This is a genomic window from Kitasatospora sp. NPDC056531, from assembly GCF_042794375.1.
GTDB lineage: Bacteria > Actinomycetota > Actinomycetes > Streptomycetales > Streptomycetaceae > Kitasatospora.
In genome coordinates, this window is sequence record NZ_JBHTTU010000035.1 from 1 (window position 1) to 50,554 (window position 50,554).

The 50,554-nt window shown below is 72.9% G+C and carries 34 protein-coding genes and 2 pseudogenes; 19 read left to right on the forward strand and 17 right to left on the reverse strand.

The genetic code is table 11. The annotated features are described in order from the left end of the window. The 14 genes and pseudogenes from ACFQ87_RS26150 to ACFQ87_RS26215 all read right to left on the reverse strand — a co-directional run. Positions 1 to 234 (reverse strand): annotated as a pseudogene (locus tag ACFQ87_RS26150) (2-oxoglutarate ferredoxin oxidoreductase subunit alpha); the annotation flags it as partial. Positions 235 to 439: 205 nt separating this feature from the next. Further along, the gene (locus tag ACFQ87_RS26155) at positions 440 to 1,696 is read right to left on the reverse strand and encodes an AMP-binding protein (protein ID WP_380613245.1); all 1,257 of its coding nucleotides are present in this window, start codon (positions 1,694 to 1,696) and stop codon (positions 440 to 442) included. Between the two features lie 156 nt (positions 1,697 to 1,852). After that, positions 1,853 to 2,380 carry a flavin reductase family protein gene (locus ACFQ87_RS26160; RefSeq protein WP_380613246.1) on the reverse strand — a complete coding sequence of 176 codons (528 nt, stop codon included), beginning with the start codon at positions 2,378 to 2,380 and terminating at the stop codon, positions 1,853 to 1,855. A 2-nt stretch (positions 2,381 to 2,382) separates the two neighbouring features. Then, positions 2,383 to 3,198 (reverse strand): thioesterase II family protein, encoded by an 816-nt coding sequence (locus tag ACFQ87_RS26165; RefSeq protein WP_380613247.1) that lies wholly within the window; start codon positions 3,196 to 3,198, stop codon positions 2,383 to 2,385. Next, a complete protein-coding gene (locus ACFQ87_RS26170; RefSeq protein WP_380613248.1) occupies positions 3,195 to 5,582 on the reverse strand; it encodes a beta-ketoacyl synthase N-terminal-like domain-containing protein in 2,388 nt (795 codons plus the stop codon). Before ACFQ87_RS26170 ends, ACFQ87_RS26165 begins: the two co-directional genes overlap by 4 nt. An 11-nt stretch (positions 5,583 to 5,593) precedes the next feature. Continuing rightward, complete coding sequence (locus ACFQ87_RS26175) at positions 5,594 to 14,554, reverse strand: SDR family NAD(P)-dependent oxidoreductase (RefSeq protein ID WP_380613249.1); 8,961 nt, start codon at positions 14,552 to 14,554, stop codon at positions 5,594 to 5,596. Between the two features lie 53 nt (positions 14,555 to 14,607). Then, positions 14,608 to 20,769, reverse strand: a complete 6,162-nt coding sequence (locus ACFQ87_RS26180) for an SDR family NAD(P)-dependent oxidoreductase (protein WP_380613250.1) — start codon at positions 20,767 to 20,769, stop codon at positions 14,608 to 14,610. Positions 20,770 to 20,901: 132 nt separating this feature from the next. Beyond that, positions 20,902 to 22,554, reverse strand: a complete 1,653-nt coding sequence (locus tag ACFQ87_RS26185) for an NAD(P)/FAD-dependent oxidoreductase (RefSeq protein WP_380613251.1) — start codon at positions 22,552 to 22,554, stop codon at positions 20,902 to 20,904. Positions 22,555 to 22,572: 18 nt separating this feature from the next. Then, positions 22,573 to 25,299 carry a LuxR C-terminal-related transcriptional regulator gene (locus ACFQ87_RS26190; RefSeq protein ID WP_380613252.1) on the reverse strand — a complete coding sequence of 909 codons (2,727 nt, stop codon included), beginning with the start codon at positions 25,297 to 25,299 and terminating at the stop codon, positions 22,573 to 22,575. Between the two features lie 23 nt (positions 25,300 to 25,322). Next, complete coding sequence (locus ACFQ87_RS26195) at positions 25,323 to 26,582, reverse strand: cation:proton antiporter (RefSeq protein ID WP_380613253.1); 1,260 nt, start codon at positions 26,580 to 26,582, stop codon at positions 25,323 to 25,325. A gap of 39 nt (positions 26,583 to 26,621) precedes the next feature. Beyond that, on the reverse strand, positions 26,622 to 27,881 hold the full coding sequence (locus ACFQ87_RS26200; protein ID WP_380613254.1) for an NAD(P)/FAD-dependent oxidoreductase: 1,260 nt from the start codon (positions 27,879 to 27,881) through the stop codon (positions 26,622 to 26,624). Between the two features lie 218 nt (positions 27,882 to 28,099). Continuing rightward, positions 28,100 to 28,582, reverse strand: coding sequence for a nuclear transport factor 2 family protein (locus ACFQ87_RS26205; protein ID WP_380613255.1), 483 nt, complete (start codon positions 28,580 to 28,582; stop codon positions 28,100 to 28,102). Next, the gene (locus tag ACFQ87_RS26210; RefSeq protein WP_380613256.1) at positions 28,579 to 29,922 is read right to left on the reverse strand and encodes an NAD(P)/FAD-dependent oxidoreductase; all 1,344 of its coding nucleotides are present in this window, start codon (positions 29,920 to 29,922) and stop codon (positions 28,579 to 28,581) included. Before ACFQ87_RS26210 ends, ACFQ87_RS26205 begins: the two co-directional genes overlap by 4 nt. A gap of 135 nt (positions 29,923 to 30,057) precedes the next feature. Beyond that, on the reverse strand, positions 30,058 to 30,807 hold the full coding sequence (locus ACFQ87_RS26215) for a helix-turn-helix transcriptional regulator (protein ID WP_380613257.1): 750 nt from the start codon (positions 30,805 to 30,807) through the stop codon (positions 30,058 to 30,060). Positions 30,808 to 31,064: 257 nt separating this feature from the next. Here ACFQ87_RS26215 and ACFQ87_RS26220 point away from each other — a divergent pair, with 257 nt between their 5' ends. Both ACFQ87_RS26220 and ACFQ87_RS26225 read left to right on the forward strand, forming a co-directional pair. Next, on the forward strand, positions 31,065 to 33,062 hold the full coding sequence (locus tag ACFQ87_RS26220) for a BTAD domain-containing putative transcriptional regulator (protein WP_380613258.1): 1,998 nt from the start codon (positions 31,065 to 31,067) through the stop codon (positions 33,060 to 33,062). 24 nt (positions 33,063 to 33,086) lie between these two features. Continuing rightward, the gene (locus ACFQ87_RS26225) at positions 33,087 to 33,899 is read left to right on the forward strand and encodes a thioesterase II family protein (protein ID WP_380613259.1); all 813 of its coding nucleotides are present in this window, start codon (positions 33,087 to 33,089) and stop codon (positions 33,897 to 33,899) included. 24 nt (positions 33,900 to 33,923) lie between these two features. On the opposite strand, the gene ACFQ87_RS26230 is transcribed toward ACFQ87_RS26225, so the two are convergent. Beyond that, the gene (locus ACFQ87_RS26230; RefSeq protein ID WP_380613260.1) at positions 33,924 to 34,637 is read right to left on the reverse strand and encodes a helix-turn-helix transcriptional regulator; all 714 of its coding nucleotides are present in this window, start codon (positions 34,635 to 34,637) and stop codon (positions 33,924 to 33,926) included. A 421-nt stretch (positions 34,638 to 35,058) separates the two neighbouring features. Here ACFQ87_RS26230 and ACFQ87_RS26235 point away from each other — a divergent pair, with 421 nt between their 5' ends. The 4 genes from ACFQ87_RS26235 to ACFQ87_RS26250 all read left to right on the forward strand — a co-directional run bounded on the left by ACFQ87_RS26235 (position 35,059) and on the right by ACFQ87_RS26250 (position 40,143). Then, the gene (locus ACFQ87_RS26235; protein ID WP_380613261.1) at positions 35,059 to 35,505 is read left to right on the forward strand and encodes a hypothetical protein; all 447 of its coding nucleotides are present in this window, start codon (positions 35,059 to 35,061) and stop codon (positions 35,503 to 35,505) included. Next, positions 35,502 to 37,079 (forward strand): multicopper oxidase family protein, encoded by a 1,578-nt coding sequence (locus ACFQ87_RS26240; RefSeq protein WP_380613262.1) that lies wholly within the window; start codon positions 35,502 to 35,504, stop codon positions 37,077 to 37,079. Before ACFQ87_RS26235 ends, ACFQ87_RS26240 begins: the two co-directional genes overlap by 4 nt. 260 nt (positions 37,080 to 37,339) lie before the next feature. Then, positions 37,340 to 39,439, forward strand: a complete 2,100-nt coding sequence (locus tag ACFQ87_RS26245) for an MMPL family transporter (protein WP_380613263.1) — start codon at positions 37,340 to 37,342, stop codon at positions 39,437 to 39,439. Positions 39,440 to 39,489: 50 nt separating this feature from the next. After that, complete coding sequence (locus tag ACFQ87_RS26250) at positions 39,490 to 40,143, forward strand: hemerythrin domain-containing protein (protein WP_380613264.1); 654 nt, start codon at positions 39,490 to 39,492, stop codon at positions 40,141 to 40,143. Between the two features lie 54 nt (positions 40,144 to 40,197). Here ACFQ87_RS26250 and ACFQ87_RS26255 read toward each other — a convergent pair whose 3' ends face one another. Both ACFQ87_RS26255 and ACFQ87_RS26260 read right to left on the reverse strand, forming a co-directional pair. Next, positions 40,198 to 40,431 carry a DUF6059 family protein gene (locus ACFQ87_RS26255; RefSeq protein ID WP_380613265.1) on the reverse strand — a complete coding sequence of 78 codons (234 nt, stop codon included), beginning with the start codon at positions 40,429 to 40,431 and terminating at the stop codon, positions 40,198 to 40,200. Positions 40,432 to 40,515: 84 nt separating this feature from the next. Continuing rightward, a complete protein-coding gene (locus ACFQ87_RS26260; protein WP_380613266.1) occupies positions 40,516 to 41,352 on the reverse strand; it encodes a BTAD domain-containing putative transcriptional regulator in 837 nt (278 codons plus the stop codon). 356 nt (positions 41,353 to 41,708) lie between these two features. On the opposite strand from ACFQ87_RS26260, the gene ACFQ87_RS26265 reads away from it, so the two are divergent. From ACFQ87_RS26265 to ACFQ87_RS26325, 13 genes and pseudogenes are all read left to right on the forward strand, one after another. Further along, entirely contained in the window at positions 41,709 to 42,035 is a 327-nt protein-coding gene (locus ACFQ87_RS26265; RefSeq protein ID WP_380613267.1) for a TcmI family type II polyketide cyclase, read from the forward strand. A gap of 90 nt (positions 42,036 to 42,125) precedes the next feature. Next, the gene (locus ACFQ87_RS26270; protein ID WP_380613305.1) at positions 42,126 to 42,521 is read left to right on the forward strand and encodes a cupin domain-containing protein; all 396 of its coding nucleotides are present in this window, start codon (positions 42,126 to 42,128) and stop codon (positions 42,519 to 42,521) included. Next, positions 42,518 to 43,786, forward strand: coding sequence for a beta-ketoacyl-[acyl-carrier-protein] synthase family protein (locus ACFQ87_RS26275; RefSeq protein ID WP_380613268.1), 1,269 nt, complete (start codon positions 42,518 to 42,520; stop codon positions 43,784 to 43,786). Before ACFQ87_RS26270 ends, ACFQ87_RS26275 begins: the two co-directional genes overlap by 4 nt. Next, complete coding sequence (locus ACFQ87_RS26280) at positions 43,783 to 45,036, forward strand: ketosynthase chain-length factor (protein WP_380613269.1); 1,254 nt, start codon at positions 43,783 to 43,785, stop codon at positions 45,034 to 45,036. Before ACFQ87_RS26275 ends, ACFQ87_RS26280 begins: the two co-directional genes overlap by 4 nt. A 42-nt stretch (positions 45,037 to 45,078) precedes the next feature. Beyond that, positions 45,079 to 45,255: pseudogene (locus ACFQ87_RS26285) on the forward strand (phosphopantetheine-binding protein); the annotation flags it as partial. A gap of 57 nt (positions 45,256 to 45,312) precedes the next feature. Further along, the gene (locus ACFQ87_RS26290) at positions 45,313 to 45,786 is read left to right on the forward strand and encodes an SRPBCC family protein (protein ID WP_380613306.1); all 474 of its coding nucleotides are present in this window, start codon (positions 45,313 to 45,315) and stop codon (positions 45,784 to 45,786) included. Positions 45,787 to 45,808: 22 nt separating this feature from the next. After that, entirely contained in the window at positions 45,809 to 46,546 is a 738-nt protein-coding gene (locus ACFQ87_RS26295) for an SDR family oxidoreductase (RefSeq protein ID WP_380613270.1), read from the forward strand. Positions 46,547 to 46,568: 22 nt separating this feature from the next. Further along, positions 46,569 to 46,892, forward strand: coding sequence for a putative quinol monooxygenase (locus ACFQ87_RS26300; protein WP_380613271.1), 324 nt, complete (start codon positions 46,569 to 46,571; stop codon positions 46,890 to 46,892). Between the two features lie 11 nt (positions 46,893 to 46,903). Next, positions 46,904 to 47,209: an antibiotic biosynthesis monooxygenase family protein gene (locus ACFQ87_RS26305; protein WP_380613272.1), complete on the forward strand. Its 306-nt coding sequence runs from the start codon at positions 46,904 to 46,906 to the stop codon at positions 47,207 to 47,209. A 10-nt stretch (positions 47,210 to 47,219) separates the two neighbouring features. Continuing rightward, positions 47,220 to 48,449, forward strand: a complete 1,230-nt coding sequence (locus ACFQ87_RS26310) for an FAD-dependent oxidoreductase (RefSeq protein ID WP_380613273.1) — start codon at positions 47,220 to 47,222, stop codon at positions 48,447 to 48,449. A 7-nt stretch (positions 48,450 to 48,456) separates the two neighbouring features. Continuing rightward, positions 48,457 to 48,921 (forward strand): anthrone oxygenase family protein, encoded by a 465-nt coding sequence (locus ACFQ87_RS26315; protein WP_380613274.1) that lies wholly within the window; start codon positions 48,457 to 48,459, stop codon positions 48,919 to 48,921. Positions 48,922 to 48,985: 64 nt separating this feature from the next. Continuing rightward, positions 48,986 to 49,810 carry an SDR family NAD(P)-dependent oxidoreductase gene (locus ACFQ87_RS26320; RefSeq protein ID WP_380613275.1) on the forward strand — a complete coding sequence of 275 codons (825 nt, stop codon included), beginning with the start codon at positions 48,986 to 48,988 and terminating at the stop codon, positions 49,808 to 49,810. 98 nt (positions 49,811 to 49,908) lie between these two features. Then, a complete protein-coding gene (locus tag ACFQ87_RS26325) occupies positions 49,909 to 50,445 on the forward strand; it encodes a cupin domain-containing protein (RefSeq protein WP_380613276.1) in 537 nt (178 codons plus the stop codon). Positions 50,446 to 50,554 lie beyond the last annotated feature (109 nt).

Genomic DNA, 50,554 nt, shown 5'->3' on the forward strand with positions numbered 1-50,554 from the left:
CGAGACGCCCGGCAGGGTGCCGGCGGGGGCCCGGATCTCGGCCGGGAAGTTCGGCAGCGTGGAGAGGTCGTTGCCGAAGGTGGCCGTCTCCGAAGCGAACCGGTCACCGGTGAGCTGCATGCCGTCACCGGAGTCACCGGCGAAACGGATGATCACCCGGTCGAGTCGTTTGGTGGCCTTGAGCGGTTGAAACCGGTCGCGGGCCTCCCCTTGCTCGGTGCTCGGACTGACCACAGCTCATCTCCAGGGCTCGTACGTATGCCGACTTCGGGCCGGCGCCCCCTTTTCGGGGGACGGGGGCCGGCCCGGTCCTTGGGGGTGTGGCGCCGGCTCGTTCGTCGGCGCCCGTGGTGCGAAAGTGCGTTTCAGTCTGCGGCCCTGCTCTGAAGGGGTCCTGGAATCCCACTGGAGACTCCATGCCCCAGGCTCGGGTTCCGCTTCAGGCGACGGTCTCGGGCACGGGGCAGCGTTCGGTGACCTCCAGGCTCCCGTCGGGGCGCCTGCGGCCCAGCCAGGAGGAGCGCAGCGGCGATCCGGTGGGAGTGAGCCAGGGCTCGAGGCCGAGCGCATGGACGCTGTCGAACGGAAGGGCCGGCCCGACGGCGCAGACTTCACCGACCCTGCCGGTCGGCACCGCCGCCCCGTCGGGTCCGAGGATCTGGACCTGCACGTTCGGTACGGGGGTGCCGATGCCGAGCGCCTCCTCGGCCGCGTCGCGGGGCGAGATCTCGCGGCTGGTCCACGGCATCGCGCCGCCCGGGGCGAATTCGGCCCACAGCCGGGTGCCGGGCAGCGCCGCGAAGTGCCGCTCGGGCAGATCGCGCGGGCAGGGACCGCCGACCAGCACGACCGTGCCCGGCCCTGCCGACTTGGTCCCCCGCCCCAGGGTGTCCAGCACGGTCGCGTACTCCTCAGGGCTGAAGACCGCGGTCGACCGTCCGGCCCAGACCGGCCAACGGACCAGTTCGCGTCGGTCCGCCCGGCCGTACAGGGTGCCGCCGCTCGCGAACGTCCACCACATCCCGGACAGGGCCGGCGCCCCGAGTGGCTCCTCGCTGAGCACCACCACCCGTTCCGCCGGGCCGATCTGGCGGCGGCGCGCGGCGATCGAGAACTGCCACGCGCGGTGGTCGACCAGCTGCCCACTACACGGGTCCTCCCCCGCGATCAGGAGGTGGGCCGCGTCCATGGAGTCGGACCGCGGCAGCGAGGGGTCGGCCCGCAGCAGCCGCAGCCGGTCCTGGATCTCGGCGGCATCCAGCACGAGGACCGGGCGGTAGGACTGCCATCGCGTCCGGTTGGCGAGGCCGCACAGCACCAGCGGAGCACCGCTGATCCCGGCGATCCGGCGCAGTCCGGAGCCGTCCAGCCGGGGGGAGACCGGCACGCACACGCCTCCCGCCTTCAAGACGGCCAGTTGGGCGACCAGGGCCTGCCGGAGGTCGGCGCAGTGCACGATGACCGGGTCGCCGAGCTGGACGCCGTCGAGGACCAGCAGCGAGGCCAGCCGCGTGGCCCAGGTCTCGGCCGCCCCGTACGTGAGGCGTCCGCTGCCGAGCTGGACCGCGAGGGCGGCCGGCCGTGCCCGGGCCATCCGGGTGAACAGCGCGTCGAGGGTGAGCGGCCGGTTCCCGACGCGGGGCAGGCCCGGGAGCCCGCGGGTACCGCGTTCGGCGCCGAGCTGGTCGGTGAACACACTTCTCCCGGTGAGTACGCGGCACGGCTCCGCCGCGGTGGACGGACTCCGGACCTGGCCTGCGTTGCCTGCACATCGATGCTGCACCGCCGGGCGGGCCTCACTCATGTCCCAGATTGCCCGTTGGACTCCGGTGTGCCGCGGTGCGTCGTCGCGTCAGGACATGAAGTCGTAGAGGAGGTGGCTCTCCTCCGCGGACTCGGTGAACGAACCGAAGCGGCGCATGCCGTACATCAGGGGCTGCTGGGGCCGTAGTTGGCTGACGGCGCAGACCCGGCCGAGGACCATGGCGTGGGAGCCCATGGCCCGGACCTCGTCGACCGAGCAGTCGGCGATGGCGTGGGCCGACTCCACCAGGTGCGGCCCCGCAGCGCCCTCCCCGCCGCGCCACACCACGCGCTCGAAGCGGTCCGGGGAGCCGGAGGCGAAGAGTTCCGCCGTGGGCCGGGCGTGGACGTGCAGCAGATTGACCGCGAAGGAGCCGGCGGCCTCCACGGCGGCGAGCGTCGGGCTGCCACCCCGCAGGCAGACCAGCAGCGTGGGCGGGTCCAGGGTGACGCTGCACAGGGAGCTGCAGGTCATTCCCCACGGGGTGCCGTCGGCGGCCGTGGCCGTCACAACGGTCACGCCGGTGGGGAAGCCGGCCATGAAGGGGCGGATGTCGGGTACGTGGGGCAGTGTCATGGTCAGGGCCTCCAGGATCGGTGTCCGGGTGTCTGGGCCGGTACGCGTGCGGGTCGGTCGGTCGTGGTCGTTGCCAGGGCGTGCCGGATCTCCTCAGCCACGGCTTCGGTGAAGTCGGCGAACGCCGCGCCGAGGAAGTGGAAGTGGCCGCCACCGAAGGTGCGTTGCCGGAACGCGGCGCGGGTGACGCGTTCCCAGCCAGCCATCGACTCGGGTGGCGCCCAGGGATCGTCGGTGGCGGTGAACGCCGTCAGCGGCGCGGCCAGCGGTCGCGGTTCCGGAGCCGGGCGGTAGCCGGCCACGGCGCGCAGGTCGCTGCGGACCAGCCGGAGGAACCGCTCCCGGAACTCCGGGAGTTCGTCGATCCGGTGGTGCATCCCGCCCATGGCGGTGAGGCCCGCCATCAGCTCCTGGTCGGGCAGCTCGTGGCTGGGCAGCAGCCGCGGCGGGCGGTTGCCCGGTGCCACCCGGCCCGAAACGCCGACCCAGCGCGGGCGCACGCCCCCGGCCTCCAGCGACCGTGCGGTCTCGTACGCGACCACCGCGCCGAGGCTGTGGCCGAACAGCGCGAGCGGGGCGGAGGAGGCCCACGGCAGCACGTCCTCGAAGGCCCGCGCGACCAGCCCGGCCATGTCCTCCAGTGCCGGGCTGCTGTGCCGTCGGCCGCGGCCCGGGAGGTCGAGCAGCAGGACGTCCCAGTCCGCGGGCAGGGAGCGGGTCATCGGGAAGTACGCGGCGGCGGATCCGCCGGCGTGGTGGAACACCACCAACCGCAGGGCGGGCCGGTCGATCGGGCGCGGGCGGACGAAGGCGGTCATGCGGTGGTCTCCGGCCGTCCGGAGCGCGCCCGTTCGGCGATGTCGTCGGCGAGTCGGCCGAACAGCTCGGCCAGCGGCAGGTCCAGGGGCAGGTCCTCCGGGGTGAGCCCGACCTCGTAACGCTCCTCGACCCGGGTGATGAACAGCGTCGAGATGAAGGAGTCGCCACCGCTGTCGAGGAAGGACCGCTCCGGGTCCAGCTCCTCGGAGGCCTGCAGTGCCTCCCGGAACTCGGCCATCAGGTAGTTCCGTACGGCTTCTCGGTCGGTCGGGTCGGGCCCGGCGGGGCGGGTGGCGGCCGGCGCCGGTCCGTCGACGCGTCCGGTGCCCGGCACCGGCTCGTCGACCCAGAACCGGCGGCGCTGGAACGGGTAGGTGGGCAGGTCCCCGAGCAGCCTGGCGTGCGGGGCGCGCAGGGCGCCCAGGCGCAGGTCCGCACCGTCGAGGAAGAGCGCGGCCAGCGCGGCGTGGAACAGCTCGACCGCGGCCCCGGGCCGGCCGTCCGCCAGCGGGAGGGTGCGGGTCTGTCCGGCCGCCTCCCAGCTGAGGTGCGCGGGTCCGTCAGCCGGGCCGCCCTGCTCGACCCGGACACGCAGCCCCAGCGTGCCGAGCAGGCCGGGCAGGCTGTCGCAGTCCGCGTCCGGGAAGGCGGCGACGAGCTCGGCCAGGGCCGTAGTCGGTGTCTGCCGGTCCTCCCCCAGGGTCAGGGTCACCGAGCGCGGCGGCGCGGCGGGGCGGCCGGCGCCGCGTTCCAGGGCGGCGGCGAGCTCGTCGGCCAGCTCAGCGGGGTCGGTGCCGGTGACGGCGACCCGGTGACCGAACGGGGCCCGGCCGGCCCGCAGGGTGTGGCAGAGCGAGGACAGGCGGGCGGTGTCGCTCTTGCGCAGCTGTCCCCCGATCGCGTCCGCGAGTTCGGCGAGTGCGGCGGGGTTCTTGGCCGACAGGGTGAGCAGCTCGGACCGCCCGTCCGGCGCGGCCGACGGCGCCGACGGCTCGTACGCCTCCAGCACGGCATGGGCGTTGGTCCCGCTCATGCCGAAGGAGTTGACACCGGCGAGCCTGCGCTCCAGGCCTGCCGGCCAGGGGCCGTTCTCCGTCGGCACGGCGAACCGCAGCCGGTCCCAGGGGATGTGGGGGTTGAGTTCGCCGTCTGCCGCGGACCGGACGGCCGGGATCTCGTTCCGTTCGAGCATCAGGACGGTCTTGATGAGCGCGGCGATCCCGGACGCGGCCTCCAGGTGGCCCAGCCGGGACTTGACGCTGCCGATGGCGAGCGGGATGCCGCGCTCGCGCACGGCGGCGCCGAGCACCCCGTCGAGGGCGCCGACCTCGATCGGATCGCCGAGGACGGTGCCGGTCCCGTGGGCCTCGACCCAGCCGAGCTCGTGGGCGCCGACGCCCGCGTCGGCCAGGGCCGCGCGGATCACCTCCTGTTGGGCGGGGCCGTTGGGGGCGGTGAGGCCGGAGGCGGCGCCGTCGTGGTTGACGGCCGTGCCGCGGATCACGGCGAGGATCGGCCGACCCTCCTGCTCGGCGTCGGCCAGGCGCATCAGGGCGATCGCGCCCACCCCCTCGCCGCGCCCGTAGCCGTCGGCGGTGGCGAGGAAGGACTTCGAACGACCCTCGGGGGACAGTGCCCGGGTCTGACACAGCGAGACCATCAGGCCGGCGGACAGCAGCAGGTTGGACCCGCAGACCAGGGCGTAGCGGCAGTCGCCGTCGCGCAGGCCGCGGGCGGCGAGATGGAGTGCGCTCAGCGCGGAGGAGCAAGCGGTGTCCACGCTGATCACTGGGCCGCAGAAGCCCATGACGTAGCTGATCCGGCCCGCACCGAAGCAGAGCCCGCCGCCGGTGGTGTAGTAGGGGTCGATCCGGGTCATGTCCTCGCGGTCCTCGAGCCGCTCGGAGTACTCGGAGGCCATCATCCCCAGGTACACGCCGACGTCCAGGCGGTCGGTTCGGCGGACCGCGATACCGGCCCGCTCCAGGGCCTCCCAGGTGGTCTCCAGGAGCAGACGCTGCTGGGGGTCGAGGAGCCGGGCCTCGCGCTCGGAGATGCCGAAGAAGTCGGCGTCGAAGTGGGCGATGTCGCTCAGGAAGCCGGCCTGGTCGACGTACGAGCGGCCGGGGCGGCCGGGGGTCGGGTCGTGGACGGCGCGCAGGCCGGGACGGTCCTCGGGGATCGGGGCGTACGCGTCCCCGTCGCTCCGCAGGAAGTCCCAGTAGGCGTCGGGCGTGTCCAGGCCACCGGGCAGGCGCAGTCCCATGCCCACCACGGCCAGCGGTGCGTGCCGCGCGTCCTCCAGTTCGCGTATCCGGGCCTGCAGCCGCCGCGAGACCCTCAACTGCTCCTCCATCAGCTGGCGTATCTGCGCGGGATCCATGATGTCCGGCCTCATTTCTCTGCCACGTCGTTCTGCACGGCTTGGATCAGTTCGTCGAAGGACAGTCCGGCCAGGTCCTCGTCGGCCGGTGCGGCCGGTTCGGCGGCCGCCCGGCGGGCCGTCGGCACGGGGGCGGCTGGCTCGGCCGGAAAGAGCAGCGCCAAGGCGTGACCGGCGAGCTGGACGACCGTGGGGTGGTCCAGGGCGACGGTGGCCGGCAGGTCCAGGGCCAGGACGTGGGAGAGCCTGGTCCGCAGGTCGATGACCATGATCGAGTCGAGTCCGGTCTCGGTGAACCCGAGCAGGTCGTCGATGGCCTCCGGGTCGCCCAGCGCCTCGCCCGCGATCGCGCGGACGGCGTCGCGCAGCGCGTCCTCGCGCGCCTCGGGTGCGAGGGCGGCGAGCCGCTCGCGCAGCCGGCCGCGGGGCTCGGCGGCAGTCCGGGTGGGTGCGGGCTCCCGGGTGTGTGCGGTCGCCAGCTCCTCCAGCAGCGCGGCCCTCGGGCTGCCGGCCAAGCGCTCGGTGTACAGCTGCGGATCCATGGCGACGGCGACGAGCTGTTCACCCGGCGCGGTCAGGGCCAGGCTCAGCGGCTCTTCGGCCTCCTCGTCAGTCAGCGGGCGCAGGCCGAGTCCGGCGATGGCCCGCCCGGTGGCAGCGGTGGCGGCCATGCCGCCGCGTGCGCTCGGGGTCCATGGGCCCCAGGCGACGCTGGTGGCGGGAACGCCGTCGGCCCGCAGGCGCCGGGCGAGGCCCTCCAGCCAGCCGTTGGCGGCGGCGTAGTTGGTCTGGCCTGCCGAGCCGAGGACGGCCGACGCCGAGGAGAACAGCACCAGGGCGTCCGGCCGGTGCCCTGCCAGTGCGGCGACCAGATTGACCGCACCGGTCGCCTTGGCCGCGAACACGCGCTGGTACGCCTCCGGGGTCAACTGCTCGAAGGCGCCGTCGGCGTTGACGCCGGCGAGGTGCAGGACGGTGCGCAGCGGGAAGTCCTGCCCGGCCGTCCCGACCGCCCGACGGCAGTCCTCGGGGTCCGTCACATCCCCCTGGACCAACCGGACTTCGGTGCCGTGGGCGATGAGGTCATCGATCACACCGCGGGCGATCGCGTCGGGCGCCGAGCGGGCCATCAGGGTGATCGAACGGATTCCCCGGCGGGCCAGGAACCCGGCCACGCTCAGGCCGAGCGCACCGGTGCCGCCGGTGATCAGGGCGGCGCCGTCCGCAGCGGGGGTGGCGCCGGTCGTGGTGTCCGGTACGAGTCTGGCGACCCGGACCGTGCCCGCCGTGATCTCGAACCGGGTCTCGGGCACACCCTCGTCCAGTGCCCGGGTGAGCGCCTCGGCCAGGCATGCGCCGTCCCAGTCGGCGGCGAGCGTGACCCGCAGCAGGCGGCGGTCCGGCTGTTCCGCCTCCAGGGAGGCCAGCAGGCCCCACAACGACTCCCGGATCGGCGCCGTGGCGTCGTCCGCGCCGCCGAACACCGCGTAGGGGAGGTGGCGTCCGAGCCCGCGCAGGGTGTCGGCGACGGCCGTGCAGGCGGCGATCGCTTCCGCCGGGGCGGTGGCGCGGGCGTCGGCGAAGCGGGCGTCGAGCACCAGCTCGGCGTCGCAGTCGGCGAGTTCCGCCGGGTCCAGGGCCGTCACCCGGTGGCCGAGCGCTTCGCAGGCGGCGCGGACGGCGGCCGTGGTCGCGTCCGCGCCGGCCAGGAGCGCGAGGCGTCGGGACGCCGGACGGGCCGTCCCGGTCCCGGTCGCGGGCTTCTGGTCCCGCCAGACGGTCCGGTAGGCGTTGCCCGCGCCGCCCCGGAGCGAGCTCTCCAGGAGCGCGCGGGGGGCGCGGCGGAACCGGAAGTCGTCCACGGCGAGCACCGTGGCGCCCTCGCCGTCGAAGAGGTGCAGGTCGGCAGCGTCCACCTGGAGCAGTCCGTCGGCCTGCCGGTCGTGGCGGACCGCCCGGACATGTCCCCACAGTTGCCCGCCGCGGGTGGGCCGGCCGGGGAAGGAGAGCCGTCCGATCGCGAACGGGACGGCCAGGGCGGGTTCCTCGGCGGGCGCGGCGGAGGCGCCGACGGCGAAGGCGACCGCGCTCTGCAGGCAGGAGTCCAGCAGGCCGGGGTGGATCTCGTAGCCCTCCGGGTCCTCGCTCAGCCGGTCCGGCTCCTGGTAGCGGATCAGTGCCTCGTCGCCGCGGATCCAGGCATCGGCGATCCAGCGGAAGGACGGGCCGAGGTGGTAGCCGAGGGCGTGCAGGTGGCGGTAGAAGTCGGCGCCGGACAGGTGGCGGTCGGCGGTGGCGACGAACGACTCCCGGTCGGGCGCCCCGGCCCGCCCTTCGCTCCGTCCTTCGGCGACCACCCGGGCGGCGAGGTGTTCCTGCCAGCGCCCCTGCTCCGGGTCGACCAGGCTCCGTACGCTCACCGTCCGGGTGCCGTGGCCCTGTTCGCCGTCGATCGTCTGCAACTGGTAGCGCTCGCCCTCGCGCAGCACCAGGGCACGGGGGAAGTACAGGTCCTCGAGGACGACGGTGGCGCCGCCGGCGCCGAGTGCGGACAGTGCGGTCGCGGTCTGGGAGGCACCGGGGACCGAAACGGTGCCGTAGAGCCGGTGGTCGGTCAGGTGCGCGGGGTACTCGGGGCTGCGCTCGGTCGTCCACACCCGGCCTTGCAGGGCGGGTGAGCGCAGCTCGGTGCCCCAGGCGGGACCGGCCGGTGCCGGGCCGCGGACCTCCTTCGGGGCGACCCGGGTCCAGTGCCGGGTGCGGGCGAAGGGGTAGCGCGGGGCCCCGCCGTCCGCTCGGCCGGGGTTGACCCGCCGCCAGTCGACGGGCTGGCCGGCCAGGTAGAGCCCGCGCACGGCGCCGAGGAGCGAGGCTCGGTCGCCGCCACCGCGCCGGAGCGAGGACAGCAGCCCGCCGACCGGGGCAAGGCCCGCGGCCTTGACCAGGTTCACCAGGGTTCGGTCGGGGCCGATCTCCAGGCAGACGTCGATGTCGAGTTCGGCGAGCCGGGTCGCCCCGTCGTGGAAGCGGACGGGATTGCGCGCGTGCCGGCACCAGTAGTCGGCATCGTACGTCCCGGGCCCGGCGAGGGTGCCAGTGAGGTTGGACACGATCGGGATCTCCGGCGTCCGGAACTCCAACGGCCTTAGAGAGGTGGCGAGTTCGGCGAGCACCGGATCGAGGAGCCGGGAGTGGAAGGCGTGCGAGACGCTGAGCTTGCGCGCCTTGTGGCCCTGTTCCGCGAGCCAGGCGGCCAGGGCGTCGACCGCCTCGGGCGCGCCGGCCACCACGGTCGCCTCGGGCCCGTTCACGGCGGCGACGTCCAGATCCCGGCCGTCGATCCACTCCCGCACCCGCGCCTCAGGGGCCACGACGGCGAGCATCGCGCCGCGTTCGGTGCTCTGCATCAGCCTGGCCCGGTCGGCGATCAGGCCGAGGCCGGCCGCGAGGTCCATCACACCGGCGTGGACGGCCGCGGCGATCTCGCCGACGCTGTGGCCCATGACCAGTGCCGGGCTCACCCCCCAGGACTCCCACAGCGCGGCCAGCGCCAACTCCAGGGCGACCAGGGCTGGTTGAGTGACCCGGGTCTCGTTGATCGCGGTCCGGTCGCCGCCGTGGAAGACCAGGTCGGCCAGCGAGGCGCCGACCGAGGGCGCCAGGACCCGGTCGCACTCGTCGAAGACCCGGCGGAACACCGGCTCGCCCCGGTACAGCTCGCGGCCCATACCGAAGTACTGACTGCCCTGGCCGGAGAACAGGAAGGCCACCCGCGGGGCGCGTCCGGCCTCCAGGAGCTCGGCGGGAGCGCGCAGTTGGTCCAGCAGCTGGTCCCGGGTCCGGCCGAGCAGGGCGCGGCGGTACGGGAAGTGGGCGCGGCCGGCGCCCGCGGTGGCGGCGAGCGCGGGCAGGGCCGGCTCGGTGGCGTCCGCCAGCCGCCGTTCCCACGCCGCCGTGAGCCGTTCGAGCCCCTCGGGGTCGGGTGCGGAGAGCGGCAGCAGGTGGGTGGCGGGCTCGGTCCGCGCGTGGTCGGCGGTGGCCGTCGGCTGGTCGGGGGCGTCGGCGATGATCAGGTGCGCGTTGGTCCCGGTGAAGCCGAAGCCGGAGACACCGGCGACCCGGGGGCGGTCGCCCCGCGGCCACGGGGTCGGCGCGTCGACCACCCGGACGTTCATGTCGTGCCAGGCGACGTGCGGGTTGGGCTCGTCGAAATGGAGATCGGCCGGGATCAGGTCGTGCCGCAGCGCCAGCACCGTCTTGATCACGGCGGCCATGCCGGCGGCCGACTCGCAGTGGCCGATGTTGCTCTTGACCGAGCCGACGTGCAGCGGCTCGTCCGGCTGCCGGTTCCCCCCCAGCACCCGCCACGCGGCGCCGAGTTCGATCGGGTCGCCGAGCGAGGTGCCGGTGCCGTGGGCCTCCAGGTAGGAGACCTCGGCGGCCGGGGTGGCGGCGTCCGCGAGGGCCGCGGCGAGCATGGCCTCCTGGGCGGTTCCGCTGGGCGCGGTCAGGCCGGAGGAGGCGCCGTCCTGGTTGACGGCGCTGCCGCGGATCAGGGCGAGCACCCGGTCGCCGTCCCGGCGGGCGTCGGCGAGCCGCTTGAGGACCAGCACGCCGCAGCCCTCGGATCGGACGAAGCCGTTGGCATCCGCCGAGAAGGTCCGGCACCGCCCGTCCGGGGAGAGCATGTGGGCCTGGCTGACAGCGGCCCAGGACATCGGGTCGAGCAGGACGTTGACGCCGCCGGCCAGGACCAGGTCGCTCTCGCCGGAACGCAGCGAGCGCGCGGCCAGGTGCAGGGCCACCAGCGAGGACGAGCAGGCGGTGTCGACGGCGATCGCGGGTCCGTTCAGTCCGAGGGTGTAGGCGATCCGACCGGCGGCGGCGTTGAGCGCCGTGCCGGTGCTGTAATAGGCGTCCACCTGCTCGACGCCACCCTGTGCGAGCAGTCGGGCGTAGTCGTTGTAGCTGATGCCGACGAACACCCCGGTACGGGAGCCACGCAGGCCCTTCGGATTGATGCCGCCGTCCTCCAGAGCGTGCCAGGCGGATTCCAGCAGCAGCCGCTGCTGGGGATCGAGGTTCTCCGCCTCGCGGGCGGGGATGTCGAAGAACGCCGCGTCGAAGCGGTCCACCTCGCGCAGGAAGCCGCCCTGGTCGGTGACGATCCGTCCGTCGTCCAGCAGCGCCCGGTCGAAGCGGTCGGCCGGCATCGTGGTGACGCCGTCGCGGCCCTCCCGGAGCAGTTGCCAGAACTCCTCGACCGAGTCGGCGGACGGGAAGCGGCCGGCCATGCCGACGATGGCGATGGGCTCATGGTCGCCGGCCTGCCGCGCCGGCTGTTCGGCCCGCGGTTCAGTGGCGGCCGCCACCGGGGCGGCCACGGCCGGAGCGCCCTGGGGCTCCGGTGTGCCGGCGGGGCGGGTGCCGAGCAGATGGTCGGCGAGCCGGCCGACAGTGGGGTGGTCGAAGACGTCCGCGACCTGGACGGGGACGGTGAACGCCTCCGACAGCCGGGCGGCGAGGTCGACCGCGCTGATGGAGTCCAGGCCGAGGTCCAGGAAGCCGACGTCCTCGCGGACCCGGCCGGGGTCGGCGAAGCCGAGCTGGGCGGCCGTCAGCCGGGCGACGTGCGCACGCGCGGCCGCGGCGCGCGCCCGCTGCGGGAGCGCGGCCAGCTCGGCGGCGACGGAGGGCTCGCGGGCGGGAGCGCCCTGCGGCGCGGGGTCGGCCGCGCCGAACAGGCCGCGCGGGCGCAGGCCCGCCATCACCTCGCGCAGCCGGGCCGGTTCGAGCGGGCAGGCGACGGCATGACTGTCCGGCCCGGCGCCGAGGCCGAGCAGGGCCGCCCGGCCGGTCACGGCGTCCAGCGCGCCGACCCCCATCCGGGCGGAACGCTCGCGCAGTTCGGCGTCGGCCATGCCCTCGCCGGCCAGCTGCCAGGGGCCGTACGCGATGCTCACCGCCGGAAGCCCGCGCCCGGCCCGGTGCGCGGCGAGCGAGTCCAGGGCGCCGTTGGCGGCCGAATACGCGGCACAGCCGTCGGTCCCCCACACGGCGGAGACCGAGGAGACCAGCACGAAGAAGTCCAACGGCCAGCCGAGGGAGGCACGGTGGAGCCACCAGGCGCCGGCCGCCTTGCCGGCCAGGGCGTCGGCGAAGTCCTCCGGCCGGAGTTCCGCCACCGGGGTGCGGCGCAGGGTACCGGCGGCGTGCAGCACTCCGCGCACCGGTGGCATGCCGTTCAGAGCGGTGCAGGCGGCGGCGAGCGCCTCGACGGTGTCGCAGCCGCCGTCGCGGTAGACCGCCTGGACCCCCCGGTCGGCCAGCAGGTCGAGGAACGCCCGGGCCTCCTGGCCGAGTTCGGCCTTCGGGCGGCGACCGATCAACAGCAGGTGGCGGGCGCCGCGCTGGACCAGCTCGCCGACCAACTCACGGCCGACCGCACCGAGACCGCCGGTGACCAGGTAGCTGCCGTCGGCGCGGACGGCGAGCTCGGCCGTGGACGGTGCGGGCGTCAACCGGGCGACCCGGAGGGTGCCGGCCCGGACGGCGGCCAGGTCTTCGACCGGCGCGCCGGCCCGGAAGCCTCCGGCGAGGAAGGACAGCACTGTCCGGGCGTCCCGCGCGTCCGGGACGGACGGCAGGTCGACCAGGCCGCCCCAGGCGGTACCGAGTTCGAGGCCGAGCACGGGGGCGAGCCCGGGCAGCAGCCCGTGGGTGGTGGCGTCGGTGAGCTCGTCGCCGGTGCGCAGTGCCGCCCGGGTGAGCACGTGCGCCCGGCGCCGGCCCCCGGCCGTCGCGAGGGCGCTCACCGCGCGGGCCACGGCCACGCCCAGGGCGGCACCGTCGGCGACCGGGTCGCCCGCGTCGGCGGGCTCGGGCAGCGGGACCGGGCGCATGGCCAGGACCAGGACCGCCTCGTCGGCCGGATGGCTGCCCCAGAAGGCGGCCCAGTCAGCCGCGTCGGTGGGCAGTTCGCCGTACTCCCAGCCCTCGGGCCGGGGATCGGGCGCCGCGCCGAGCAGGGTTCCGGGCCGGCCGAGGGCCGTCGCTTCGCGGGCCAGCAGCGCGAGGGTGTCGGTGTCGTCGCCGGCCAGGACGAGTGCGGCCGGGGTGGCGGGGGTGTCGGTGAGCCGGGCGTCCTGCCACACCAGCCGGTGGGTGACGCCTTCCTGCGGCGCGGCGGCAGGCGCGCCGGCGGTACCGACGGGCGCGGCGGCAGGCGCGCCGGCGGGTGCCCCGGGGGCGGGCGACTCGGGGGCGAAGCGCTCGCGCTGCCACGGGTAGCGGGGCAGGTCGACGATCCGGCGCGGCAGCCCGGACCCGGGTACGGCCGCGGGGTCGAGGGCCGCGGGGTCGGCCCCGGCGGCCAGGGCCCGCAGCGCCTCGACCGCCGTGGCCGGGTCGGCGGCCGTGACCGCGGCCCGGACCTCGTGCCGGGTCCGGCCGTGGGTCGCCGTGGCGGCGAACGCCGGGTAGTCGGCGGCATCGAGCCCGGCAAGCCGGTCCGCGTACCGGGCAGCCAGTGCCCGCAGGGCCTCCGGGGTGCGGGCGGAGAGCACGAATCCGTCGACCGGCGCCTCGATCGGGTCGGCCTCCGGCTGCTCGGCCGGGCCGAGGATCACATGGGCGTTGGTGCCGCTCATCCCGAACGAGCTCACCCCGGCGTACCGGCCGCTCTCCGGCGCCCAGTCCTGCAGCGCGGTGGGCACGGTGATGCCGGTACCGGAGAGGTCGATCCGCGGGTTGAGGGTCCGGAAGTGCACCAGCGGCGGCACCTTGCGGTGACGCAGGCACAGCACGGCCTTCACCAGCCCGGCGACGCCGGCCGCGGCCTCCAGGTGACCGAGGTTGGTCTTGACCGCGCCGACCGGCAGCGGCGCCCCGCCGTTGCACCGGCCGAGGACGGTCGCCAGCGCCTCCATCTCGATCGGGTCGCCCAGCGAGGTACCGGTGCCGTGCGTCTCCACGTAGCCGATGTCGGAGGGTTCGAGGCCGGCCTCGGCCAGCGCCTTCTCCAACACCGCCACCTGCGAGAGCACGTTCGGTGCGGTGAACCCGCCGGAGCGCCCGTCCTGGTTGACGGCCGTTCCGTGGATGACCGCATGCACCCGGTCGCCGTCGCGCAGCGCGTGGTCGAGGCGCTTGAGCACCAGCACCCCGCAACCCTCGCCCCGGGTGAAGCCGTTGGCGCGGGCGTCGAAGGTCTTGCACAGACCGTCGGGAGCGAGCGAGCGGGTCTCCTGGACCAGTCGCATCGAGCGCGGCGACATGATCAGGTTGGTGCCCGCGGCGAAGGCCAGCTCGCACTCGTCGCGGCGCAGCGCCTGCACGGCGAGGTGGACCGAGACCAGCGAGGAGGAGCAGGCGGTGTCCACGGAGAGCGCGGGCCCGGTGAGGCCGAGCGCGTACGCGATCCGCCCGGCGGCGAAGTTGTGCCCGTTGCCGGTGGTCGAGTACACGTCCGGCTCGCCCGCCAGCCACTCGCGGTAGTCCTGCCACATGATGCCGAGGTAGAACCCGGCGCGGCTGCCCGCCAGCCGGTCCGCGGGCAGGCCCGCGTCCTCCATCGCCTCCCAGGCGACCTCCAGCAGCAGGCGGTGCTGCGGGTCGAGGTGGCGGGCCTCGCGCGGGCTGATGCCGAAGAATTCCGCGTCGAAGTCCAGGACCTCGTCGAGGAACCCGCCCCGTCGCGGCAGGCCCTCCCAGGCCGCCGCGAACGGGCCCCGACGCCCGTCCGGCATCTGGCGCACCAGGTCACGGCCGGACGCCAGCGCCTCCCAGTAGCCGTCGAGGTCGTCGATCCCGCCGGGCAGCCGCAGGCCGATGCCGACCACGGCGACGGGCTGGTGGCCCTGCTGCTCCTCCAGACGCCGGCGCAGGCTCTGGATGGTCGCCATCGCCCGGCTGAGCGGGGTCTGCTTCGCGCTCTGCGGAGCGGTGCCGTCGGAGTTGGTGCTCTCTCCCATGGACTCGATTCCTCGTACTCGGATCTGACGTGACGGGGGTATCTGACGTTCAGTCAGATCGATTCGCGCTCCTGCTCCGCCAGTTGGGAGCACAGGGCGCCGGCCAGTGCACCGGCGGTTCCGTAGGCCCACAGCAGGGTCGGTGACAGCCTCATGCCGAACGCCGACTCCAGGCGGTTGCGCAGTTCAAGACTCATCAGCGAGTCGAGGCCGAGCGATTTGAACGGGGTCTCGCGCTCCACCCGTTCGGGGTCGAGGCGCAGCACCCGGCCGGCCAGCTCGCGGATCCGGGCCTCGGCCAGTTCGGACCGGCCGTCCGGGTCGGCCGCCAGCAGGCAGGCGAGGAACTCGCCGCCGGAGGCGGTGTCCGAGCCGTCCCGCGCGGCGGCGTGCAGCCACTGCCAGCTGGTGAGCGCCGCCGTGTCCGGGTAGGCGTCGAACCACTGCCGGAGGTTGATCGGCACGTAGCCCGTGACCGCTTCGTCGCGGCCCAGCATCCGGACCAGCGCCGACCAGGCCTCGTCAGTCGGGAAGCCGCCCATGCCGCGCTCCTCCAGCCGAGCGCCGCGCTGGTCGTCCCGGGCGGCGAGGCCGATTCCCGTGAAGGGGCCCCACTGGACACTGAGGGCGGGCCTGGCCCGGCGGCGGCGGGCCTCAGCGAAGGCGTCGAGGTAGGCGTTGGCCGCCGCGTAGGCGGCCTGGCCGGCGTTGCCGACCAGGGCGGCGGCGGAGGAGAACAGCACGAACAGGTCGAGTGGGTCGTCGGCGGTGACCGCGTCGAGGTTGCGAACGCCGGCGGTCTTGGGCGCCAGCACCTCGGCCACCTGCTGCCCGGTCAGATTGCGCACGGTGGCGTCGGCGAGCAGCCCGGCGGCGTGCACCACGCCGCGCAGCGGCGGCAGTTGCTCCCGTACCCCGGCCAGCGCGTGTTCCAGGGAAGCCCGGTCGGCGACGTCCGCCCGCACCACCTCGGCCCGGGTACCCCGCGCCCGCAGGGCCGCCACTCGGCCGGCCGCGGCTTCGCCCGGTTCCGAGCGCCCGAGCAGGATCAAAGCCCCGGCACCGTGCTCGGCGAGGAACCCGGCCAGCGAGAGGCCGAGTTCACCAAGGCCGCCGGTGATGAGGTAGCTGCCGTCGGCCCGGAACCGGCCGTCCGTCAGCGGAACCGCGGTCACCTCCGTGACGGTCGCGGCATCGACCAGTACGGGCTGCGCCGGTCCCTCGGCCGAGGCGGCCTCGTGCAGTGCTGCGGCCGCTTCCGCGAAGGTGTGCGGGCGGACCGGCAGCGGCTTGAGCTTGCCATCGGCGACCAGGTCCCAGGCCGTCCGAAGGGCCCGGGCGAAGCGGGCCGGCCGACGTGCCAGCAGTCCGGGCAGATCGGCCCTGGCGAGGCCGGCACCGGCGCGCAGGACGGCCGGGCGGCCCGGCCCGTCGAATTCGACGCGGCGGCCGTCCTCGGCCAGCACCTCCTGGACGAGTTCGCCCCCGCCGAACCCAAGGACAAGATCGACCCCGCGGCTGCCGGTCGCCTCTCGCACCGCGTCGACCCAGGACGCACCGGCGGCGTCGACGACCTCGTCGACCCCGCGCGCGTCGAGGTACTCCCGCACCGCCGCGCTCTCCGCGGTGGCGATCACCCAGGCCCCCAGTTCGCGGGCGAGCTCGACCGCGGCGAGGCCGAGCGCGGAACCGCAGGCGTGGATCAGCACGGTCTCCCCTGCCTCCAGCCGTCCGAGGTCCACGAGCGCGTACCAGGCGCCGGCCACGGCGGCCGACAGCACGGCGGCCTCGGTGTCGTCGAGGTGGTCGGGGACCGGCCGGGCCAGCTCGGCGCGGACGGCGAGGTGGCTGGCCGGCGCCTCGGCCGCGCAGGCCGCCACCCGGTCGCCGACGGTGAAGGCGGTGTCGGCTCCCGCGGCGACGACGCGGCCCGCGAACCCGCCGACCTGAGCGGACGGGCCGACTCGGCCGACGGTGGCGGCGGTGACCTCGATCTCGATCTCGTCCCGTCCCGGAGCGCGCCGGGCCAGCGGCAGTGCGGACCCCTCGGCCGTGCCGGCGCCCTCGGTGGCGATCCGGAACGACCGGGCGCGGGTGCGCGGGACGGGCAGGGCCCCGGCCGTCGTCGAGCGGTCCTCGCCGCGGCCGATCCGGGCGACCAGTCGCCGTCCGGCGCGCAGGGCCACCTGGTCCTCGGCGTCGTCGACCTGCAGTTCGGCCAGCAAGGCCGCGACCCGGTCGGGGTCCGCGGGGTCGACGTCGACCAGCCTGGGGGCCAGCTCGCCGTGCTCGCGTGCCAGGACCCGGGTGAATCCCCAGTACAGCGCCCCACCTGGGTCGGGCCGGTCGCCGGCGGCCGCCGCCTGCGCGCGGGAGGTGACCACGGCCAGGCGCGGGGGCACCGGCAGGTCCGCGCAGCCCGCCGCCAGGGTGGCGAGCCGGCTCAGCCCGTCCTGCTGGGCCTGGTGCCCGGCCGCGGCGTCCGGGGCGAGGAACACCACGGCGTCGAGCTCGGTCGGACCGCCGAGGCCCTCGCCGGTGGCGGTGCGGGACACCGTGGCTCCCGCAGCGGTCAGGGCGGCCGCGAGCCCGTCGCCGAGTGGGTGGTCGTCGCCGCAGACCAGCCAGCGGCCGGTGGCGGCCGCGGCGGCCGGCCGCGGCTCCGGCTCGGTCCACTCGACGCGGTGCAGCCGCTCGGCGTCGGAGCCGCGGGTGGTGTCGGAGCCGGGCAGCGGGCGCAGTTCCAGGCCGGTCATGACCAGCAGCGGCATCCGGTCCTGGTCGAAGACCTCAAGATCCACCAGCCCCTCCGCTCGCCGCACCGCGTGGGACCAGACGGTGGTGACGGGCCGTTCGGAGGTGCCGAGCAGCTCGACGCCGGCGACCGCGGTGGGCACCAGGGCGGACGCGGCGGCGTAGTCCTCGCACAGTGCCAGGGAGACCTGCAGGGCGGCGTCCCACAGGGCCGGGTGCAGCACGTGCGCCCGGTTGCCGGCGTGCAGCCGGTCGGCGAGGACGACCTCGCCGAGGGCCCGCCGGCCGTCGCCGTCGGTGCGCAGGGACCGGACGCCCTGGAAGGCGGCGCCGTACTCCAGGCCGCGGGCGACCCAGGTGCGGTAGAAGTCCTCGACGGCTCGCGGCTCGACGCCCTCCGCCCAGGCGGGGAACTCGGGGACCGGCCCCGGGGTGTCGCGCAGCCCGGCCCAGGCGGTGGCGTTGACCTCCCAGTCGGTGGCGCCCTCGGCCAGCGACAGCAGCCGGAAGCCGCCGCCGGCGGTGTCGTCGTGCCACCGGGCGGTCAGCCGGGTCGCCTTGTCGCCGAGGGCGACGCCCTTGTGCAGGACCACCCGCTCCAGCCGGCGCGGGGGCTCACCGGTCCGCGCCCGTACGGTGTTCACGGCGATGGCGAGCATCGCGGCCCCTGGCAGCACCGGGGTGCCGAGCACCTGGTGGTCGCCGAGCCAGGGCAGGTCGGTGAGCGAGAGTTCCAGGGAGCCGTGCCAGCTGCCGGGTTCGCCGGGCGCCGGGGTCAGCGGCGCCTCGAAGCCGCGGGCCGCGCCGTGGGTGCGCGAGCGGGCGGGCACCCAGTGGCTCTCGCGCCGCATCGGATAACCGGGCATCGCTGGTACGGCGGTCCGCGGGAGCTCGCGGAACGGCTCGAGACCGGCCGTGTAGGCCCGGGCCAGGGCGAGCGCCAGCTGGTCGGTGCTGCCGTGGTTGCGGCGCAGCGTGGGCAGCACCGCGACCGGTTCGGCACGGCCGGCGGTCAGCTGCTCGATGGCGGGGGTCAGCACGGGGTGCGGGCTGATCTCCACGACATGGGTGACGCCGTCGTCCAGCAGGGCGCCCATGGCGTCGGCGAACTGCACCGGGCTGCGCAGGTTCTCCACCCAGTAGGCGGCGTCCATCTCGGGGCCGTCCAGGCGGCGGACCCGGACCGTGGACATCAGGTCGACGGCTGCGGCCCGCGGCCGTGCGGGGGCGAGGGCGGCCAACAGGTCGTCGTGCAGTGGATCCATCTGCGGGCTGTGCGAGGCGTAGTCGACGTTGACCAACCGACAGTAGGTGCCGTCGGCCTCCAGCAGCTCCTGGAGCATCAGGACGGAGTCCTTCTCCCCGGACAGCACACAGGAGTTGGGACCGTTGTGCACGGCCAGGGAGACGCTGTCCTCGAAGCCTTCGAGGGCGGCGAGTGCCGACTCGCGGTCGAGGTCGACGGCGAGCATCCGGCCGTGGCCGGAGGTGCGGCGGGCGATGGCACTGCGGCGGGCCATCACCAGGGCGGCGTCCTCGTAGGAGAGGATGCCGGCCAGGGTGGCCGCGGTGATCTCGCCCTGGCTGTGGCCGAGGACCACGTCCGGTTCCACGCCGCTCGCCCGCCACAGTTCGGCGAGGCCGAGGGACATCGCCCACAGGGTCGGCTGGAGCATGTCGATCCGGGTGGTCCACTCCTCGTCCGCGGCGCCGGAGAAGATCGCGGTCAGGTCCCAGTCGGTGTGCGGGGCGAGGGCGGCGTGGCAGCGGTCGATGATCTCCTTGAACAGCGGGCTGTCCCTGTGGAGTTCGCGGCCCATGCCGCTCCACTGCGAGCCCTGGCCGGGGAAGACGAAGGCGGTGCGGCGGTGCGGGACGGCCCGGCCGACCACCAGGCCGGGGGCTTCCGCCTCGGGCCGCTCGGCGACGGCCTCCAGGGCGGCCCGCACCCGGCCGGCGTCGGCGGCGACCAAGCCGGCGCGGACCGGGAAGTGGTCGCGCCGCCAGGCCAGCGCACCGGCCAGCTCGGTGAGCCCCGCGGCCTCCTCGCCGACCAGGTCGGTCAGCTGCCGGGCGCGCTCGACCAGGACGGGCTGCTCGTGCGCGGAGATCGGCAGCACCGCGGGCAGTCCGGTGCGCGCTTCCCGGCCGCCGGCCGCCGCGGTGGTCTCGGGCGGGCTCATCACCACCACATGGGCGTTGGTCCCGCCCCAGCCGAAGGAGTTGACGCCCAGGTAGACCGGTCCGGTCGCGGGCAGGGCCAGCGGCTCGCGGACCACCCGGAGGTTCAGCTCGTCGAATCGGATCTCCGGGTTGAGCTCGGCCGAGTGCAGGCTGGGCGGGACGACGCGGTGCCGCAGCGCGAGCAGCAGCTTGAACAGCCCCGCCATGCCGGCGCTCGCTTCGAGGTGGCCGATGTTGGTCTTCACCGAGCCGATGTGGACCGGGTTCCCGGGGTCGCGGTCGCGGCCGATCACGGTGCCGATGGCGGTCGCCTCGATCGGGTCGCCGCGGCCGGTGCCGGTCCCGTGCGCCTCGATGTAGGCGGGGGCTCCGTAGGGCACCGTTCCGTCCCCGTAGGCCTGGCGGAGCAGGTCCTCCTGCCCGGCCGGGCTCGGGGTGACCAGGCTCTCGCCACCACCGTCGTTGTTCACGGCGGTACGGACCACCACGCCGTGGATCCGGTCGCCGTCCGCCAGCGCGCGTTCCAGGGTCTTCACCACGAGCGCGGCCACGCCCTCGCCGCGGACGAAGCCGTTGGCGGAGGCGGCGAAGGCCTTGCAGCGACCGTCCGGGGACAGGCCGCCGAAGTGGGTGAGTCCGATCGTCACGTGCGGGTCGAGCATCAGGTTGGTGCCGCCGACGATCGCCGCGTCGATCTCCCCGCTGCGCAGGGCCTGGGCGGCGAGGTGGAGGGCGACCAGGGAGGAGGAACAGCCCGTCTCCACGGCCATGCTGGGGCCGCGCAGCTTGAGCACGTACGAGAGCCGGGCCGCGATCACGTCCAGCGCGTTGCCGTACAGGCTGTGCGGCGTCGGGTCGGCACCCCGCTCCAGGCGCAACAGCTCGTAGTCGTGCCAGGAGGCTCCGACGTAGACGCCGGTACGGCTGCCGGCCAGGTCGGAGGCGCGCTGTCCGGCGTCCTCCAGGGCCTGCCAGCCGACCTCCAGCAGCAGGCGCTGCTGCGGATCGATGGCGGCGGCCTCGCGCGGGGAGATGCCGAAGAAACCGGCATCGAAAAGGCCCACGCCGTCGATGAATCCGCCGACGGACTGGATCTCCTTCTCGGGGTCGAGCTGCCGCGAGGTGTCCCAGCGCTCGGCGGGCACGGGCGAAATGGCGTCCCGGCGGTCCATCAGCAGGGACCAGAAGCTGTCGACGTCCGGGGCACCGGGAAATCGTCCGGCCATTCCGACAACGGCGATCAGGTCTGCGGGGTCATGAGCTGAATACGCTTCCATGCGGTGCCTTCTCGTCTCGCACGAACAACGGCGTCCACTTGCCCAGGACCCTACCTCCGCCTTTTCGACAGCGAACACCCCTGATTTCTCAGAGGTGTTCGCTGGGGTCGCCCCGAGAGGCACTAGGGGCTGTCAGATACCACCCCGTAGCCGGAGACGGACCAGCCCCTTACTGGCATTGATCATGCGCGGTCCGATTTCCGGCGGCGCGTCGGTACGACACCAGCGGGCATTCATCGCCATCTTCCCGGGTGTCATATTGAAGCAGTTCGTCCCGCGCTCGCCGAGCCTGAATGAAGGCGAAATGAAATCGGCGTTCCCGATGTGTTCCAGAATCCGCTCGGCCGCCTTGGCCGGCGTGACGGCCCCGGCCTCGACGGCCAGGCACTGCTCGCGGGCGAGGACGCCCATCTCGTTGAAGCCGGCGCTGACCGGCAGGGGCGATCCCGGGCGCTCGCTCATCTCCAGGTCGCGGAAGACGTTCTCGCTGCGGCTCCGCTCGAAGCGGTAGTGGGCGTCCTCCAGCATCACGTTGCCGAGCATGGTGCCGAGCATCCAGGTGCGGTTGACGGCGTTCCACAGCTCGTAGTCGCGGAAGCCCACGAAGGAGCTGTAGACCAGGTCGTCGTGGAAGTCGAACAGGCCCTGCTGCAGGCTCTCCAGGTAGGCGAACCGCTCCAGGGACCAGTCGCCGTCCCGCGAGGCCGCGATCAGGCGCCAGCCGAGGGCGTTGACCAGCTCCATGGTGTTGGTCAGACCACGCGAGTACAGCGCGTCGATGAAGCCGGCGGCGTGCGAGGTGAGGCAGAACCGCTCGCCGACCACCTGCTTGGCGGAGTACTGCAGCCGCCCGGTGGACACCCACGGCCGGACGGCCTTGGCTCCCTGGAACTGCCAGGCGATCTCCGGGAAGCGGGCCAGGAAGGCGTTGAACTCCTCCTGCGGGCCGGCCTCGCCCTTGGGGAACACCCGGGGGTCGAGGGTGAGGCCGACGCTGCACAGCGGGTTGAGCGAGTCCGGGTGGTTGTCGAAGGGGATGACCCACAGCCAGCCGCCGTCGAAGACGTGGTGCAGCGTTCCGTGGTGCCAGGGGTTGGGCTGCTTGTGCCGCCTGGCGGTCGGCGAGTCGTCGAACGGCTTCACCCCGACCATGTGGGTGAACAGGCAGCGGGAGTGGGTGCGGGCCCGGGTCGGCGTCTCGCGCAGCTCGAACTTCTCGGCGAGCGGCGAACGGAAGCCACTGCCGTCGACCACATAGTGCGCCCGGAACTCCTCGCCGCTCTCGGCCCGGAGGACGCCTCCGCTGTCCGGGTCGATCTCCACGTCGGCGATCCGGATCCCCTGCCGCGGGTCGGCACCGTACTTGACCGCCAGGTGGAACAGGTAGGCGTCGATGTCCTGGCGGAACAGGTGGGTCTCGGTCCGGATCGCCGAAGGCACGACCAGCTGGTTGATCTCGGACGGGTTCTGGGACCGCCCCTCGCGGTGGTACACGAAGCCGAAGTTCTGCTTCTGGCCACAGTTCGGCGACACCTTGCGGCGGATCCCCTTGAAGCTGGAGAGCGCCTTCAGCTCGGGCACCTGGTAGCGGTCCGCGATCAGGCGGGTCATGCCGGAGGTGTACGGGATGGTGGACTCGCCGACGGCGAAGCGCGGGTGGGTGCCGGCGTCGAGCAGCAGCACCCGGACGCCGTTGCGCGCCAGCACCGCGCCGAGCATGCCGCCGGCCATGCCGCTGCCGAGGATCGCGACGTCGTACTGGTTCACCTGACCACTGGTCTTCATACGCTCAACTCCATCTCTCTACTTCACAGTTGCCTCAAGCACACGGGCGGTCGGCAGCTCCTGCCGGGTCCGGACGCCGAGCTTTCGGAAGATCCTGGTGATGTGCTGTTCGACCGTGCTCACCGTGACGGTGAGCCGCTCCGCGATCTCCCGGTTGGTGTGGCCCCGGGCGGCCAGGACCGCCACCCTCCGCTCCGCCTCGCTGAGTCGGGCCCATCGGGCGGCCCGGTCCGCCGCGACCGTGCCCACCACAGCGGCCCCGGCGGCCCTGAGCTCGCGGACGAGCGGAGCCGCTCCCGCCTCCTCCGCCAGCCGCAGCGCCTCGCCCAGGACCGGGCGGGCCTGCGCCGGGTGGCCGGTCTCGGCGTGGGCGCGGCCGAGGTCGGCCAGTGCCCCAGCCAGTTGCAGCCGGTCTCCGCAGGACTGGAGGATCTCGACCGCCTTGGCCAGCAGCCGGGGGCGCTCGGTCCGGTCGCTGGTGGCGGCGACCGCGCGCAGCGCGACCGCCCGCGCCCGCACCGGCCGCTCTCCCGCCAGCTCCAGTTCCTCCAGGGCGAGCTCCCGGGCCTGGGGCAGATCCCCCAGGGCCAGGTGGGCGCGGGCCGCCTCGCTGCGCCAGGGCAGCAGGGTGGGCTGGTCGAAGCCCCAGGCCCGGACCAGTTCGCCGCAGGTCGTCAGGTCGTCGAGCGCCGCGTACGCGCGCCCGGTCGCCAGGTGGTACCGGGCCCGGGCGTGCAGGAAGTAGAGGCCGAAGCGGCTGCAGAACATGCCGTCCGGAACCGCCACCTGGAGGTACTCGGCGGCGGCCGCCAGATCGCCGGTATCGGTGGCCGCCTGAACCAGGTTGGCCAGCGGTCCGCCGATGCACACCCCCCAGCTCGCGGCCGGCACCTGGGCGAGGGCCGCCTCGGCCAGCTGACGGGCCCGGACGGGGGCGCCCTGGCGGAGCGCGATCGAGGCCCGGAGCGAGGCGAACTCGGCCACCCACAGCGGCACATGGCGCGCCCGGGACTCCTCCAGCCAGTGGTCGCACCAGTTCCCCGCGGCCTCCAGCCGGTCGGCGAAGGCCAGCGCCGCGACCGCGCACATCAACCATTCCTGGGTGCTCTTGCCGAGCCGCAGCGCGCGCATCGCCGCCTCCGCCTGGGCCACCGCCGTCGCGTCCGGGCCCTCGGCGAGGACGCGGGACAGGGCCCCCGCCGCCCTGATCCGCGGGTCGGCGTCCTCACCGTCCTCCCGGTCCGGGGCCACCAGCCCGGGATACGTCGCGGAGAGCAGTTCGCGAGTCGCCCTGATCTCGGCGGCGTCCCCGGGGTCCGGCCGCTCCGGACGGGTGCCGATCCGCGCGATGGCCTCCGCCGCCTCGTCGAAACGGCCGTGCCACAGCAGGTACTTGGCGAGGATCAGCGCGCTGCGATCGGGCAGCAGGCCTTCGCGCAGGGCGATCGCCAGCTCGCCGAGGTGCGGTGTGCTGATGGAGGGGTTGAGCATCCAGACGGTGGAGGCTAGCAGTGCCCGCAGGCCGACCCGGGTCCGGTCGTCGTCGCTGAGCCGCAGTGCCGCCTCCAGGCACCTGCGCGCGTCGGCGGCGCGGTTGCCCGCCAGGTGCTGCTCCGCCGCCTCACGCATCACGGACACCGCCCATGGCAGCCGGCCCCCGCGGTCGGCCGTCGGGAGGGTGGCGGCCGGGCCGGCGGCGAGCAGGTGGTGCGAGACCCGGGTGGCCTGCGCACCGTCCTGGTAGAGCTGTTCGGCCGCACGGACGTGGAGGTCGGCCCGGTCGGTGGCGCGGAGGCTGTCCAGCACAGCCTGGCGGGCCACCGGGTGGCGCAGTCGGCCGCCGTCCAGCAGTCCGGCCGTGTCCAGCGTGTCGACGGCACGGGCGGCGGTGTCGGGCTCCTCCCCGATCAGGCGCGCCACCAGGTCCCGGGCGCCCTGGCAGCCGTCGAGGACGGCGAGCGCCTGGGCGGTCCGGAGCAGCACGGGTCTACCGCGGTAGAGGCTGCCGAGCACGGCGTCGCCGTACACCTCGCCGACGCTCAGTTCGCCGGTGGCCGGCTCGCCGACGGCCCCCGGTGACGCGGCGCAGGCGCGCCGGTGGTCCTGGATCAGGGCCCGGACGAGGAGCGGGTTCCCGCCGCTGACCGCGTGACAGGCGGCGCCGAGTACGGCGGCCGACGCGGCGCCGAACTCCTGGGCCAACAGCGCGGTCACCCCGGCCGCCGACAGCCGGCCCAGGGTGACCCGACGGTAGTTGGGCTGCCGGATCAGCTCGGCATGCAGCTCCGGGTGCGCCGGCCGGGACAGCGCGCAGTCGACGAACACCAGCACCGCCCGCAGGTCCCGCAGCCGCTGGAGCAGCTTCAGGATCCCGTGGAGCGACACCCGGTCGGCGAACTGGACGTCGTCGACGCAGATCAGCATCGGGCCGTTCGCGGACGCCCGCACCAGCTCGTCGCAGAGCTGGTACAGGGCGTCCATGGTGATCTCGGCGACCGCCGGCCGGCCGGCCGATCTCAGCAGTTGGTTGAGCACTCCCCCCTGCGCGTCCCGTTCGGCCCAGGAGCCGACACCGCTCAGGACCTCGAAGCCGGCGCCGAGGGCCAGCCGTTTCACCTCCGCGAGGAACTCGGTCTTGCCGCATCCGATGCCGCCGCCGATCAGGGCCGCGCCGCCGCCGTGGGCACCTTGACAGAGCAGGGCCACCAGCTCGGCCAGCTCCCGTTCCCGTTCCACCAATCGCATGGGTTCCCTTTCGGATCTGCGGTTCACGCGGACGAGGCGCTGACGCGCTCGGGCTCCCTGGCGCGTGGACTCGCGGGGACCACCACGGGCTTGGCGTAGGCGCGGGACAGCAGCGGGCCGGTCATCGCCGTGGTCACCACCGCCATCACCACCATGAGCGAATACAACGGACCGTCGAGGAGCTGGAGTTGGAGACCGATCCCGAGGATCACCAGCTCGGTCAGCCCCCGGGTGTTCATCAGGATGGCCAGCGCCGAGGCCGGCCTCGGCGGAAGACCCTGGGTGCGGGCCCCGAGGTAGCTGCCGCCGAACTTCCCGACGACCGCGACCAGCAGGATGACCGCGAGCTCCAGCGCCTGGCTCCCGCGCACACCGCTGAGGTCGACCTTGAGGCCGGCCACCACGAAGTAGATGGGCAGCAGCAGCGAGGCGACCCGGCCGGCACTCTCGTGGATCTCACCTCGCAGGGAGGCGAGGCCCCAGCTCGGCACCGCGACGCCGAACAGGAAGGCTCCGAAGATGAAGTGCATTCCCATCGCCTCGGTGGCCGCGCCGGAGAGCAGCGAGCCGACCACCACCACGGCCAGCCGCCAGCTGGTGAGCGGCGCCGCCCGGCCGCCGGGGGCGAGGACGACCCGCAGCAGCGGCCGCACCACGAACACCAGCGACAGGAGGTACGGGATGCCGAGCAGCAGCCGCCAGTGCTCGTTGCCGCCGCCGACGGTGGCCTGTACGGCGGCCAGCGCCGTCCAGGCCACCACGTCCACCACCGCGGCGGCGGCCAGGGCGATGTTGCCGAGCGCGGTCCGGCCGAGATCCCGGTCGATCAGGATCCGGGCCAGCACCGGGAATGCCGTCACGGAGACCGACAGACCCACGAAGACCACGAACGCGACGCCCCGCTGACTGTGGTGGTTGCTCAGCAGGTAGAGGCCCAGGCCCAGGCCGAGGACGAAGGGCACCAGCGTCGAGCCCGCCGCCGTCCCGACCGCCATCCGTCCGCGTCCGCGCAGCGCGCCGGCCTCCAGTTCGAGGCCGACGGTGAACATGAACAGCGCGACGCCGACATTGGCCATACCGGTCAGCAACGGCCGGATGTCGGCCGGGAAGAGCCACGAGGACATCGTCCCGTGGAACAGCGTGGGCCCTAGGAGCACACCTGCGAGGATCTCCCCCACCACGGGCGGCTGCTTGACCCGCTCCGCCAGGCGACCGAACCCGCGGGCCAGAAGGATGATCAGTGCCAGGTCGAAGAACAGGAACTGCACTTGATGGCTCGTCATTGGCCGCTTCCTCGTTCACCTTTCACGGCGGACGGATAGTCAGTTTCCGGCGTCGGCGACCAGGTCGTCGAGCTTGAGGTTGAGCATCGGGTGCTTACCGCTCAGACCGGAGATCAGCTGGACGAAGTCGGCGGAGGGCTCGCGCTCCTTGTCCGGGTCGACCATCTCCTGGGCCAGGCTGTAGTAGAACTCCTTGTACTTGGTGCGGTCGTAGAAGCGCTCGACGAACGCGCGGATCTCGTCGAAGAAGCCGCGGTAGGCGGTCGCGTAGCGCTTGAGCGCCTGCTCCTCGATCTCCGGGTGCTTGATGATCTGGTCGACGATCTTCGACAGCACACTGCCGGCCAGGGTGGCGAGCGCGACACCGGTGGAGAACAGCGGGTCGACGAAGGCGGCCGAGTCGCCGACGCACACCCAGCCGTTGCCGTGGAAGGCCTCGCTGGTGTACGACCAGTCGCGGGCGGTACGCCAGCCGGCCGCCTGGTTGGCGCCCGCGATCATCTTCTTGAGCTTGGTCGACCTCGCCGCCTCGGCGAGGAACAGGTCCTCCAGCGACTGGCCGTTCTTGCCCGCCTCCGAGGACCGCGTGACGTAGCCGACGCTGACGGTGCCCTTGTCCAGCGGGATCGCCCAGAACCAGCCCTCGTCCAGGCCCTCGATCAGGATGTTGGTGTACTCGTCGCCCGGCAGGCGCTCACAGTTGTCGAAGTACGTCCAGACGGCGACGTTGCGCAGCTCCTCGTGCCAGGTGACCTCGGCGTAGCGGCGGCTGAGCAGCCGGGACTGGCCGGAGGCGTCGATCACCAGCTTGGCGCGCGCCTGGTACGTTCCGTCGGTGCCGCGCAGGGTGAAGCGGACACCGGTGACCCGGCCGTCCTCCTCGATCGGCTCCTTGACCGTGGCGTCCTCGACGATGAACGCGCCGAGCTCGCGGGCGCGGTCGAGGATCAGCGAGTCCATGTCGGCGCGGCGGGTGTGGAAGGCGTACGGGTAGGCGCCGCCCTCGATGAACGAGAAGTTCCACGGCACCTGCTTGTTGCCCCAGACGAGCGTGCCGCCGTACTTGCGCTCAAAGCCTCGGGCGTCCATGCGTTCGGTGATGCCGAGCTCCTCCATCGGGCGCATGAAGGCGGGGATCAGCGACTCGCCGACGTGGTAGCGGGGGAAGCGTTCGCGGTCGAGCACCAGGACCTTGTGGCCGCGCTTGGCCAGCAGGCCCGCGGTGGTCGCGCCGGCGGGTCCACCGCCGACGACTATGACGTCGAATTCCTCGGGTACGCCAACGAGATTGGACGGCATGCGTAGACCTTCCCTTGTTCGATCCGGTCGCGACCGTGCGCCGTGCGGGCGCCGATCGCATTCCAACGGAGCGGTTCCAAACAGTCTTGTCGCGAAGCCTGCAGAGGATCTGGAGCTTCTCTGGTCACCTCGCGGCGATCCCGCCGGGTTACAGTGGTGTGTCCAGACGGCCGCCCCGTCTGGACAGTTGGCGATGAACGATTCGACTGATCGTCAAATCACGTCATCCGGTGCGCGTGCACGATCCCGTGCGTTTCGGCGATTCCCTCGCCCTTGATGATCCTTCCGTTGCGAAGTGTCCAGAAGTGCACGAACCGCACCGAGAACTCCCCACCGCTAGAACGAAATCGCCCGTTCCAGGTGCCGATGGCCGCGACCCACTCGTCGGACACCCGAATCTCGTCCACGACGAACCCGGTTTCCGCGAGATACCGCAGGGCGTTCCCGAAGTACTCCGCCGCGCCTTCCAGGCCGCGATAGTGCCCGGTCGACCAGGGCAGCGACTCGGGCGTGACGATCTCGACCTCGGGATCGAACAGCTCGAGCACCTGCTCGATGTCCGCCTTGCCGAGACCGGTGTAGAGCCGCTCGACGGCGGCGAGGACGTGTTCGGAGATGTTTCCCTCCAAGATGTGGCACGGGGCGGCGGCCGGCGGTGACGGCCGCCGCGCGATTAGTGACCGGAGGATCGCGGGTGTCACCGCCGGGCCGGCGAGCAGCGGGCGGCGAGCAGCGAGCGGACGACCGTCATGGGGTGCAGGATCGAGCTCGGCGGTGCGAGGAGGTGCTGCATCTCGAGCAGGGCCCGGTGGGCCGGTACCGAGACATGGCTGGCCAGCATCACCTGGCGGGCATAGCGGTTGATCACGTCGGCGCCGAACGGCTTGCGGCCCACCGTCTCCGGGTAGGCGAAGTCTCCTCCGGTCGCCATCTGCCACGGGGTCGCGATGGCCTTGGCGGCCGACCGGTAGTAACGGCGCGCCATCGCCGAGGAGGCCGAACGGCACCGATCCAGCGACCGACCCAGGGCCAGCGCCTCCAGGGCCGCGACCGTCATGCCCTGGCCGTACAGCGGGTTGAAGCTGCAGATGGCGTCGCCGATGGCGACATAACCGGCCGGCGGCTGGGCGAGGTACTCGAAATAGCGCCGGCGGGCCTGCGGGTAGGTGAACTTCCGGGCGTCCCCGTCGCTCAACGGCTCGCACCGCTCCAGGAGTTCCGCGACGTGCGGGGACGGGAGCTCGGCCGCGAACTTGTCGAAACCCTGCGGGTCGACCGGCGCGTGCGAACGGTGCCAGCCACCGAGGGTGACCATCCAGCGGCCGCCCTCGACCGCGAACACGGCTGCCGCCCGCTTGTCGTGCGGGGGGACGGCCGCCATCAGGTAGAGCAGGGCGTCGTCGAGCATCCGGTCGCCCGGGCGCCGCCGGAGCATCCGGGTGGTGTACCCGACGTCGATCTTGACGGTGCCGACCGGCGGGGCCGGGCAGCCGAAGGCCTCCAGCCAGCGGTCCGCCCGTCCGGCGCTGCGCCCGCTCGCGTCGACCACCAGGTCGGCGGGCAGGGTCGTTCCGTCGTCCAGCTCCACCCCGGTGACGCGGCCGGTGGAACCGGTCAGGCCGTCGGCCGTCAGGCCGTCGCGGATCTCCACGTTCGGGAGCGCGGCAACCCCCCGCCGGACTGTGTGCTCAAGGAACGCGCGGCTCAAACTGATCCCCAACTTGCCGCTGGTGTACGCCACTCGCGGCGCACCCATCTGATGGAACAGAAGATCACGGCCCGGGTCGAAGCGAACCGCGCCCCCGGCGATGAGCTCGTTCGTCAGCCCGGGGAAGAGCGCCTCCAGCTTCATCCGGCCGGTGATCAGCAGGGCGTGCGCATGGCCTCCCTGCGGAACCCCCTTACGGTCGACCGCATCCTCGGGCAGTGCGTCCCGATCGATGACAGTCACCTGCTCGTACCGGTCGGCCAGGACACGCGCCGCAAGAAGTCCTCCGATCGAGCCGCCGATGACCACCGCGTTCCGGCCGATGGAATCCACCTGGCCTCCCCTTCAATTCGGCTACACACCACGGCAGTTCGTGGCACCTAAGCCGAGTCTGGGGAGGCCGTCCGCGGAGTGTCATCTCCCATGTTGCTCAACGGGCCCCGCCCCGGCCGCCGCGGGACGGTCCGGTCACGCCTTGAACAACTCGGGGAGCGCACCGCCGAGTGCCGCCCGCGCCTCGTCGACCGGCCGCTGCCGGTGGGCCGCTTCGAGGGTCAGGTCGACCTGGATCACCGCCCCCGGCTCCACCCGTACCGGACCAGCCGTCCCGACCACGATGGACTCCCGGCCGGCCCGGCCGTGCGAGACCGCCTGGACGAACCAGCGCCCGACCGGCACGTGCGCGATCCGCCAGAGACCGGCGCTGTGCTGCACCCGGCGGCACCGGGCCAGCCGCCGGCGCGGCTGTGCCGCCCCGCGGCCCGAGCCGGCGGGAAAGGCCGCGATGTACACCGCCTCGTCGGTGCAGCCGTCGCTACGCCTGGTCCGTCCGACGATCGAGCCGTAGGCGAACGGGGCGTCGTCCCCGCCCGCGACGAAGTCGACCGCCTCCGGGCCGAGTTCGGTGAGCCGGCGGTAGCGCCCGGGTGAAATGCCGATGGTCTTGGTGAACCTGGTGGTGAACGCGCCGAGGCTGGTGTATCCGACCTGGACGGCGATGTCGGCCACGCTGTCCCGGCTGTGCAGGAGCTTTCGACGGGCCTCCTCCATCCGGACCGCCGTCAGGAAGGCGGCCGGCGGCAGGCCGGTCTCCTCGTGGAAGACCCGGGCCATGTGGAAGGGGCTCAGGCGTGCCATCCGGCTCAACGCGGTCAGCGTGAGCCCCTCGTCGTATCCTTCCCGGATCCCGACGACGACTCTCTCAATCTCCGCTCGCATCAGAACTCCCCCGTGAGTTGCCAACATCGTGCTCGAAGATGCGGTAGAGCCTGACAGGCAAACAGAGCGCAACGGGCATGTCAAGGAACCCCCGGCCGGGCACCTGCGTGATCACGCCACCCGCCTGAGCAATCTGGGCGATGACACACGATCGGCCGAACACTCAGCCTGGGTACGGTCCGCCGGGAGCGCGCCCGCTCACGGGTATCGATCCGACACACGCGGATGTACTCCACCTCGGCCGATACGGGGGAAACATGCGGCTTGAACTGCTGGGCCCGATGAGGACATGGATCCGGGGCGAGCAGGTGCTGATCGGTCCGCCGAAACAGCGGGCCGTTCTGGGACTTCTCGCCAGCCGGGTGAACGAGGTCGTGGGGATCGAGCAGATCGTCAACGCCGTCTGGGGAGACGCCGTCCCTCCCAGCGTACTCAACGGGGTCCACACCTACGTGGCCGGACTGCGCCGGGTCCTCGAACCCGACCGCGGACCGCGGGAGTCCGGCGGTGTCCTGGTCTCGGCCAGCGGCGGGTACGCGCTGCGCATGGACGCCGAGGCGGTGGACATCGAGCGGTTCGTCCGCGGTCACGCGCAGGCCCGCCGGCTTCGGGCGGCCCAGGACGTGGAGGGCGCGGTCCGCGCCTACGAGGACGCGCTGGCCCTGTGGCACGGCGACGCTTACGCCAACGTTCCCGGTCCGTTCGCCGAGATGGAACGCGTCCGGCTGCAGGAGCTCAAGGTCACCGCGGGCGAGGAGTGGGCGGAATCCCTGCTCGCCGCGGGGCGGCACACGGAGTCGGTCACCGTCCTGTCCGACCTGGTGCTCAGGGAGCCGCTGCGCGAGCGGCTGCGCTGGCTGCTGATGTTGGCCCTGTACCGCGGCCGGCGTCGCGCCCACGCCTTGGAGGTCTACCGCGAGACCCGCCGGCTGCTCGACGACGAGCTCGGCATCGAGCCCGGTCCCGAACTGCGCTCCCTGCACGAGCAGATCCTCGGCGGGCATCCCGACCTCGACCTGCCCACGCCCGCACCCGCCTCGGCCCTGGCGGCCGCCCGTCCGGTCGCGCCGGCCGAGCCGCCGGGCGCCCCGCCCGGCCTCGCCGCCGTCCCGACGCCGGTCCAACTCCCGCCCGCCGCACGCGGATTCACCGGCCGGTCGGCCGAGCTCGCGCGGCTGCGGCACGTCGTGCTGCTCGAACGCCTGCGGCCGGCCGCGTTCGCCACGGTCGCCGTGGTGGAGGGGGCACCCGGCATCGGCAAGACCGCGCTGGCACTGCGCCTGGCCCACCAGGTCTCCGACCGCTTCCCCGACGGCCAGCTCTTCGTCGACCTGTGCGGTTCCGCTCCGGACCGGGAGCCGCTCAGCGCGATCAAGGCCCTGGCACAGCTGTTACGCAGCCTCGGCGTGCCCGACGAGCAGATGCCCGAGGACGTCCCGGGCCGTGCCGCCCTCTACCGGAGCCTGCTGCACGACCGCCGGGTCCTGGTGGTGTTCGACGACGCGCTCACCGCCGAACAGGTGCGACCGCTGATCCCCCGGGGGCCGTCCTGCGCCGTGATCACCAGCCGGCGCAAGCTGCACGGTCTGGCCGCCCTGGACGGCGCCTACCGCATCGGCCTCGCCCCGCTCGCGCCGGAGGCCTCCCTCGAACTGCTCGGCTACCTGATCGGCGAACAGGCCCAGGGCGACGGGCGCCCTGCCGCCGCGCGGCTGGCGCAACTCTGCGGCAATCTGCCGCTGGCGCTGCGGATCGCGGCCGAGGGACTGATGGCTCAGCCGAGGCTGACCCTGGAGGAGCTGGTCCAGGACCACACCGCCGAGCACAGCCGGCTCGACCGGCTCGCCGTCGAGGGCGATGTCGCGGCCAGTCTGCGGACCGCCTTCGCCGCCTCGCTGCGGCTGCTCCCGGCCGATGCCGCCAGGACCTTCCAACTGCTCGGCATGTGCCACGACATGGAGATCACGGCCGCCGCGGCCGCCGCCCTGACCGGGCGCGACGAGGAGTGGGCCGCCCGGCAGCTGGCGACGCTCGCCGACAGCCACCTGCTGGAGGAGGCGGGCCGGGATCTCTACCGCTTCCACAGCCTGATCGGCCTCTACGCCGCGGAGTGCGCCGAGTCGGTGCTCTCCGAACACCGGACGGCCGCCCTGAACCGGCTGCTGCGCCCGCGTCCGGTCGGCGAGAGCCCGGACGACCCCCGGCCGACCGCCGCCGCCTCTCGACCCCGCTCGCCGGGTACCCGGTTCCGCTGATCCAAGCCCACAGGAGAACCCAGAATGGACGCGCACACCCCGATCAGCCGCCGGCCGGCATCCACTCGTCCCGAGGACTGGGGTGTGCGCTGGCAACCCAGGCCGGGCGCCGCCCTCCGGCTGTTCTGCCTGCCCCACTCCGGCGGCGGGGCCGGCCCCTACCACTCGTGGGGTGCCCGGCTGGGGCCGGAGATCGAGGTGGTGGCGATCCGCCTGCCTGGCCGGGAGGCCCGGTACCGCGAGCGCCCGATCAGCCGGCTCGACGAGCTGGTCCCGGCCCTGGTCCGCGCGCTGGCGCCCTGGCTCGACCGGCCGCACGCCTGGTTCGGGCACAGCATGGGCGCACTGATCGGCTACGAGGTGTGCCGGGAGCTGCGCCGCTGCGGACTGCCGGAGCCGGTACGGCTGTTGGCCTCCGGCCGCCGGGCCCCGCATCTGCCGGCCCGCTCGCGCCCGGTGCACGACGCCCCCGTGGCCGATGTGGTGGCCTATCTCAAGGGGCTCGACGGCACTCCGGCGGAACTGCTGGACAACCCGTCGGCGCTGTCGATGCTGCTGCCGACGATGCGTGCGGACCTGGCCGTCTCCGAGAGATACCGGTGGCAGCCCGGGCCGCCGCTGGACTGTCCGGTGTCGGTGCTGGGCGGCACGGCCGACCCTGTGGCGACCACCGGGGAGCTGCACGCGTGGCAGCTTCACACCTCAGCCGGCTGCACGGTACGGATGTTCGACGGCGGCCACTTCTTCCTGCACGACGACCCGGCGCCGGTGCTGCGTGCCATCGCCGAAGAGCTGTCCCCGGTCAGCACCGCGCCGCGGTGGCGTCCGCTGGGCTGACCGGGGGCCGGGTTCGGGTGACCGTCAGGCCGTCACGGCGAGATCGGCGAGGTCCGGCAGGGAGAGCAGGATCGGCGGGCGCGTCCAGTTCGACGGGCGGGCCGTCAGTTCGACGGTGAGCCGGGCACCCGGGGTGACCTCCACCGGGCCGACCATGTCGACCAGGAGCGGGCGTTCGGACGGAGCCGGTGCGGCCTGGGCGTGCGCGTCGTACGTCACCGCATGCAGGTACCAGGGCCCCGCGGGCACGTCGGTCAGTCGGAAGGCGCCCGGGCCGGTGATGACCGTGCTGGTCACGGGTTGCCGTTCGAGGATCGGGCTGTCGAAAACACCGATGAAGATGGCCGAAACAGTGCGGTCCGCCGTCCGCGCGATACCGGAGATCTCGCCGGTCGCCGGGGAGGCCTCAGTGCGACAGGAGATTCGCCCCGGTCCGGTGTCGCCGCTCCGGGCGATTCTCCGGAACTCGGTGGGTGAGTACCCCACCGATTCCGTGAACCGGCGGGTGAAACTCCCGGTGCTTCCGTATCCGACCTGCGCCGAGATGTCGGCCACGTTGTACGACGTGGTCCGCAGCAGGCGCTTGGCCTCCTGCAGACGGACGGCCGTCAGGAAACGTCCCGGCGTCACCCCCGTGATGCGCCGGAACGACCTGAGGAAGTGGAACTTGCTCACCATGCTCGGCCTGGCCAGGCTGTCCAGGCTGAGCGGCTCCGAGTAATGCTCTCTTATGGTCATGACGGCACGCTCGATGACATGTTCCACGGTTGCTCCCCCTGAGCTCGCGGTTGTGGGTCGTGCCGGATGTCCGGCTGCTCGTCGTGAGGTTCGCGGGCATGACGACAGGGTCGGGCCCGGCCTGTGAGCAGGCAGCCTTACTGGTTTCCGGGCGCGCTGAAGACGGTCGGCGGCCGTCTCGACAAGGCAGGGGCCCATGGCCGGACAGGCGTTGCGCGGGCCCGGCTGGGCGGCTGTCGTTCGGCTGGACACCGACACGCCCATGGTCACAGGCGGGCGGTACCGCTGTCTTCTTCGCTCTTGCTGACTGAACACCTGTTCCCGGGTGCGAGTGCCCGGTAGCGTCCACGCGCGGCGGTTACCATGACGGCTGCTTCGGCGCGAGACGCGTCAAGTTCCGTTTCCAAGAAGGAAATTCGTTGTGAGCAAAGCTCAAGTGCCGCTTCCCCGAACACCATTCATCGTCATCAGGGTCACGTCAACCCTGCTGGCCTTACTCGGCCTCGCCCAGACCACCTTCGCGGGAAGCTTCCTCAACGGGCAGTACGACATGCTGAAGGTGCACCAGGTCAACGCCATGGTGCTCGGGGGTGTGGCGCTGATCCAGGCGATCACCGGCGTCCTGGTGAAAGCGACCGGGAAGGGGCCCGGCTGGCCGGTGTGGGTCTCGCTGGTCCTGGTCGCCGCGATCGCCGGCCAGATCAGACTCGGGTTCACCCAGGTGCTGGCAGCGCACGTCACCCTGGGGGTGCTGGTCGTCGCGGGGATCGTGCTCATGGCCGGCTGGGCCTGGCGGACACCCGTTCCCCCCAAGGCCGCACCGCCGGCGCCGGTCGTGACCGACGACCCGGTCGGAGCCGCCTCGTGACCGGTGGGAGCGTCAACCGCAGGCGCTTCCTGGCGCTCGGGGCCGCTGCCGTCGGGGTGGCGGCCGTCGGCGCCCCGTTCGGGGCGACGCTGTTCGGCAAGGGACAGCCGGGCCGGCTGCTGCGCAGCCACGCGCCCCTCCCCCGCCCGTACCAGGTGCCGCTGCCCGTGCCGGCCGTGCTCCAGCCGGTGCGCACCGACGCCGCCGCAGACTACTACGAGATCACCCAGCAGGTGGCGCAGCTGGAGATCCTGCCCGGGCTCAAGACCTCGGCCTGGACCTACGGCGGCAGCTTCCCCGGCCCCACGCTGGTCGCCCGATCCGGCCGCCAGACCGTGGTGCGCCACCGCAACCAGCTCCCGCAGCCCACGGTGGTCCACCTGCACGGGGGACACACCCCGGCGGACAGCGACGGCTACCCGATCGACCTGCTGCTGCCCGCCTCGGGCTCCGGCGAGCCCATGGCGGGGATGAACATGCCGGGGATGTCACAGCAGATGCCGGTCGGAAAGACCTCACAGGGCGAGCGGGTGCACACCTACCCCGGCAACCAGCGGGCAGCGACGCTCTGGTACCACGACCACCGGATGGGCTTCACCGGTCCGGGTGTCTGGCGGGGCCTGGCCGGGTTCCACCTCGTGCACGACGACGAGGAGCAGTCCCTGCCGCTGCCGCACGGCGAGCGCGACATCCCGCTGATGATCGCCGACCGGTCCTTCGCTGAGGACGGGTCGTTCCAGTACCCGTCCAGCGACGCCGCTCTGCACGTGCCGGGCGTCACCGACGCGTACATGAACGGCGTTCTCGGCGACGTGATCCTGGTCAACGGCGCGCCCTGGCCGGTACTCAAGACGGACCGGGCACGCTACCGGCTGCGCCTGCTCAACGCCTCCAACGCCCGGCCGTACCGGCTGGAGCTCGACCCGCAGCCGCCGGGTGGCGACGGGCTGGTGCAGATCGGCGGCGACGGCGGGCTGCTGGAGCGGCCGGTGCGGCACGACGCGCTGGAGCTGGCGCCGGCGGAGCGCTTCGACGTGGTGGTCGACTTCTCCCGCTACCAGCCCGGCACCTCGGTGCGACTGGTGAACCGCTTCGGCCGCGGCAGCACCGCCGAGGTGATGCGGTTCGACGTCTCCTCGGCCCCGGTCACGGACGACTCCTCCGTACCGGACCGGCTGAGCACGATCGAACGCCTGGATCGCGGACGGGCGGTGGCCACCCGCACCTTCGCCTTCCGACAGGACCGCTGGAACACCTGGACGATCAACGACCAGGAGTACCAGCCCGGCCGCGCACTCGCCCGCCCGAAGCTCGGCGACATCGAGGTCTGGCGGTTCGTCACCGACTTCCACCACCCCGTCCACGTGCACCTGAACCCGTTCCAGGTGCTCTCGCGCAACGACGCGGAGCCCGGGCCGTACGACGGCGGGTGGAAGGACACCATCGACCTGCAGGCGAGCGAGGCGGTGGAGATCGCGGTCCGGTTCACCGACTACACCGGCGCGTTCATGCTGCACTGCCACAACCTCGAACACGAGGACATGGCGATGATGGGCGACTTCGTCACCGAGTGAACCGGGCCGCCCCCGGCCCCCGGGCCCGGCCGGCACCGACCCGCCGCCCGGGCCCGGGGGCCTCCTCATACGGACCCACACCCGCTGCCAGCGATCTGTGAGCGTTCTGCCAGCGCGTGGCGCCAGTCTGATGCCCTGGTCCACGCCTGCCTCTGCTACAGAATCGAGTCGCTGCCATGTCCATCCCCTCTCCCCAGGTCCCGCGTGGTGGGCCGGCGGAGCCGAAGAGGTCCCTCGCGAGTTTCGTCACCACCCGGTGGATGCGGTACGCGGTGCTCGCCTTCTGGGTGGTCGCGGTGGTGGTGGCCTCCGGACTGGCCGAGAAGGTGACCGACGTCCAGAAGAACGACCTCGCCTCCTTCCTGCCCGGCAAGGCCGAGTCGACCCAGGTCGTCAAGCTCCAGGAGTCGTTCACCGCCCGCAACCTGCTGCCGGCCGTGGTGGTCTACGAGCGGGCGTCCGGGCTGACCGCGGCGGACAAGGCCAAGGCCGACGCGGACGCCAGGACCTTCGCCGGCCGCACCGACCTCGTCGGCAAGGTCGAGGGCCCAACGCTGTCGGCCGACGGCAACGCGGCTCAGATCGTCGTCCCGCTCGACCTCGGCTCGGACTACTTCAACAAGGCCGCCGACGTGGTCCACGCGATGCGCGACCAGGCACAGCGGAGCGCCGACGGCATGACCGTCCACGTCACCGGGCCGGCCGGCACCACCGCCGACCAGGCCAAGGCGACGGACGGGGCGGACTCCAGCCTGCTGCTGGCCACGATCGCCGTGGTGGTGGCGATCCTGCTGATCACCTACCGCAGCCCGCTGCTGTGGCTGCTGCCGATCATCTCCGCCGGCATCTCGCTCACCTGCGCAGAGGCGGTCATCTACCTGTTCGCCAAGTACGGTGGTCTGACGGTCAGTTCGGACGGAAGCTTCATCCTCACCATCCTGGTCTTCGGGGCCGGCACCGACTACGCGCTGCTGCTGGTCGCGCGGTACCGCGAGGAGCTGATTCGCCACGAGGACCGCTTCCAGGCAATGGCGGAAGCGCTGCGGCGCTGCGGCCCGGCGCTCCTGGCGAGCGCCGCGACCGTGGCGCTGAGCATGCTGTGCCTGCTGTTCGCCGACATGAACTCGACCCGGGGCCTCGGCCCGGTCTTCGCGATCGGTGTCATCACCGGTCTGATCGTGATGCTGACGCTGTTCCCGGCACTGCTGGTGCTGTTCGGGCGCTGGATCTTCTGGCCGCGCCAGCCCCGCTTCGGCGGCGAGCCGCCGGCCGCCTCGGGTGTGTGGTCCAGGCTCAGCGGGGGCATCGCCCGCCGGCCCCGTACCACCTGGGTGGTGACGGCGCTGGTCCTCGCCGGGATGGCCCTCGGCATGACCCAGCTGAACGCGGTCGGACTGGATGACGAGCAGACCTTCCGCACCCACCAGGACTCCGTCGCCGGCCAGCAGGCCCTGACCCGGCACTTCCCCTCCGACGCGGGCAATCCGCTGGTCGTGATCAGCGCCGCGGACCAGGCCGGCCAGGTCAAGCAGGCACTCACGGCCATCAGCGGCATCGACGCGGCCGGCCTGAGCGACCCGGTCGTCAAGGGCGAGCACGCCTACCTGACGGCCCCGCTGAGCGATCCGTGGCACAGCAAGGCCGCGTACGCCACCGTGGACCGGGCGCGCGACGCGGTGCACGCGGTGCCGGGCGCACACGCACTGGTCGGCGGTGACACCGCACTCAACCTGGACGTCGACCGGTCGTCCCGGCACGACCGCAATCTGATCGTGCCGATCGCGCTGGCCGTGATCCTCGGTGTGCTGGTGCTGCTCCTGCGGTCCGTGGTGGCGCCGCTGGTCCTCGTCGCCACCGTGGCGCTGTCCCTCGCCGCGGCCATCGGTGGCAGTGCCTTCCTGTTCGAGCACAGCTTCGGATTCGGGGCCGAGGACCCCTCGTTCCCGCTGTTCGTCTTCGTGTTCCTGATCTCCCTCGGCGTCGACTACAACATCTTCCTGATGACCCGGGTCCGTGAGGAGACGACCCGGCACGGGACCCGCCGGGCGATGCGGATCGGGCTGTCCACGACCGGCGGGGTGATCACCTCGGCGGGTCTGGTACTCGCCGGCACCTTCGCGGTCCTGGGAGTGCTTCCGCTGACGCTGATCACGGAGCTCGGCTTCGCGGTGGCCTTCGGCGTCGTCCTGGACACCTTCGTGGTCCGCTCGGTGCTGGTCACGGCGCTCACCCTCGACATCGGCCGGCGCATGTGGTGGCCGAGCCGACTCTCCCACCACCCCGACGACCTGGCGGACGGGGAACTGCCGATCGAGCCGCTGTGCCCCGCCGACGACGGGGCGCTGCAGCCCGCGGACTGACCCGACCCCCAGGCCCGCTTCCACACCAACCAGCGAACCAAGGAGTGACGTTGAACGACATCACGACTCCCGACCCCGACGACGCCGTCGACCTCACGATGATGTACGCGGCGCACCAGGCCTTCCGCCGCGACCTGGCGCGGCTGACCTCCGCGGCGAAGGGCGGCACGGACAGCGACCGGCAGGCCTTCGCCACCGGATGGTCGCTGGTCAAGAGCTACCTGACGATCCACCACAAGGCGGAGGACGATGCGCTCTGGCCGGCCATCCGCCGCCACCTGCCCGGCCGGGAGCAGGACCTGGCGACGCTGGACGCGCTGGAGGCGGAGCACACCGAGCTCGACCCGCTCATGCACGCCATCGACACCGAGCTCGCGGGAGACGACGCCCAGCGACTGGCCGGACTCGCGGACCAGCTGTCCACGGCGCTGATCGACCACCTCGACCACGAGGAGGCCCAGGCCCTGCCGCTGGTGGTCGACCTGCTCACCAAGCAGGAGTGGAGCGCCTTCGGCGCCGATCAGCGCCGTCAACTGGGGCCCGAGGGTGCCTCGACCTTCATCCCCTGGCTCCTCGACGGAGCGTCGGAGCAGACCCGGGCGGCCGTGCTCGCAACCCTGCCGCCGCCGGCGCGGGGAGCCTACCAGCAGACCTGGCGCGCCGCGTACGAGCAGCAGTCGCCCTGGCACCCGGCCGGGCGGTAGCGGAAAAGCCGCCGGGGTACGGTCGGCGGGAACCGCCGACCGTACCCCGATTGCTCAGAACTTCCGGTCGAGATCCGACAGTTGGCGATCGAGCGCGCGTTCCGTGGGCGTCAGGGGAAGGTCCGGCCGCAGCCGTTCGAGAGGCCGCGGGTGGACCGGGCCCCCCGGTGCGCCGTCCTCCCCCAGGTCCTGCGCAGGCACGTGCACCCACAGGTGACCAGCCGACACCAGGGCCCGCCCGAGGCAGTTGAGGCAACGGGCCATCAGCAGAGCGAGCGAACGGCACATCGGCGGATTCCTCTCCGAAACGGGCCCGGCGGGCGGGCGGCCCCCAGAGGATCGCGCACGGCGGTGAAACCGCGATAAAGGGTGTCAATCCTCGCTGATGAAGAACGAGTCGGCGGCCAGGACGGCCCGATGCGCGCGGCGCAGATCCGGCCCCGGCTCGATGCCGAGTTCCTCGATCAACCGGTTCCGGGCGGCGCGATAGCACGCGAGCGCCTCCCCACTGCGTCCGCTGCGGTGCAGCGCGAGCATGAGCCGGGCGCAGAAGCCCTCGCTCAGCGGATCCTCCGCCACGAGCCGACGGAGCTCGCCGACCAGCTCCAAATGCCGGCCGAGGAGCAGGTCGAGGTCGATCCGCCGCTTCAGCGCGGTCATCCACGCCTCGTCGTACTGGAGGGCGGCGCCCGCGAGGGTGGGGCTGTCGCGCAGGTCCTCGAGCGCCGGCCCGCGGCGCAGCGCCATGGCCTCCTGGTACTGGCGCGAGGCCAGGGCGTGCCGTCCCGACTCGGCGGACTCCCAGGCCATGGCGCACATCCGGTCGAAGCACACGGTGTCGAGGATCCCCTCGTTGACCTGGAGCTGGTAGCCGGGCGGGCGGGTGCGCAGGGTGCACCACCGCCCGTCGAGCCCGTGCCTGATCAGGAACTTGCGCAGCTGCGACACGTACACGCGCAGCGCGGCCAGCGCGGTCGCGGGCGGCTGGTCGCCCCACAGGTCCCGGATCAGCGCGTCGTTGGAGACGACGGCGTTGGGCCGCACCAGGAGGGTGGCCAGCAGCTGCCGCAACTTGCGCTGAGGCAGCGCCACTTCGACCGAGTCGGCGACGATCTCCAGCGGCCCGAGCAAGCTCAGGGCCACCGCCCGCCTGGCCGGCTCCTCTGCGACGAGGGCAACCGGAGCCTCGACGATGGACGCACTATTCATGATTCCCCCATGAAGTGATCCCGTGCGGCCGTCACTGCGGAGTCTCCTGCCGGGCCCTTCGCGGTCGCGGCGCGAAAGCCGCACCGCGGCTCGGGCAGTGTGCCGAGCGAGACGGCGGCACCGATGGTGGCCAGATCCTAACGAGCGCCATCACATTCGCCTACCGCCTTCGGGAACGAGCACCACTCGTACTTTCGGCCGATACCACCGGTATTCGAGCACGACCGCGGTGCGGCCGTGCGGCCGCGTCCGCGGCGGCAGGCGGTTTTCCGGCGCCTCATCGACGCTTTACGCCTCCGCGTGAATCTGTTCCCGCCACCGCTCGGTTCGGCGAGCCGGAACGGAAGGAAAGCATAATGCGCAGCACTCTCATCGTGGCCCGCATGAAGCCGGGCTCGGCGCCTGAAGTGGGCCGAATTTTCGCGGAATCCGACGCCGGTGAATTGCCGCACCTGATCGGGGTACGCGAGCGCCGGCTGTTCCACTTCCACGATCTCTACGTGCATTACATCGCCTCCGACGACGAGGTGCGTCATTCCCTCGCCGAGGTCCGCGATCACGCCCTGTTCCGCGACGTCAACGAGAAGCTCGGCGCCCACATCACCGCCTACGACCCGCGCACCTGGCGCGGCCCCGAGGACGCGATGGCGCACGAGTTCTACACCTGGCAGGCGGAGCGCTGAGTCCGTCGGCCGGCTCGGGCCGACGCGTGGTGGCCGAAGGGGGACCGCACATGCGGAAATCGAGAGGAGTCTGGCGTGGCCAGCGACCGTATGACCAAGGTTTCACTGGGGGACGTCGCATCCAACCGCAAGCGCGGTGGTGACCTGCGCACCCTGCTCAGTCCCGCCACGGCGGGATGCACCTCGGGCTTCATGGGTGTGCTCACCCTGGCCCCGGGGGAGGTCGTCACCGAGCACTACCACCCGTACTCCGAGGAGTTCCTGTACCTCGTCAGCGGGGAGATCACCGCACGGATCGACGGGCAGCCCGTGCCCCTGAGTGCCGGCGACGCACTCCACCTCGGGATCAACGCCCGGCACCGGCTGGAGAACCACGGCGACACCCCGGCCTTCATGGTCTTCCACCTGGGGCCGCTGGCGCCCCGGCCTGAACTCGGCCACGTGGACACCGAGCCGCTGCCGCAGACCGACCAGGCGGACGCATGAGTCCCCGTCGTGCCGTCGTCACCGGCATGGGCGTCGTCGCGCCCGGCGGCATAGGCACCAAGGCGTTCTGGAACCTCCTCACCGAGGGGCGGACGGCCACCCGGGCCATCTCCCACTTCGACGCGACGGGCTACCGCTCCCGGATCGCGGCCGAGTGCGACTTCGATCCCCTGGCGAACGGGCTCACGCCCGAGGAGATCCACCGGATGGACCGCTGCTCCCAGTTCGCCGTGGTCGCCGCCCGTGAGGCGCTCGCCGACAGCGGGGCCGGGGCCGTGCCCGCACACCGGATCGGGGTCTGCGTCGGTAGCGCCGTCGGTTCGACCATCACCCTGGAACAGCAGTACGTCCGGGCGAGCGGGCGTGGCAGCCGCTGGGTGGTCGACGCCGCGGATCCGTATCCGCACCTGTACCGCGGACTGGTGCCGAGCGCCCTCGGCGCGGAGGTCGCGTGGACGGCCGGCGCGCAGGGCCCGGTCCGGGTGGTGTCCACCGGCTGCACCTCGGGACTCGACGCCGTGGCCCAGGGTGCCCGGTTCATCGAGGACGGCCTGTCCGACATGGTCCTCGCCGGCGCCACCGACGCGCCCATCTCCCCCATCTCGGTCGCCTGCTTCGACGCCATCCGGGCCACCTCGCCCGGCAACGACGACCCGGAGCACGCCTCCCGGCCCTTCGACCGGGACCGCAACGGGTTCGTCCTGGGCGAGGGCGCCGCGGTGCTCGTCCTGGAGGAGGCCGAGGCCGCCCGGCGCCGTGGCGCGCACGTCTACTGCGAGATCGCGGGCTACGCCCAGCGCAGCAACGCCTTCCACATGACCGGGCTGCGCCCCGACGGCGCGGAACTGGCCAAGGCCGTCCAGGTCGCCCTTGACCGCGCCCAGCTCCCGCCCGAGGCCCTCGACTACGTCAACGCCCACGGCTCCGGCACCCGGCAGAACGACCGGCACGAAACCGAGGCGCTCAAGATCTCCCTTGCCGACCACGCGTACCGTGTGCCGGTCAGCTCCATCAAGTCGATGATCGGGCACTCGCTCGGCGCCATCGGCTCACTGGAACTGGCGGCGAGTGCCCTGGCCATCGAGTGGAACGTCGTGCCGCCGACGGCCAACCTGAACCACCCGGATCCGGAACTCGGCCTTGACTACGTCCCCCTGGAGGCCCGGGAACACCGGACCGACACCGTGCTGAGCACCGGCAGCGGCTTCGGGGGATTCCAGACGGCGGTGGTGCTCACCGCGCCGGGAACGGGCGGTGGCCGGTGACCGACACGTACCCCGGCACCGATCGCCGCCGCGCCCTGGTCACCGGGGTCTCGGCGATCGCTCCCAACGGCACCGGGGCCGGGCCCTTCTGGAACGCCCTGCTCGACGGCGTCGACGGGCTCGGCCCGGTGACCCGCTTCGACGCGGCCGACTTCCCGGTCCGGGTGGTGGGAGAGATACCCGGCTCGGAGACGCTGCCCGAGGTCGATCCCAAGCTGGCCGTCCAAACCGACCGATGGAGCCAACTCGCCCTGCTGGCCGCCGAAGAGGCCCTGCGTGACGCCGACCTGCGGCCCGCCGAGTTCGCCCCGTACGACCTCGGGGTCATCACCGCCTCGTCCTCCGGAGGCAACGCCTTCGGACAGCGCGAGATCCAGGCCCTGTGGTCGAAGGGGCCGCGCCACGTCGGCCCCTTCCAGTCGATCGCCTGGTTCTACGCCGCCACGACCGGCCAACTCTCCATCAAACACGGGATGAAGGGCCCGTGCGGCGTGGTCGTCGCGGAACAGGCCGGCGGACTCGACGCGATCGGGCAGGCCCGCAACGCGCTGCTGCGCGGAGACGCGAAGGCGGTCCTCACCGGCGGCACCGAGGCGCCGCTGAGCCCGTACGCGTTGGCCTGCCAGACCACCTCGCAGCGGCTGAGCACCGGCGAGGACCCCGAACGCGCGTACCTCCCCTTCGACGCGGCCGCCCGCGGGCACGTCCCCGGTGAAGGCGGTGCCATCCTCGTGCTGGAGGACGAGGAGAGCGCCCGGGCCCGTGGCGTCGAGCGACCGTACGGGGAGATCGCCGGGCACGCCTCGACCTTCGACCCGGCACCCGGCGCGCTCCAGGGCCCCGGCCCCTCACCGCTGCGCCGCGCGGTCGAACTCGCCCTGGCCGACGCCGGGGTCGGGCCGGACGAAATCGACGTGGTGTTCGCCGACGCCATGGGGACACCGGAGCTCGACCGCGCCGAATCGGCCTGTCTGGCCGAGGTGTTCGGTCCGCACGGGGTGCCGGTGACGGCGCCGAAGTCGTGGTACGGGCGGCTGTACGCCGGTGGGGCCCCGCTCGATGTCGTCACCGCCCTGTTCGCCCTGCGCGCTCAGGCCATCCCGCCCACCCGGGCCGGCGTCGTGCCGGACGACGCGCACCGCATCGACCTCGTCCGGGAGCCCCGGCAGGCGCGGCTGCGCACCGCCCTGGTCCTGGCCAGGGGGTACGGCGGCTTCAACTCCGCCCTCGTGGTCCGTACCGTTCCGTAGCCGCGCCGCGCTCCGTACCTTCCCACCGAAAGGACCGGATCCATGCCCCTCCAAGCCCTGACCGAGGACGAGCTCCTCGCCATCGTCCAGCAGTGCACGGGAGTCCTCATCGACCCGCAGCAGGCCGACGACCCGTACACGACCATCGAGGACCTCGGGGTGGACTCCCTGGGCCTGCTCAACGTGATCACCACCGTGGAGAACAGCCACCACGTCCAGCTCGACGTCGACGGCGTCGCCTCCCTCCCCGAACTCCTCTCCCGGATCAACCAGCAGATCGCTCCGGGCGCCCGCACCGAGAACTCGATCGTCATCGACGCCCCGATCGATCTGGTCTGGGACGTCTCCAACGACGTGGCGGGCTGGCCGAAGCTGTTCAGCGAGTACGCCGCCGCCGAGGTCCTGCACCACGAGGGCGACGTGGTCCGGTTCCGGTTGACCCTCCGGCCCGAGGAGGACGGCAAGGTCTGGAGCTGGGTCTCCGAGCGCACCATGGACCGCGCGAACCTTCGCGTGACCGCCCACCGGATCGAGACCGGTCCGTTCGCGTTCATGCACATCGACTGGCGCTACCGCGAGACCGAGCACGGCGTCGAGATGCGCTGGGTCCAGGAGTTCCGCATGAAGCCGGGCGCACCCCTCGACGACGCCGGCATGGCCGACCGCATCAACCGGAACTCCAGGATCCAGCTCGACCTGATCAAGGAGCGGATCGAGGCCGAGGCCCACAGCCGCGCCACCACCTCCTGAACCCCGACCCACGGAGAACGCGATGGACTTCAACCTCGACGGAAAGCACGCACTGGTGACCGGAGGATCCCGGGGCATCGGCAGGGCCACGGTGCTGGCCCTCGCCGACCAGGGCGCCTCGGTGACCGCCTGCTACGTCAGGGACAGCGCGGAGGTCGAGTCCCTCAGGAAGGAGCTGGCCGATCGCGGCGCCCGGGGCAACCTGGTCCGCTGCGACATCACGGACGCCGAGCAGACCGCACGGCTCTGCGCCGGCGCCGACGGGGCCTTCGGACCGATCGACGCGGTGGTGAACAACGCCGGCGTCATCAGCCACCACCCGCTGGCGGACCTCGCCCCCGAGCAGTGGAAGCGGGTCCTCGACACCAACCTGACGGGCATGTACCACGTGATCAGGTCGGCACTGCCCTTCTTCGCCACGACCGCCTCGGTCGTCAACATCAGTTCGGCCGTCGCCCACCACGGCATGCCGGGCGCCGCCCACTACGTGGCCTCCAAGGCCGGCGTCATGGGCCTGACCCGCGCGCTGGCCAAGGAGCTCGGCCCGCGGGGGATCCGGGTCAACTGCGTGGCCTCCGGGTTGGTCGAGACGGACCAGATGAAGGCGGTCACGGAGGAGGGCAAGGCCCGCTACCGCCAGATGATCTCGCTGGGGCGCCTGGGCGTCCCGGCGGAGATCGCCGACGTGGTGCTCTTCCTCCTCTCCGAGGCCTCCCGCTACGTCACCGGCGCCACGCTCGACGCCGACGGCGGGATCTGACCCGGCGGGGGGGACGGACGACATGCTGCGCACCGTACTGCGGATGACCGTCCGGACGGGCTGCGCGGAGGAGTTCCGCGCGGCCTGGCTGGACTCCGCGCGAAGCACCGCGGAGCTGCCCGGAAGCGTCGCGCAGACCCTGCTGCGCGACCCCCGCAGCCCGCACGACCACGTGATCATGGCCGACTGGGCCGACCACGCCTCCTTGGAGGCGTTCCAGAACAGCCCGGCCAGGCAGCGGCTCAGCGCCTGCCTGGACCGGTTCCGCGAGTCCGCGGAGAAGACCGTGTTCGACGTCGTCGAGCACGTGCCGGCTCACCGACCCATAGAGAGGCAACAGCGATGACCGTACGCGTCATGGTGTCAGCACGCGTCGAGGAGAAGGACCAGGAGGGATTCGAGGCGGCCTACCGCCAGGTCACCGCCGTCGTCCACGGTACGCCCGGGCACCTCCGGGACGAACTGCTGCGTGACGCCGACGAACCCGGCCGCTACATCCTGCTGGCGGAGTGGGAGAGCGAGGAGGCGTTCCGGGCCTGGGAGGACGCGCCGTCCCACCGTGAGATGGCCGCGCCCATGTTCCCCTTCTGGAGCGGGGGCGGCATCGAGCGGCGGATCTACGAGGTGCGCACCCGCCTCGGCGGCGTCGACACGCCCAAGTGATCGGAGCCCGATGATGACGGCAGTCCGCAAGGCCCTGGTGATCGGCGCGGGCATCGCCGGCCTGACCACGGCGGCGGGGCTGGTCCGGCAGGGCGTCGAGGTGGAAGTCTTCGAAGCACGCACCGCTCCCGGCCAGTTGCTGTCCGGAGGGGGGTTCATGCTCTGGCACAACGCCTTCCTCGCCCTCCGGCGCATCGGCCTCGACGAGGCCGTCGCGGCGGATGCGGTGCGCATGCGCTACCACGAGTTCCGCTCCGACCGGGGCCGCCGCCTGGCACGCTGGCAGCTGGACCGGTACACCGCCGGATGCGGCGCACCAGCCTGCGCCCTGCGCCGCTCCTCGCTGCACAAGGTGCTGACCGAGGCGGTCGGCGACCACCGGATCCGGCTCGGCTCCCGTCTGACCGGCTGGTCCCAGGACGCCGATGGTGTCACCGTCCGCTTCGAGGACGGATCGACCGCGCGCGGTGACGTGCTGGTCGGCGCCGACGGGCTGCGCTCCGCGGTCCGTGCCGTGATGCGCAGGAACTTCGAACCGCCGCCGCGGTACGCCGGATACACCGCGTGGCAGGCCATCACCCGGCTGCCGGGCGAGCAGGTGGTGCCCACCGGTACGTTCTTCAATCTGTGGGGCCGGGGCGGACTGCGCTTCCTGTACTGCCGGCTGAACGAGAACGAGGTCTACTGGGACGCCATCACCAGCGACCGCGCGGCCGGCGGGATCGACACGATGGGCAGCACCAGGCGCGCGGCGCTGGGTGCCGCCTACCGTGCCTGGCCCGAGCCCGTCGGACGCATCATCGCCTCGACCGACGAGGACGCGATCCTCCCGGTGAGCATCCACGACCGGCCGCCGGGCGGCCGGTGGACCCAGGGCCGGGTGGTCCTGGTCGGTGACGCCGCCCATCCCATGACGCTCAATCTCAGCCAGGGCGCCGGGCAGGCGATCGAGAGCGGTGTGGTCCTGGCCGGTCTGCTCGGCCGGGCCTCGGCGGAGGATCTCCCCAGGACGCTCGCCGCGTTCGAGGCCTCCCGCCGCGGCCGCGCCGCCGACATGACCACCACCTCCTGGCGCATCGGCCGGCTGGGGCTGGTCCACGGCTCGCTGCTGTGCGGGATCCGCGATCTGTTCATGCGCGCGGCCTTCGACACGATCGCCCGCGACCAGAGCTACGGCCTGATGCTCGACGACCGTCTGGAGCGCACTCCGATCCCGGCCGCCGACCGGAACGCGCGGTGAGGCCACCGTGCTGAGTGCGACCCTGGCGACCGTCTTCGTGCTGTGCACTGGTGTGCTGGCGGGGGCGCTGGTCGCGGTCGAACGGGCCGTCGCGCCCATGCTGCTGCGGCTGCCGCGGCAGACCTGGTCCGAGGTCCACCGGCTGCTGGACCCGGGTTTCGACCCGTTGATGCCCACGGTCAACAAGGTGGCCCTGGCCAGCGGTCTGGGCCTGTGCTTCCTCGCGCCGGGTGCGCCGGCCAAGGCGGTCTTCGCGGTCGCCCTGGCCGGCGTGGCCGGCGTGGCCCTCGTGTCCGAACTGCGCAACGTGCGGATGAACCGCCGCATCGACGAGTGGGCCGCGGCGGGCGAGGTGCCCGACGAGTGGAGTGCGCTGCGCGACCGGTGGTCCCGAGCCAACCGGTGGCGCACGGTGTGGGCCCTCGTCGCGTTCGGCGCGGCCCTCGGCGGCTGCCTGGCGGGATGGGCCTGACAGACCCCGGACCGGCCCGCCGACGAATGAACCATCTCCCTTGAGCGACAGAGGAGTTGATCCGGTGAATCCAGCGAACACGAGCTCCGGTGCCGAGGAGCGGGAACCCCGCAAACCGTCCGAGGTGCCGGAGTTCGACGGGAAAGTCGCCCTCGTGACCGGCGCGGGCCGCGGCATCGGCGCGGCCACCGCGCGGATTCTCGCCGCCCGGGGCGCCCGGGTGGCGGTGAACTACCGCGGTGACAGGGCCCGAGCCGAGGAGGTGGTCGGCTCGATCCGCGACGCGGGCGGTCGGGCGGTGGCCCTGCAGGGCGACGTGACCGACCCCGAGCAGGTCCGGCGCCTGGTCGCCGCCACCGAGTCCGAGCTGGGCCCGGTGGACGTCCTGGTCCTCAACGCGGCCGGGCTGTACGCCCATGAGGCGCGCATCGCCCCCGCGGCACGACTGGAGTGGGACGACATCGAACCGGTGGTCCTGCGGCAGCTCAAGGCGGTGTTCCTGACCGTCCGGGCGGTGCTGCCTGGGATGATCGCCCGGGGCAGCGGCTCCGTGGTCGCCGTCGGCGCCGCGCTGGCCCGCCGTCCGGCGCCGGGCTTCCTGCCACTGGCGGCCGCCAAGGCGGGCGTGGCGGCGGCCGTACGGACCCTCGCGCTCGAAGCGGGCCCGCACGGGGTCCGGGTCAACGCGGTCGAACCGAACCTCACCCTCACCGAGCTCGCCCACCACATCCCCGAGGAGCAGCGCCAGGCCGCCGCACAGCGCGCGGCTCTGCGGCGCAACGGGACCCCGGAGGACGTGGCCGAGGTCATCGCCTTCGCCGCGTCCGAGCGCTCCTCCTACCTCACGGGCAGCTGCCTGCTCGCGGACGGCGGCACCACGCTCCTCTGAGCGGTTTTCCCGAGGTTTATCAGCCGCTTTACCGGTACCTGATTCGCTGCCACAAGGCAGCGGAAGCCAAGGAATCCACGAGGAAGGCCAGAACATCCGTGACGCAGACCACAGAGAAGTTCGTCAACCGTGACGAGGTCGAACCCGTCTGCTGGTTCGGTGAGGAGGGCCGCTTCCTGCTCCGCAAGGAGGACACCGGCGGTCTGTACAGCTTCTACCAGATCACCACCCAACCGGGCAGCGGGCCGCCGCTGCACGTCCACGAGACGGCCGACGAGGCGTTCTTCATCAACCAGGGACGCTACGAGTTCGAGGTCGGCGGGACCAAGCAGGTGGTCGGGACCGGCACGATCGTCTACGGTCCGCGGGGCGTCCCGCACCGCTTCCGCAACGTCGGCGACGGCCCGGGCCAGCTGCTGGTCATCGCCACCCCCGGCGGCGTGGAGAACTTCTTCATCGGGCTGAGCGAACTGGTTTCCGCCGGACAGCCGGACTGGGAGCAGCTGCAGGAGCTCGCCAACCGGAACCGCGTCCGCGGCTTCCGGCCGGCGCCGGGCACGCACGACCTGGCCGGTCCGCCCAGCGGCGTGCGCGGCGCCGGCGGCCCGCCGAACGGCCTGGGCGCCCGCGGCTGACCGAGCCATCGCCTCCCGCACATCCGGCCGGGGGGGGGGGGGGGGAGGGGGTCGTTCAATTGGGCTGAACTGTATGGCAGTTGCACTGAGCTGTATGAGCGACCCTACT

Bases quoted from the DNA above. Each gene is read 5' to 3' on its own strand.
- ACFQ87_RS26255 (WP_380613265.1), bottom strand. From the start codon at position 40,431: ATGTGCCGTTCGCTCGCTCTGCTGATGGCCCGTTGCCTCAACTGCCTC.
- ACFQ87_RS26185 (WP_380613251.1), bottom strand. From the start codon at position 22,554: ATGAAGACCAGTGGTCAGGTGAACCAGTACGACGTCGCGATCCTCGGC.
- ACFQ87_RS26310 (WP_380613273.1), top strand. From the start codon at position 47,220: ATGATGACGGCAGTCCGCAAGGCCCTGGTGATCGGCGCGGGCATCGCC.
- ACFQ87_RS26295 (WP_380613270.1), top strand. From the start codon at position 45,809: ATGGACTTCAACCTCGACGGAAAGCACGCACTGGTGACCGGAGGATCC.
- ACFQ87_RS26190 (WP_380613252.1), bottom strand. From the start codon at position 25,299: ATGCGATTGGTGGAACGGGAACGGGAGCTGGCCGAGCTGGTGGCCCTG.
- ACFQ87_RS26165 (WP_380613247.1), bottom strand. From the start codon at position 3,198: ATGACCGCCTTCGTCCGCCCGCGCCCGATCGACCGGCCCGCCCTGCGG.
- ACFQ87_RS26245 (WP_380613263.1), top strand. From the start codon at position 37,340: ATGCGGTACGCGGTGCTCGCCTTCTGGGTGGTCGCGGTGGTGGTGGCC.
- ACFQ87_RS26170 (WP_380613248.1), bottom strand. From the start codon at position 5,582: ATGGATCCCGCGCAGATACGCCAGCTGATGGAGGAGCAGTTGAGGGTC.
- ACFQ87_RS26305 (WP_380613272.1), top strand. From the start codon at position 46,904: ATGGTGTCAGCACGCGTCGAGGAGAAGGACCAGGAGGGATTCGAGGCG.
- ACFQ87_RS26180 (WP_380613250.1), bottom strand. From the start codon at position 20,769: ATGGAAGCGTATTCAGCTCATGACCCCGCAGACCTGATCGCCGTTGTC.
- ACFQ87_RS26300 (WP_380613271.1), top strand. From the start codon at position 46,569: ATGCTGCGCACCGTACTGCGGATGACCGTCCGGACGGGCTGCGCGGAG.
- ACFQ87_RS26225 (WP_380613259.1), top strand. From the start codon at position 33,087: ATGGACGCGCACACCCCGATCAGCCGCCGGCCGGCATCCACTCGTCCC.
- ACFQ87_RS26195 (WP_380613253.1), bottom strand. From the start codon at position 26,582: ATGACGAGCCATCAAGTGCAGTTCCTGTTCTTCGACCTGGCACTGATC.
- ACFQ87_RS26215 (WP_380613257.1), bottom strand. From the start codon at position 30,807: ATGCGAGCGGAGATTGAGAGAGTCGTCGTCGGGATCCGGGAAGGATAC.
- ACFQ87_RS26200 (WP_380613254.1), bottom strand. From the start codon at position 27,881: ATGCCGTCCAATCTCGTTGGCGTACCCGAGGAATTCGACGTCATAGTC.
- ACFQ87_RS26175 (WP_380613249.1), bottom strand. From the start codon at position 14,554: ATGGGAGAGAGCACCAACTCCGACGGCACCGCTCCGCAGAGCGCGAAG.
- ACFQ87_RS26270 (WP_380613305.1), top strand. From the start codon at position 42,126: ATGACCAAGGTTTCACTGGGGGACGTCGCATCCAACCGCAAGCGCGGT.
- ACFQ87_RS26260 (WP_380613266.1), bottom strand. From the start codon at position 41,352: ATGAATAGTGCGTCCATCGTCGAGGCTCCGGTTGCCCTCGTCGCAGAG.
- ACFQ87_RS26265 (WP_380613267.1), top strand. From the start codon at position 41,709: ATGCGCAGCACTCTCATCGTGGCCCGCATGAAGCCGGGCTCGGCGCCT.
- ACFQ87_RS26275 (WP_380613268.1), top strand. From the start codon at position 42,518: ATGAGTCCCCGTCGTGCCGTCGTCACCGGCATGGGCGTCGTCGCGCCC.
- ACFQ87_RS26220 (WP_380613258.1), top strand. From the start codon at position 31,065: ATGCGGCTTGAACTGCTGGGCCCGATGAGGACATGGATCCGGGGCGAG.
- ACFQ87_RS26230 (WP_380613260.1), bottom strand. From the start codon at position 34,637: ATGACCATAAGAGAGCATTACTCGGAGCCGCTCAGCCTGGACAGCCTG.
- ACFQ87_RS26160 (WP_380613246.1), bottom strand. From the start codon at position 2,380: ATGACACTGCCCCACGTACCCGACATCCGCCCCTTCATGGCCGGCTTC.